The 55,979-nt window shown below is 72.3% G+C and carries 51 protein-coding genes, 1 tRNA gene and 1 pseudogene (2 of these 53 only partly in view); 23 read left to right on the top strand and 30 right to left on the bottom strand.

Features of this window, described 5'->3' with window-relative positions; all coding sequences use genetic code 11:
- On the bottom strand, nt 1-233 hold the 5' portion of the coding sequence (locus tag BLW78_RS06290; RefSeq protein ID WP_091677634.1) for a branched-chain amino acid ABC transporter substrate-binding protein. Its footprint begins 901 nt before the window's first position; 233 of the gene's 1,134 nt are visible here — the first part of the coding sequence; the start codon lies at nt 231-233; its stop codon lies beyond the left edge, outside the window.
- 348 nt (nt 234-581) lie between these two features.
- Here BLW78_RS06290 and BLW78_RS06285 point away from each other — a divergent pair, with 348 nt between their 5' ends.
- Nucleotides 582-3,299, top strand: a complete 2,718-nt coding sequence (locus BLW78_RS06285; protein WP_244526804.1) for an MGH1-like glycoside hydrolase domain-containing protein — start codon at nt 582-584, stop codon at nt 3,297-3,299.
- 30 nt (nt 3,300-3,329) lie between these two features.
- Here BLW78_RS06285 and BLW78_RS06280 read toward each other — a convergent pair whose 3' ends face one another.
- Both BLW78_RS06280 and BLW78_RS06275 read right to left on the bottom strand, forming a co-directional pair.
- Entirely contained in the window at nt 3,330-3,647 is a 318-nt protein-coding gene (locus tag BLW78_RS06280; protein ID WP_020093199.1) for a hypothetical protein, read from the bottom strand.
- Between the two features lie 175 nt (nt 3,648-3,822).
- On the bottom strand, nt 3,823-4,101 hold the full coding sequence (locus BLW78_RS06275; RefSeq protein WP_012318753.1) for a hypothetical protein: 279 nt from the start codon (nt 4,099-4,101) through the stop codon (nt 3,823-3,825).
- Between the two features lie 550 nt (nt 4,102-4,651).
- Between BLW78_RS06275 and BLW78_RS06270 the strand changes: the two genes are divergently transcribed.
- On the top strand, nt 4,652-6,400 hold the full coding sequence (locus BLW78_RS06270; RefSeq protein WP_244526802.1) for an outer membrane beta-barrel protein: 1,749 nt from the start codon (nt 4,652-4,654) through the stop codon (nt 6,398-6,400).
- Between the two features lie 375 nt (nt 6,401-6,775).
- Here the strand turns inward: BLW78_RS06270 and BLW78_RS06260 are convergent, their stop codons facing one another.
- Entirely contained in the window at nt 6,776-7,339 is a 564-nt protein-coding gene (locus tag BLW78_RS06260; protein WP_091677628.1) for a sugar O-acetyltransferase, read from the bottom strand.
- Nucleotides 7,340-7,451: 112 nt separating this feature from the next.
- Here BLW78_RS06260 and BLW78_RS06255 point away from each other — a divergent pair, with 112 nt between their 5' ends.
- The 5 genes from BLW78_RS06255 (at nt 7,452) to BLW78_RS06235 (ending at nt 14,812) form a co-directional block, all read left to right on the top strand.
- Entirely contained in the window at nt 7,452-7,997 is a 546-nt protein-coding gene (locus BLW78_RS06255; RefSeq protein ID WP_020093203.1) for a TetR/AcrR family transcriptional regulator, read from the top strand.
- Between the two features lie 212 nt (nt 7,998-8,209).
- The gene (locus tag BLW78_RS06250; RefSeq protein ID WP_091677626.1) at nt 8,210-11,668 is read left to right on the top strand and encodes a PAS domain S-box protein; all 3,459 of its coding nucleotides are present in this window, start codon (nt 8,210-8,212) and stop codon (nt 11,666-11,668) included.
- Between the two features lie 413 nt (nt 11,669-12,081).
- Entirely contained in the window at nt 12,082-13,095 is a 1,014-nt protein-coding gene (tauA, locus tag BLW78_RS06245) for a taurine ABC transporter substrate-binding protein (protein ID WP_091677624.1), read from the top strand.
- Nucleotides 13,096-13,118: 23 nt separating this feature from the next.
- Nucleotides 13,119-13,910: a taurine ABC transporter ATP-binding protein gene (locus tag BLW78_RS06240; protein WP_091677620.1), complete on the top strand. Its 792-nt coding sequence runs from the start codon at nt 13,119-13,121 to the stop codon at nt 13,908-13,910.
- Complete coding sequence (locus BLW78_RS06235; RefSeq protein WP_091677618.1) at nt 13,907-14,812, top strand: ABC transporter permease subunit; 906 nt, start codon at nt 13,907-13,909, stop codon at nt 14,810-14,812. The genes BLW78_RS06240 and BLW78_RS06235 overlap by 4 nt, the downstream gene beginning before the upstream one ends.
- Here the strand turns inward: BLW78_RS06235 and BLW78_RS06230 are convergent.
- The gene (locus tag BLW78_RS06230; RefSeq protein WP_091677615.1) at nt 14,809-15,528 is read right to left on the bottom strand and encodes a phytanoyl-CoA dioxygenase family protein; all 720 of its coding nucleotides are present in this window, start codon (nt 15,526-15,528) and stop codon (nt 14,809-14,811) included. The genes BLW78_RS06235 and BLW78_RS06230 overlap by 4 nt on opposite strands.
- Nucleotides 15,529-16,301: 773 nt before the next feature.
- Here BLW78_RS06230 and BLW78_RS06225 point away from each other — a divergent pair.
- The 4 genes from BLW78_RS06225 (at nt 16,302) to BLW78_RS06210 (ending at nt 18,764) form a co-directional block, all read left to right on the top strand.
- Nucleotides 16,302-16,901, top strand: coding sequence for a PAS domain-containing protein (locus BLW78_RS06225; RefSeq protein WP_020093209.1), 600 nt, complete (start codon nt 16,302-16,304; stop codon nt 16,899-16,901).
- Between the two features lie 208 nt (nt 16,902-17,109).
- The gene (locus tag BLW78_RS06220) at nt 17,110-17,619 is read left to right on the top strand and encodes a ferritin-like domain-containing protein (protein ID WP_091677612.1); all 510 of its coding nucleotides are present in this window, start codon (nt 17,110-17,112) and stop codon (nt 17,617-17,619) included.
- A 98-nt stretch (nt 17,620-17,717) separates the two neighbouring features.
- Nucleotides 17,718-18,362 carry a cysteine hydrolase family protein gene (locus tag BLW78_RS06215; protein WP_091677610.1) on the top strand — a complete coding sequence of 215 codons (645 nt, stop codon included), beginning with the start codon at nt 17,718-17,720 and terminating at the stop codon, nt 18,360-18,362.
- Nucleotides 18,363-18,566: 204 nt separating this feature from the next.
- Nucleotides 18,567-18,764 carry a hypothetical protein gene (locus tag BLW78_RS06210; protein ID WP_012318739.1) on the top strand — a complete coding sequence of 66 codons (198 nt, stop codon included), beginning with the start codon at nt 18,567-18,569 and terminating at the stop codon, nt 18,762-18,764.
- Between the two features lie 91 nt (nt 18,765-18,855).
- Here BLW78_RS06210 and BLW78_RS06205 read toward each other — a convergent pair whose 3' ends face one another.
- On the bottom strand, nt 18,856-19,626 hold the full coding sequence (locus BLW78_RS06205; protein WP_091677607.1) for an SDR family NAD(P)-dependent oxidoreductase: 771 nt from the start codon (nt 19,624-19,626) through the stop codon (nt 18,856-18,858).
- Between the two features lie 152 nt (nt 19,627-19,778).
- Here BLW78_RS06205 and BLW78_RS06200 point away from each other — a divergent pair, with 152 nt between their 5' ends.
- A complete protein-coding gene (locus BLW78_RS06200) occupies nt 19,779-20,408 on the top strand; it encodes a TetR/AcrR family transcriptional regulator (protein ID WP_056523325.1) in 630 nt (209 codons plus the stop codon).
- Between the two features lie 11 nt (nt 20,409-20,419).
- On the opposite strand, the gene BLW78_RS06195 is transcribed toward BLW78_RS06200, so the two are convergent.
- The 5 genes from BLW78_RS06195 to BLW78_RS06175 form a co-directional block, all read right to left on the bottom strand.
- On the bottom strand, nt 20,420-20,764 hold the full coding sequence (locus BLW78_RS06195) for a DUF1330 domain-containing protein (RefSeq protein ID WP_020093214.1): 345 nt from the start codon (nt 20,762-20,764) through the stop codon (nt 20,420-20,422).
- Between the two features lie 63 nt (nt 20,765-20,827).
- Complete coding sequence (pyrF, locus tag BLW78_RS06190; RefSeq protein WP_056523322.1) at nt 20,828-21,520, bottom strand: orotidine-5'-phosphate decarboxylase; 693 nt, start codon at nt 21,518-21,520, stop codon at nt 20,828-20,830.
- Between the two features lie 269 nt (nt 21,521-21,789).
- Nucleotides 21,790-22,407, bottom strand: coding sequence for a uracil-DNA glycosylase family protein (locus tag BLW78_RS06185; RefSeq protein WP_056523320.1), 618 nt, complete (start codon nt 22,405-22,407; stop codon nt 21,790-21,792).
- Nucleotides 22,408-22,544: 137 nt separating this feature from the next.
- The gene (locus BLW78_RS06180) at nt 22,545-24,740 is read right to left on the bottom strand and encodes a xanthine dehydrogenase family protein molybdopterin-binding subunit (protein WP_091677605.1); all 2,196 of its coding nucleotides are present in this window, start codon (nt 24,738-24,740) and stop codon (nt 22,545-22,547) included.
- Nucleotides 24,741-24,799: 59 nt separating this feature from the next.
- The gene (locus BLW78_RS06175) at nt 24,800-25,255 is read right to left on the bottom strand and encodes a (2Fe-2S)-binding protein (RefSeq protein WP_020093218.1); all 456 of its coding nucleotides are present in this window, start codon (nt 25,253-25,255) and stop codon (nt 24,800-24,802) included.
- A 284-nt stretch (nt 25,256-25,539) separates the two neighbouring features.
- On the opposite strand from BLW78_RS06175, the gene BLW78_RS06170 reads away from it, so the two are divergent.
- Entirely contained in the window at nt 25,540-27,075 is a 1,536-nt protein-coding gene (locus BLW78_RS06170; RefSeq protein ID WP_020093219.1) for a sensor histidine kinase, read from the top strand.
- Between the two features lie 27 nt (nt 27,076-27,102).
- Here the strand turns inward: BLW78_RS06170 and BLW78_RS06165 are convergent, their stop codons facing one another.
- Nucleotides 27,103-27,519 carry an EVE domain-containing protein gene (locus BLW78_RS06165; protein WP_091677603.1) on the bottom strand — a complete coding sequence of 139 codons (417 nt, stop codon included), beginning with the start codon at nt 27,517-27,519 and terminating at the stop codon, nt 27,103-27,105.
- A 224-nt stretch (nt 27,520-27,743) separates the two neighbouring features.
- Between BLW78_RS06165 and BLW78_RS06160 the strand changes: the two genes are divergently transcribed.
- Nucleotides 27,744-30,137 (top strand): bifunctional diguanylate cyclase/phosphodiesterase, encoded by a 2,394-nt coding sequence (locus tag BLW78_RS06160; RefSeq protein WP_091677600.1) that lies wholly within the window; start codon nt 27,744-27,746, stop codon nt 30,135-30,137.
- Between the two features lie 26 nt (nt 30,138-30,163).
- On the opposite strand, the gene BLW78_RS06155 is transcribed toward BLW78_RS06160, so the two are convergent.
- The 5 genes from BLW78_RS06155 to BLW78_RS06135 all read right to left on the bottom strand — a co-directional run bounded on the left by BLW78_RS06155 (nt 30,164) and on the right by BLW78_RS06135 (nt 33,855).
- Entirely contained in the window at nt 30,164-31,162 is a 999-nt protein-coding gene (locus tag BLW78_RS06155; protein WP_042670844.1) for an NAD(P)H-dependent glycerol-3-phosphate dehydrogenase, read from the bottom strand.
- Nucleotides 31,159-32,016 (bottom strand): GNAT family N-acetyltransferase, encoded by an 858-nt coding sequence (locus BLW78_RS06150; protein ID WP_091677597.1) that lies wholly within the window; start codon nt 32,014-32,016, stop codon nt 31,159-31,161. The genes BLW78_RS06155 and BLW78_RS06150 overlap by 4 nt, the downstream gene beginning before the upstream one ends.
- Nucleotides 32,013-33,104, bottom strand: a complete 1,092-nt coding sequence (gene tsaD, locus BLW78_RS06145) for a tRNA (adenosine(37)-N6)-threonylcarbamoyltransferase complex transferase subunit TsaD (RefSeq protein ID WP_042670840.1) — start codon at nt 33,102-33,104, stop codon at nt 32,013-32,015. The genes BLW78_RS06150 and tsaD overlap by 4 nt, the downstream gene beginning before the upstream one ends.
- 107 nt (nt 33,105-33,211) lie before the next feature.
- Entirely contained in the window at nt 33,212-33,421 is a 210-nt protein-coding gene (locus tag BLW78_RS06140) for a TOBE domain-containing protein (RefSeq protein ID WP_020093225.1), read from the bottom strand.
- 95 nt (nt 33,422-33,516) lie between these two features.
- Nucleotides 33,517-33,855, bottom strand: coding sequence for a DUF2293 domain-containing protein (locus tag BLW78_RS06135; protein ID WP_042670839.1), 339 nt, complete (start codon nt 33,853-33,855; stop codon nt 33,517-33,519).
- 102 nt (nt 33,856-33,957) lie between these two features.
- Between BLW78_RS06135 and BLW78_RS06130 the strand changes: the two genes are divergently transcribed.
- Nucleotides 33,958-34,260 carry a hypothetical protein gene (locus BLW78_RS06130; protein ID WP_020093227.1) on the top strand — a complete coding sequence of 101 codons (303 nt, stop codon included), beginning with the start codon at nt 33,958-33,960 and terminating at the stop codon, nt 34,258-34,260.
- Between the two features lie 111 nt (nt 34,261-34,371).
- Here BLW78_RS06130 and rpsD read toward each other — a convergent pair whose 3' ends face one another.
- Nucleotides 34,372-34,989 carry a 30S ribosomal protein S4 gene (gene rpsD, locus BLW78_RS06125; RefSeq protein ID WP_010686187.1) on the bottom strand — a complete coding sequence of 206 codons (618 nt, stop codon included), beginning with the start codon at nt 34,987-34,989 and terminating at the stop codon, nt 34,372-34,374.
- Nucleotides 34,990-35,182: 193 nt separating this feature from the next.
- Between rpsD and BLW78_RS06120 the strand changes: the two genes are divergently transcribed.
- Complete coding sequence (locus tag BLW78_RS06120; protein ID WP_091677594.1) at nt 35,183-35,662, top strand: GNAT family N-acetyltransferase; 480 nt, start codon at nt 35,183-35,185, stop codon at nt 35,660-35,662.
- 130 nt (nt 35,663-35,792) lie between these two features.
- Here BLW78_RS06120 and BLW78_RS06115 read toward each other — a convergent pair whose 3' ends face one another.
- Nucleotides 35,793-37,427 (bottom strand): alpha-D-glucose phosphate-specific phosphoglucomutase, encoded by a 1,635-nt coding sequence (locus BLW78_RS06115; protein ID WP_091677592.1) that lies wholly within the window; start codon nt 37,425-37,427, stop codon nt 35,793-35,795.
- Between the two features lie 217 nt (nt 37,428-37,644).
- Between BLW78_RS06115 and BLW78_RS06110 the strand changes: the two are divergent.
- A pseudogene (locus BLW78_RS06110) lies at nt 37,645-38,757 on the top strand (alpha/beta hydrolase).
- A 56-nt stretch (nt 38,758-38,813) separates the two neighbouring features.
- Here the strand turns inward: BLW78_RS06110 and scpA are convergent.
- The 9 genes from scpA to BLW78_RS06065 form a co-directional block, all read right to left on the bottom strand.
- Nucleotides 38,814-40,979, bottom strand: a complete 2,166-nt coding sequence (gene scpA / locus BLW78_RS06105; protein ID WP_091677589.1) for a methylmalonyl-CoA mutase — start codon at nt 40,977-40,979, stop codon at nt 38,814-38,816.
- A 127-nt stretch (nt 40,980-41,106) separates the two neighbouring features.
- Nucleotides 41,107-41,826, bottom strand: a complete 720-nt coding sequence (locus BLW78_RS06100) for an SURF1 family protein (protein ID WP_091677586.1) — start codon at nt 41,824-41,826, stop codon at nt 41,107-41,109.
- Nucleotides 41,827-41,900: 74 nt separating this feature from the next.
- Nucleotides 41,901-42,305 (bottom strand): cytochrome o ubiquinol oxidase subunit IV, encoded by a 405-nt coding sequence (gene cyoD, locus BLW78_RS06095; protein WP_091677584.1) that lies wholly within the window; start codon nt 42,303-42,305, stop codon nt 41,901-41,903.
- A complete protein-coding gene (cyoC, locus tag BLW78_RS06090) occupies nt 42,302-42,934 on the bottom strand; it encodes a cytochrome o ubiquinol oxidase subunit III (protein WP_020093234.1) in 633 nt (210 codons plus the stop codon). Before cyoC ends, cyoD begins: the two co-directional genes overlap by 4 nt.
- 4 nt (nt 42,935-42,938) lie before the next feature.
- Entirely contained in the window at nt 42,939-44,939 is a 2,001-nt protein-coding gene (gene cyoB, locus BLW78_RS06085; RefSeq protein ID WP_020093235.1) for a cytochrome o ubiquinol oxidase subunit I, read from the bottom strand.
- A gap of 75 nt (nt 44,940-45,014) precedes the next feature.
- Nucleotides 45,015-46,247: a ubiquinol oxidase subunit II gene (gene cyoA / locus BLW78_RS06080; RefSeq protein WP_042670818.1), complete on the bottom strand. Its 1,233-nt coding sequence runs from the start codon at nt 46,245-46,247 to the stop codon at nt 45,015-45,017.
- Between the two features lie 139 nt (nt 46,248-46,386).
- Nucleotides 46,387-47,718 carry an MFS transporter gene (locus BLW78_RS06075; protein WP_020093237.1) on the bottom strand — a complete coding sequence of 444 codons (1,332 nt, stop codon included), beginning with the start codon at nt 47,716-47,718 and terminating at the stop codon, nt 46,387-46,389.
- A gap of 168 nt (nt 47,719-47,886) precedes the next feature.
- Nucleotides 47,887-50,073 carry a glycosyltransferase family 2 protein gene (locus tag BLW78_RS06070; RefSeq protein ID WP_091677581.1) on the bottom strand — a complete coding sequence of 729 codons (2,187 nt, stop codon included), beginning with the start codon at nt 50,071-50,073 and terminating at the stop codon, nt 47,887-47,889.
- The gene (locus tag BLW78_RS06065) at nt 50,073-51,116 is read right to left on the bottom strand and encodes a hypothetical protein (protein ID WP_091677578.1); all 1,044 of its coding nucleotides are present in this window, start codon (nt 51,114-51,116) and stop codon (nt 50,073-50,075) included. Before BLW78_RS06065 ends, BLW78_RS06070 begins: the two co-directional genes overlap by 1 nt.
- Before the next feature lie 476 nt (nt 51,117-51,592).
- Here BLW78_RS06065 and BLW78_RS06060 point away from each other — a divergent pair.
- Nucleotides 51,593-51,667: transfer RNA gene (locus BLW78_RS06060), tRNA-Val, on the top strand.
- Between the two features lie 217 nt (nt 51,668-51,884).
- On the opposite strand, the gene BLW78_RS06055 is transcribed toward BLW78_RS06060, so the two are convergent.
- Nucleotides 51,885-52,103, bottom strand: a complete 219-nt coding sequence (locus BLW78_RS06055; RefSeq protein WP_020093240.1) for a hypothetical protein — start codon at nt 52,101-52,103, stop codon at nt 51,885-51,887.
- A 39-nt stretch (nt 52,104-52,142) separates the two neighbouring features.
- Entirely contained in the window at nt 52,143-52,472 is a 330-nt protein-coding gene (locus tag BLW78_RS06050; RefSeq protein ID WP_020093241.1) for a hypothetical protein, read from the bottom strand.
- A gap of 297 nt (nt 52,473-52,769) precedes the next feature.
- Between BLW78_RS06050 and BLW78_RS06045 the strand changes: the two genes are divergently transcribed.
- The 5 genes from BLW78_RS06045 to BLW78_RS06030 form a co-directional block, all read left to right on the top strand.
- Nucleotides 52,770-53,273 carry a hypothetical protein gene (locus tag BLW78_RS06045; protein ID WP_020093242.1) on the top strand — a complete coding sequence of 168 codons (504 nt, stop codon included), beginning with the start codon at nt 52,770-52,772 and terminating at the stop codon, nt 53,271-53,273.
- On the top strand, nt 53,270-53,767 hold the full coding sequence (locus BLW78_RS06040; protein ID WP_056523291.1) for a hypothetical protein: 498 nt from the start codon (nt 53,270-53,272) through the stop codon (nt 53,765-53,767). The genes BLW78_RS06045 and BLW78_RS06040 overlap by 4 nt, the downstream gene beginning before the upstream one ends.
- A gap of 247 nt (nt 53,768-54,014) precedes the next feature.
- Nucleotides 54,015-54,152, top strand: a complete 138-nt coding sequence (locus BLW78_RS31290) for a hypothetical protein (protein ID WP_020093244.1) — start codon at nt 54,015-54,017, stop codon at nt 54,150-54,152.
- 170 nt (nt 54,153-54,322) lie between these two features.
- Entirely contained in the window at nt 54,323-55,102 is a 780-nt protein-coding gene (locus BLW78_RS06035; protein WP_091677576.1) for an SDR family oxidoreductase, read from the top strand.
- A gap of 61 nt (nt 55,103-55,163) precedes the next feature.
- Nucleotides 55,164-55,979 carry the 5' portion of an amidase gene (locus BLW78_RS06030; protein WP_091677573.1) on the top strand. Its footprint extends 468 nt past the window's final position, so the window shows 816 of its 1,284 coding nt (coding positions 1-816); the start codon lies at nt 55,164-55,166; its stop codon lies beyond the right edge, outside the window.

Raw genomic sequence — 55,979 nt, 5'->3', positions numbered from 1 at the left:
TCGGAGGCGTCGTCGCCGACCGTGACGGCCAGCGTCGTGCCCTTCAGCGTGCCGGCCCTGTTGATGTCCTCCACCGCCTGGCTCACGCCGTTCCGGATCTGGGCGCCGAAAGCCGCGTTCGGCCCGGTCATGGGCGCGGCGACACCGATCTTCACCGGCGCGCCACCTTCCTGACCCCGCGCCGCGGTCATGAACAGCAGCCCGGCCAGGCCGGCCATCAATAGTCGCGTCATCTTTCCCCCAAGATGTGGCCGGACAGATCGCCGACGAACGCTGAATTCAGATAGATCAACGCGGATCCCCGCGCGTCGAGTCGCAGATCACCCGGCGCGATCCTGTCGCTCACCTTCACCGGGGTCAAGGTTTGGGGGTGGGCCGAGACGGTCACCGGCGCGGGCGCGCGATCGGCCGGCGGGCGCTCACGGAGCCGTGCGGCGGCCCGAAGTCCCGACGGGTCGGGATGGCGCCGATGATGCATCGGGCCGGCGCATCCGCAGCAACCCGCCGTGACCGATGACCGCCTCCCGTCCCCGCCGCACCCCCAGCCCCGGCCGACCGGGCCCGCGTCCGGGACGCGGCTGATGGGGCCGCGCGCGGACGAGGATCGGGACGGGGATCGGGACAGGGATCGGGGCGAGGGTCGAGACGCGTCGGTGGACTGGGCCGAGCGCCGCCGGATCGCCGAGCAGGGACGGGGCGACCGGGCGTGGTCGCTCTGGGGCCCCTATCTCAGCGAGCGGCAATGGGGGACCGTGCGGGAGGATTACAGCCCCTGCGGCAACGCCTGGGCCGCCCTGACGCACGAGGACGCCCGCTCGCGCGCCTATCGCTGGGGCGAGGACGGGCTGGCCGGCATCTGCGACGAGCGCGGCAACCTGTGCCTGGCCCTCGCCCTCTGGAACGGGCGCGACCGCATCCTCAAGGAGCGGCTGTTCGGCCTGACCAACCAGGAGGGCAACCACGGCGAGGACGTGAAGGAGGTCTACCACTACCTCGACGCGGTCCCGAGCCACGCCTACCTGAAGATGCTGTACCGCTACCCGCAGGCGGCTTTCCCCTACGCGGACCTCGTCGACGCGAACGGGCGGCGCGGGCGGGAGCAGCCCGAGTACGAGATCGAGGAGACGGGCGTCTTCGACGGGGACCGGTTCTTCGACGTCACCGTCGAGTACGCCAAGGCCGACGCCGACGACGTCCACGCGGTGATCACCGCGCTGAACCGGGGGCCCGAGCCCGCCGACCTCCACCTCGTCCCGCAGCTCTGGTTCCGCAACACGTGGTCGTGGGAAGCCGGGCAGGCGCGCCCGCGGATCGCCCGCGCGCCCGACGGGGGCGCCGTCTGCACCCACGAGCGGCTCGGGCCGTACCGACTCGCCTTCGACGGGGCGCCGGACCTGCTGTTCTGCGAGAACGACACCAACCTGCGGCGGCACGGCGGGCAGCCGGACGCCGCGGGGCCGTTCAAGGACGGTCTCCACGCGGCGATCGTCGACGGCGATCCCGCTTCGGTGCGCCGGGACGCGGGCACCAAGCTCGGCCTGCACTACGCGCTGCGGCTGGCGCCCGGGGAGACCGCCCGGATCCGCCTGCGGCTGTCGGCGGGCCTGCGCGCCCGGGCCGTCGACGACGGGTCCCTGGTCCGCCGCCGGGTGGCCGAGGCGGACGCGTTCTACGAGGAATTGCAGGACGGCATCGCGAGCGCGGATTCCCGCGCGATCTTCCGCCAGGCCGCCGCCGGCCTGATCTGGTCGAAGCAGCTCTACAGCTACGACGTGCGGCGCTGGCTGGAGGGCGACCCGCTCCAGCCGCCGCCGCCCCGGGGGCGCGCGGGCGGCCGCAACGGCCAGTGGCGCCACTTCGCGGCGGCCGACGTGCTGTCGATGCCCGACACCTGGGAATATCCCTGGTTCGCCGCCTGGGACCTCGCCTTCCACTGCCTGCCGCTCGCCCTGCTGGACCCGGACTTCGCCAAGAAGCAGCTCCTGCTGCTCACCCGCGAATGGTACATGCACCCGAACGGCCAGCTCCCGGCCTACGAGTGGGAGTTCGGCGACGCCAACCCGCCGGTCCACGCCTGGGCCACCTACCGGGTGTTCGAGATCGACCGGGACCGGCGGGGCGGGCGCGGCGACCTCGCCTTCCTGGAAGGCGTGTTCCACAAGCTCCTGATCAACTTCTCCTGGTGGGTGAACCGCAAGGACGCGCAGGGCCGCAACGTGTTCCAGGGGGGCTTCCTGGGGCTCGACAATGTCGGCGTGTTCGACCGCTCGCGCCCGCCCCCGGGCTTCGGGGTGGTGCACCAGGCCGACGGCACCGCCTGGATGGCGATGTACGCGCTCACCATGATGCGCATCGCCCTGGAGCTCGCCCTCCACAACGACGTCTACGAGAGCACCGCCTCCAAGTTCTTCGAGCACTTCCTGCTGATCGCCGAGGCCATGACCGACATGGGCGGGTCGGGCGGGGACGGGCAGGGCTACGGCCTGTGGGACGAGATCGACGAATTCTACTACGACGAGGTCGACATCCCCGGCGGCGGGATGCTGCCGCTGCGGGTCCGCTCGATGGTCGGGCTGGTCCCGCTCTTCGCCGTCGAGGTGATCGAGCCCTCCGTGCTCCACCGGCTGCCGGACTTCGCCCGGCGCCTGAACTGGGTGCTGGAGAACCGGCCCCACCTCGCCCGCCTGGTCTCCCGCTGGACCGAGGGGGGCGTGAAGGACCGCAAGCTGCTGTCGCTGCTGCGCGGCCACCGGATGAAGGCGCTGCTGCGCCGCATGCTCGACGAGGCCGAGTTCCTCTCGCCCTACGGCGTGCGCTCGCTGTCGAAGGTGCACCGCGACGCGCCCTACGTGCTCAACGAGCTCGGTGCCTCCTTCACGGTCCGGTACGACCCGGCCGATTCCACCTCGAACATGTTCGGCGGCAACTCGAACTGGCGCGGCCCGGTCTGGATGCCGATGAACTTCCTCATCGTCGAGGCGCTGCGGCGCTTCCACACCTATTACGGCGACGACTTCCTAGTGGAGTACCCGACGGGCTCGGGCGCGATGCTGACGCTCAGCGCCATCGCGGACGCCCTCGAGGACCGCCTGATCGCGCTGTTCGCCAAGGACGGGACCGGGCGCCGGCCAGCCTTCGGGACCCGGCCGCCGATCGCCCCGGCGCCGGGTGCCGAGGAGGCGCTGCTGTTCCACGAGTTCTTCGACGGGGATACGGGGCGGGGCCTCGGCGCCGCGCACCAGACCGGCTGGACGGCCCTCATCATCAACCTGCTGCGCGACCGGGCACGCCCGCGATAGGCGCGCCCGGCCGGGAGCCGGCCGATCCGGTCAGCAGCTCAGCCGCCGGCCTTCGCGACGCCCGAACACTTTGTAGTGGGCGGCACCCGATTCCATCTGGCCGTTGGCCACGGCGCGGCGGACATCCGGATTGCAGCGCAGGTACTCGCGCTCGTCGAACCCGTAATTGGCGCGGCCGCGGTAATCGTCCCGGTCGCGGTAGCCGCGGTCCCGGTAATCGTAGTCGCCGCGGTCGCGGTAGCCCCGGCCGCCGTAATCGTCGTAGTCGGGGCGCGGCTGCGCGGAGACCGGGCCGACCACGCCCAGAATGCCGAGGCTCACCGCGGCCGCTGCCAGAATCGCCTTCATCGTACCAATCCTCCCTTGTCGGTGGCCAGAAACGCGTCGGGGCGCGGATGGTTCGATCGCCTCGGACGTGGCACCCCCGGCCAGCCCGAGCCCAGCCCCCGCGATGCGGGAAGCCCGCCTCGCGGCTCTGCCCCGGCCCGCGCCGGGGCGGACGCAGCCCCGGCGCGGATGCGCGTCACATGCGGCGCATCATCTCGCGACGCATCTCGCGGTGGCGCATCTCGCGGCGCATCTCCCGATGCATCATGTGGCGCTCCATCCGGTGGCGCATCATCCGGCGCTCCATGCGACGGCGCATCATGTGGCGCTCGACGGGATCCATCTGGACCGTCGAGACCATGCCGGCGGGCGCCGACACGCCCGTGCCGGGGCCGATCGGCGCGGCGGAGGCCGGGATCGCGACGGCGGAACCGAGGGCCGCCAGCAGGGCGGCGGCAATGATCGTTGAACGCACGTGAGGTTTCCTCTCTCGCCGCCCGGGAAGACGGGCGGGCGTTTCCAGGGGACTCGCGGCCGGATCCGCCCGCAATCCCGCCCAGGAAGGCTCGGGCCGCCCGGATGGTTCCCCGGACCGGGCCGCCCCGCCAGGAACGCGCCGGAGCGGTATCGCGACGGGCATCGCGTCGGGCCGGCGGCCCGGCCCCGTGGCCGCCCTGGGTTGGACCGGGCAGGGCGCAGGTGATGCACGAACGCATCACCCAGCCGCAAAAACGAACGGAACCAAGCCGCGGCACGACCGAAGATCAGAGCAACATTTCCGCCCACAATGACTCGAATAAACTCTCAAAATACTCATTCTATAAAATCCGTGAGATCTATAAAATATCATTCTCGTCTCAACGATTGCATAACCAGTCGAATTTGAGGAATGATCTCGAAAATCCACGCTTCAGAATCGAGACATCATGACCTAGTCATGAGAACGCATCATGCGAACCGCGCGAGATCAGCAGAAGTTCCGCTTCGGCATCCGAAGCCTCACCGGCGAAGAGACCTTGACGCTCATGCCTTCGACGACGCGCGGCGGGGGACACTACATGTACCGCATCTCGAGTTCCGGACTTCTCCTGTGCCTGCTGTCGCAGACCGCGATGGCGGCGGACCTCCCGCGGCGGGCCCTTCCGCCGGCGGCGACGGCCGTGCCGATCTTCTCCTGGACCGGAGCGCATGCCGGCCTGTTCGCCGGTTACGGGACCCTCGATCGGGCCACGCAGTTCGTCTGCACAGGTCCGGACGGGCAGCCCGGAGCCCGGAACTGCCCGGTCATTCCATCGAAGCGGGCCTCGGACGGGAGCTTCGTCGGCGGCGCCGAGGTCGGCTACGATTGGCAGGTGAATTCCGGCTTCGTCGCCGGCGCCGCAGCGGATTACCAATTCACCCGGCTGTGGGGCTACGATCGCCGCGAGGGCGCCTTTCCGGCCGCGGGCGGCGGCTTCTATCGCCGCAGCATCGCCCATTCCGGCCAGAGGCTGGACGAGCTCGCCACCCTGCGCGGCAGGATCGGCTTCGCTGTCGATCGCACCCTCGTCTACGCCACGGGCGGCCTCGCCGCGGGCACGGTCCGAACCGACAACAACCTGTCGTTGGCCGGTTTCCCGCTGTTCGACGGGCGCCAGGGCGCGGTGCGCCTGGGCTACGTGGCCGGCGCCGGCATCGAGCACGCCTTCAGCGAGCACCTCTCCGCCAAGGTCGAGGGTCTCTACTACGATCTCGGCTCCCGGGCGGTCCTCCCGGCTCCGTCGTACCCCGTGCTGACCGGCTACCACGCCGGCATGCGGGTCGCGACGGACGGCTTCCTGGCCCGCGTCGGCCTCAACTACCGGTTCGGAGCCGGCCTTCCCACCCTGGCCCCGATCGCGTCGGCAGGCCCGGCCACCTGGGATTTCGAGGGCGGTCTGCGCTACTTCTTCAGCTCCGGGACACCGCGCGAGAAGCTCGGCGACCCCGACGCGCCCGGCCAGCTCAATTCGCGCCTGACCTACAACAACACCCAGGCGCATGCCGGCGAGAGCTTCGCACGGCTCGAGCACAACCCCACGGGCCTGTTCGCCAAGGGCTTCCTCGGCTCGGGCGGCGTCACCGGCGGCCGCCTCGCCGACGAGGACTTCCCGCCCGCCCTGCGCCGCTATTCGAAGACGCTGTCGCCGATCAAGGACGGCGACATCGGCTACGGCGTGATCGATCTCGGCTACGACGTGCTGCGCCGGGACGGGTACAAGCTCGGCGGCTTCCTCGGCTACCAGTTCGCGTCCGAACTGTATAACGGCTACGGCTGCCGTCAGGTGGCGGGCGGGGCTCCCTGCGCCAGACCCTACCCGACCAGCATGAAGACGCTGGGCGAGAGCATGCAGTGGAACGCGCTGCGCGTCGGCGTGATCGGCGAAGCGCGGTTCGACCGGGTCCGGCTGAGCCTGGAAGGCGCCTACCTGCCGGTCGTGAGCCTGAGCGGCGTCGACCGGCACTGGCTGCGGCCCGACATCAATCCGGGGCCGGAAGGCGGCCGCGGCGACGGCTACTTCCTGGAGGGGATCATCTCGTACGACCTGACGCCGTCCGTCAGCGTCGGCGTCGGCGGCCGCTACTGGCAGCTCCAGGCCGACAAGGCGCACACGACGGCCTTCCCGTTCTCGCCGCCCAGCCCGATGAAGTTCGAGACCGGTCGCTACGGCGGCTTCGCGCAGCTCTCCTACCGGCTGGCCGATTTCGGCTTCGGCGAGACAGGCGCTCCGGCGGCCCCGATCCGCAAGGACTGATCCAGCCGCCACGCCGCGCCCGAACGCGGGCGCGGCAGGCCAGGGGACGGGCCGCGCCGGCCGTTCGATTCCGGTGCCTCGATATCCCGGTGCCTCGATCCCGGCATCGCCCCCCCCCCGGCCCGCGGCAGCGATGCCGCGGGGCCGCTCAGCTTGGCCGCGCGGCCGCGTGAACCGGCCGCGACCGGTCGTCGGCGTCCCCGGCAGGTCCGGCCCGGACAGGAGTTCCGGCCCGGACAGGAGTTCCGGCCCGGACGGGAGTTCCGGCCCGGACGGGAGTTCCGGCCCGGACGGGAGCGCTGGCACGCTCGACGGAGGGCCGACGCGGCCGGACCGCTCCCCCACGCAGCACGCGCCCCGCGCGCCCTCACCTCCTCACGGCCGCGGCCGGGCCGGGTTCCCCACCACGGTGGCGCCGGCCGGGACGTCGCGCGTCACCACGCTGCCCGCCCCGACGATCGCGTCGTCGCCGATCGTGACCCCGGGGAGGATGATCGCGCCGCTGCCGATCCAGACATTGGCGCCGATCACCACCGGGCGGGCGAATTCCAGCATCTGCCGGCGCTGGGTCGGCTCGCGCGGATGATCGGGGGTCAGGATCTGCACGGCCGTGCCGATCTGCGTCAGGTCGCCGATCGTGACCGACATCACGTCGAGGATGCTGCACCCGAAGTTCAGGAACACGCCGCGGCCCAGGCTGATGTTGTAGCCGTAGTCGCAGTGGAACGGCGGCCGGATGTTGCAGCCCGGGCCGACCCGCGCGAAGGCCTCCTCCAGGAGCGCCTGCCGCTCGGGCTGGCTCCGCGTCTGCGCGGCGTTATACCGGTCCATCCATTCCGAGATGCGCCGGTTGTCGGCGGCCAGTTCCGGGTCGTCGGCGCAGTACAGCTCGCCCGCCAGCATCCTCTGCTTCTGGGTCTTCACGATCTCTGTGTTCATGGTGGGGACCTCCCTCCGGCCGCGTCGGACCCTAGCTATGCGTACAGATGTACATATCAAGGCCGCGCGCGTCACGGCCCGGCTGCCCTGAACCGGATCCGAGGAGGTCCCCTTGCCCGCCGCCCAGCGCCGTTTCGACCCGGATCGCCGGGCGCGCATCATCCGGGCGACCCTCGACGTCGTCGCCGAGCACGGCGTCGCCGGCACGACCCACCGCCGGGTCGCGGCGGCGGCCGACGTGCCGCTGGGCTCCATGACCTACCATTTCGACAGCCTCGACGCGCTTCTGACCGAGGCGTTCACCGGGCTCGCCGACACGGTCTCGGCGCGGTTCGCCGACCGGCTCGCCGCGGCCGCGACCGTCGACGAGGCCTGCGAGGCCGTGGTCGACCTGATCGTGAGCGACCTCTGGGCGAGCCCGCGCACGATGCTGCTGAGCTACGAACTCTACGCCTTCGCGGCCCGGAACCCGCCGCTGCGCCGGGTCATGCAGGACTGGATGGCCAAGAGCCGGGCCGCCCTGGAACGGCACTTCGCGCCGGAGACCGCCAAGGCCCTCGACGCCATGATCGAGGGCCTGACGATCCACCGCTCGGTCGACCCGCAGCCGGCGGATCGGGCGCAGGTGCGGGCGATCGTGGAGCGGCTGGTGCGGTAGGGCCGCACCCGTCCCCGCACCCGTTCCCGCACCGGGCCGGGGACGCCGCGCGCCGGCCCCTCAAGCGATCGTGATCGCCGGCCGGACAGGTGCCGAATGCCGCACGGTGCCGGCAAGGAATCAGCAACCGTCGCGCGAGCAGGTTCGCCCCGATGCGTGCCGAGGGCGCGCCCGGGCGCGGTCCGCGCCGGTGGTGGGGAACCCTGGGGCCGATGCAGATTGACGCGACCCGCCCGGCCGCGCCGCCGGATCCCGCTCCGCGCCGGGCCGCGGGCGAGCCTGCACCCTGGGACGGGGGCCCCGGCTTCGGGCAGTGGCGTCTCGATCCGCGGACCCGCCGGGTGACCCGATCGGCGAGTCTCGCGCGGCTGCTCGGGACGCCCGGCGCGTGCGACCTGCCGCTCGCCGAGCACGTCGCGTGCTATCATCCGGACGACCGCGCCGCCCTGGTCGCGCGGCTCGAGGGGATCCTGGAAGGAAGCCGGCCGGCAATCCCCTACCAGGCGCGGGCCCGCATCGTCCGCCCGGACGGGACCGTGCTGGACGCGATCATCCAGGGGCTGCCCGAGTTCGGGCCCGACGGCGCGCTCGTCGCCCTGCACGGCCTCATCCTCGACGTGACCGACCTCGTCCGGTCGGAGCGGCGGGCGCGCGAGACCGACATGATCCTGCGCGGCACGCTGGACAGCATGGACCAGGGCCTCGTCGTCCTCGACGCCGACCAGCGGGTGCGCGCGTTCAACCGGAGCGCCGCGGACCTGCTCGACCTGCCGGACGACGTCCTGCGGGCGGGCGTCGCCCTCCCGGACATCCGCGCCTACCAGCGGGCCCGCGGCGACTGCGCGGCGGCCGGGTCCGATCCGGGCCTCGGAACGGGCGCGCGCGCCGGGCTGCCGCCGCTGTTCGACTGGCGCCTGCCCGGCGGCCCGATCCTGGAGGTCCGGTGCGCGGCCCTGCCGGACGGCGGCACGGTCCTGACCTTCGGCGACGTGACCCAGAACCGGATCGCCGAGCGGGACCTGGAGGAGAGCGAGCGCCGCTACCGGCTGCTGGCCGAGAACGCCACCGACATCATCATCTGGTCCGACCTGACTGCCCGCCGCCGCTACGTCTCGCCGGCGGTGCGCGCCGTCCTAGGCTACGACCCGCAGGAGCTGATCGGCACCCATCCCCTCGACTTCGTCCATCCCGACGAGGTCGGCGCGTACCGCCGCGTCCTCGACGACCTCACCGGCGGCCGCGCGTCCCGCGCCCTGACCTCCCAGCGCTACCGGCACCGGGACGGGCACTGGGTCTGGGTGGAGATCTCGTTCAGCCTGACCCACGATCGGGCGACCGGCGCCCCGGACGGCTACGTGGCGACCCTGCGCGACGTGAGCGCCCGCAAGGCCGCGGAGGACGCCCTGCGGTTGAGCGAGGCCCGCTACCGCGCCCTGGCCGACGCGCTGCCGCAGCTCGTCTGGATCGCCAGCACGGAGACCGGCGACGCCTCCTACGTCAACCGGCGCTTCGAGGATTACTACGGCCCGATCGGCCCGACGCGCGCCGCCCGGATCGCCCGGACGCATCCCGACGACACGGAGCGGATGGAGCGGCTGTGGTCGGAGGCGCCCGCCCGACGCGCGCCCTACGAGGTCGAAGGCCGCCTGCAGCGGCACGACGGCGCCTACCGCTGGCACAAGATCGTGCTCCTGCCGATCTGGCAGGGCGAGAGCATGGTGGGCATGCTCGGCACCGCCCTCGACATCGACGAGATCGTCACCGCCCGGCGCGCCGTGGAGGATGCCAGCAGCCTGCTGCACCTCGCCCAGCAGGCCGCCCATGCCGGGACGTGGCACCTCGACCTCGACAGCGGCCGGATCGAGTGGTCCCCCGAGAGCGCGCGGCTCCACGGCATCGAGACCGACCGGAACCACGCCCTCGACACCCGGGACTGGCTCGCCCTGATCGACCGCGCCGACGGCGAGCGGGCGCTGCGGATCGCGGCCGCCGCCGCGGCCGCCGGGCAGACCTTCTCGATCGAGTTCCGGGTCCCCACCGTGGACGGGGGTGTGCGCTGGATCAACGGCGTCGGGCGCGGCGCGCCCGGGCAGGCGCGGCGGATGATCGGCCTCAACATCGACGTCACCGCCCGCAAGGCCGCCGAGGCGGCGCTCCTCGCCGCCAAGGCGGCGGCCGACGCCGCGCGCCTGGAGGCGGAGCGGGCGAGCGCGGCCAAGAGCGAGTTCCTCGCCGCCATGAGCCACGAGATCCGCACGCCGCTCAACGGGGTGATCGGCTACGCCGACCTGCTCCTCGACGGGACGGATCTCGGACCGTCGGCGCGCCGGAACGCCGACCGCATCCGCACCGCCGGGGCCGCGCTCCTGACCGTGGTCAACGACGTCCTCGACTTCTCGAAGGTCGAGGCCGGGCAGATCGAGATCGTGCCCCGGCCCTTCGCCCTGGAGGCGCTGATCGACAACGCGGTGTCGATCGTGCGCCCCTCCGCGGAGCGCAAGGGGCTCGCCCTCACGCTCGCCCAAGGCCCGGGCCTGCCCGACTGGGTCGAGGGCGACGAGGACCGCCTCCGGCAGATCCTGCTCAACCTGCTCAACAACGCCGTGAAGTTCACCGCGTCGGGCGGCATCGACCTGTCGGTCCGGGTCAGCCCGGACGCGATCGGCGGGACGCGGCTGCGCTTCGCGGTCCGCGACACCGGCATCGGGATCCCGACCGACAAGTGCGACCGCCTGTTCCGGCGCTTCTCGCAGGTCGACGGCTCGATCAGCCGCGAGTACGGCGGCACCGGGCTGGGGCTCGCCATCTCGAAATCCCTCGTCACGCTGATGGGCGGGACGATCGGCGTCGCGAGCACGGTCGGGCACGGCTCGACCTTCTGGTTCGAGGCCGACCTGCCCGCGGCGGTCCCGCCGGCCCGCGCGACCGCGCCGGCCTCGGCGATCGCCCGCGCGACCGGCCGCCGCCTGCTCCTGGCCGAGGACGTGCCGCTCAACCAGGACCTCGCCCGGATGATCCTGGAGCGCGCCGGGCACGCGGTGGACGTGGTGGCCGACGGGGTCGCCGCGGTGGCGGCCGTCCAGGCGCGGTCCTACGACGTCGTCCTGATGGACGTGCAGATGCCCGTGATGGACGGCATCGCGGCGACCCGGCGGATCCGCGCCCTGGGCGGCGCCGCCGGCCGCCTGCCGATCCTCGCGATGACGGCGAACGTCCTGCCGCAGCAGGTGGCCGAGCTGCGCGCCGCCGGGCTCGACGACCATATCGGCAAGCCGTTCCGCGCGGACGCGCTGCTCGCCGCGATCGACCGGTGGGCGGCCCCTCGCGCCGAGCCGCCGCGCCGCGCGGAGACGATCGACCGGGCCACCCTGGACGAGATGACCGCGATGGTCGGCCGGGCGCGCATGGGCGACCTCCTGGCGATGCTGGCGAAGGAGCTCGCCGAGCGGTTCGGGCCGGCGGCGACCGACGGCGACCGGACGCGGCTGATGGGGGACGCGCACGCCATGGTGTCGGCGGCCAGCATGATCGGCTTCCTGGATCTGGCCGCGACCTGCCGGGCCTTCGAGACGGCCTGCCGCGCGGGCGAGGACGTCACCGCGCTGCTGGCCGCGCTCCGGGCCCAGGCGGCCGCCACGATCGACGAGATCGCCGCGCTGCGCGCGGCCTGAGCGGGGCCGCCGCCGGAGCCGGCCCGCGGGTTTTGCACGCCCAAATTCTCGTCTCCCAGCCACGCGGCGGCGAGGAACGATCTTCCAGCCGGCGGTCCCGCGCCGGCTGCGCGCCCGCCGGGCCGCGACTCCGGGACGACGATGGCGGGCGCCTCCGGCGAGGGCGGTTCGGAGAACGGCACCGGGTATCGCGCGCGTCCGGGGAGATGGATATTCCGGCGCGCGCGGTCCGCGCACCGCCGCGGTCGGCTGCCCGCGACCCGCGCACCGCCGCGGGGGCCGCGGCGCGAGGCGGATCCCGGGCGCGACCGGGGCAGGGCACGGGCCCTTGCCTTCGTGGCCGAGCTCGGTCGACCCTGCGCCCGGCCGCCCGAGTCGCCCCGCGCCGGGCCGGCCGGAATGGGGGACATCTCATGACATCTGCCGGTCCGCACCGCCGCGCCGTCGCGCTGGCCGCCCTGGCCGCCCTGGCCCTCGGCGCGCCGTTCCCCGGCACCGCCCGCGCGGCCGACCGGGAGGTCACCTTCGCCCACCAGGACATGGTGGTGCCGTTCCGCGCCCTGATGGCCTCCGGGGCGATCGAGAAGGCGACCGGCTACACGATCCACTGGCGCAAGTTCGGCGGCGGCGGCGACGTGATCCGCGCCATGGCCTCGGGCAGCGTCCAGATCGGCGAGGCGGGGTCGAGCCCGATCGCGGCGGCCGCCTCGCAGGGGCTCGACATCCAGCTGTTCTGGATCCTCGACGAGATCGCCGACGCCGAGCAGCTCGTGGCCCGCGCCGGCAGCGGCGTGACGGGCGTGGCCGACCTGCGCGGCAAGACGGTCGCGGTGCCGTTCGTGTCGACCGCGCATTACCAGCTGATCGCCGCCCTGGCGGAGGCCGGGCTCACGCAGGCCGACGTCCGGATCCTCAACATGCGGCCGCCCGAGATCGCCGCCGCCTGGGAGCGGGGCGACATCGACGCGACCTTCATCTGGGACCCGGTGCTCGCCCGGGTGAAGAAGTCCGGCACCGTGGTGGTCTCGGCCGGCGACCTCGCCCGCCGGGGCAAGGCGACCTTCGACGGCCTCGTGGTCGACCGGGCCTGGGCGGCGCGGAACCGGGACTTCCTGGTGACGCTCGTCCGGCTGATCGCCGCCCAGGACGCGGCCTACGCCGCCAGGCCCTGGGGCGCCGACGCGCCGGAGGTGGCGGCGGTGGCCCGGATCAGCGGCTCGGCGCCCGCCGAGGTGCCCGCGAGCCTCGCGGCCTACCGGTTCCCGACCCTGGAGGCGCAGGCCTCCCCGGCCTGGCTCGGCGGCGGCGCCGCCAAGGCGCTTACCGAGACCGCCGCCTTCCTGAAGGCGCAGGGGCGCGTGCAGGCGCTGGCGCCCGACTACGCCCGGTTCGTCACGACGGAGGTCGTGGACGCGGCCCGGAAATAGCCTGTCCCCGGACCGGAGGGCCCATGATCGAGATCCGCAACCTGAGCGTCCGCTACGGGCAGGGCGCCGACGCGGTCGCCGCGCTGTCGGGGATCGACCTGACCATCGGTCCCGGGGAGTTCGTGGTGGCGCTCGGCGCCTCGGGCTGCGGCAAGACCACCCTGCTCTCGGCGATCGCGGGATTCCTGGCGCCCACCGAGGGCCGCATCCTCCTCGACGGCGCGCCGGTCCGGGGTCCGGGGGCCGAGCGGGGCGTGGTGTTCCAGCGCCACGCCCTGATGCCCTGGCTGGACGTCGCCGAGAACGTGGCCTTCGGACCGAAGATGCGGGGCGTGCCCCGGGCGGAGCGGCGGCGGATCGCCCTGGCGACGCTCGACCTCGTCGGCCTGCCCGACTGCGCCGACCGGAAGGTCTACGAGCTCTCGGGCGGGATGCAGCAGCGGGTCGGCCTCGCCCGGGCGCTCGCCGGAGACCCGCGCGCCCTGCTGATGGACGAGCCGCTCGGCGCGCTGGACGCCTTCACCCGCGAGCAGATCCAGGAGCTGATCCTCCGGATCTGGCACCGGACCGGCAAGATGGCCTTCTTCATCACCCACGACGTCGAGGAAGCGGTGTTCCTCGCCACCCGGCTGGTGATCATGAGCCCGCGGCCCGGCCGCATCGTCGAGACGCTGGACCTGCCCTTCTCCCGGGCGTTCGTCGAGGGCCGCGACGCGCGGGCCGTGAAGTCGGACCCCGCCTTCATCGCCGTGCGCGAGCGCGTGCTCGCGCGCATCCGCGGCGGCGCCGGCGCGGCGCCTGGGGCCGTCCGATGAGCGGTCTGCCCCGCGCCGCGCCGGACGCGGTCCCGGACGCGGTCCCGGACGTGATCCCGGACGTGATCCCGGACACGGCCCCGGCCTCGGCTCCGGCGAAGGCCCCGCTGGCGCGCACCGGAATCCGCCGCCGCCGCGGGATCCTGGTGCCGGCGGTCAGCGCCGCCACGGTGCTGGCAGCCCTCGGCCTCTGGCTGGTCGCCACCCGTGCCGGCTGGGTGAAGCCGCTGTTCCTGCCGCCGCCGGAGGCGGTCCTGGCGGCCTTCGGTCAGGCCTGGCGCGGGGAGATCGACGGCGCCCCGCTCGGGCTCCACATCGGCGACAGCCTCCTGCGCGTCCTCGGCGCCTTCGCGCTCGCCGCCCTGGTGGGCATCCCGGCCGGGCTCGCCATGGGCACGAGCCGGATCGCCCGGGGCATCCTCGACCCGCCGATCGAGTTCTACCGGCCGCTGCCGCCGCTCGCCTACCTGCCCCTGATGATCATCTGGTTCGGGATCGGCGAGCTGTCGAAGGTGCTGCTGATCTTCCTCGCCTGCCTCGCCCCGGTGGCGCTCGCCGCGCGGGCGGGGGTGCGCTCCGCCTCGGTCGACCAGATCAACGCCGCGCGCGCCCTCGGGGCGAGCCGCTGGCAGGTCCTGCGCCACGTGGTCTTCCCGGCGGCGCTGCCGGAGATCCTGATCGGCCTGCGGATCGGCATGGGCGTGGGCTGGACCACCCTGGTGGCCGCCGAGATGGTGGCGGCCCAGGCCGGGCTCGGCCAGCTCGTCCTCAACGCCTCCAATTTCCTGCGCACCGACGTGGTGGTGATGGGCATCCTGCTGATCGGCCTGTTCGCGGGCCTGTTCGAGCTCGGGATGCGGGGCCTGGAGCGCGTGCTGGTGCCCTGGAAGGGCCGACACTAGCGCCGCCGCAGCACCCGCTTGAGCCGGCTGCCCGCGTGCGGATCGACGTAGTGCAGCAGGGCCGTGGCCCGGATCGCGTCGGACGCGCAGGGCTCGTTCGTGTGCAGCGAGCGGTAGCCCCAGAAGAAGTAAAGGCTTCCCGGCTTCAGCGGCAGGCGGATCACGCGGTCGCTGCCGCGGTCGTAGGCGCGGGTCAGGAGCTTCTGCGCGAGCGGATTGTCGACCAGCGCCTTGTCGACGAGGTTGCGGAGGTAGCTCCGACGCAGTGCGCGGGTGTTCGGGTGGATGATCAGGCGCCCCGGAGTACCGTGGTCCGGCATCGTGACGGGGACGAGGGCCGTGAGCACGTACGAGTCGAAGTGGAAGCGCATCGAGTGCGTCCTGGCGCCATGTCCCGCCAGACAGCGCAGGATCTGGTAGTAGCCGACATCCGGCGCGGGCCGTCCCACGGCGCTCTCGTAGATGCCGCGGCACAGGGCGTTGAAGGTCGGGTCGTCCGGCAGGGCGGCCAGGAACGTGCCGCCGAGATCCTTCGTCCCGGTGAAACCCGCGTACTCACCGCCCTTCGCGGCGACCGCCCGCGCGACGAAAGCCTGCGCGACGCGCAGGTCCTCCGGGCTCACGTAGTCCTCGAGAACCGCGTAGCCCTGTGACGTGATCTGCTGCGCGATCGCCCCCGCCACGGCGCCGGAGGGGACCTTGAACATGTAGCTCATGGGACCGAACCTTGCCGACCCGAGCCAGACGACACCTGAGAGCCGGTTCGAACGCCATCAGGCGCATTATCTGAGCCGATAGAGTCGGATTCGTCAATCATTCATCTGGATAAATAGCTGCACAAGATGGCGCAAGTTGCGCCATTACTGCACAGGCCGCCGGGACGAAGGGGGCTATGGGTTCACGGCGCGGCGGCGGATGGGTCCGCGCGGAGACCCTGCGGATCGGAGAAACGGGCCGGCCCGCGCGCGGCTCTGCATCCACGTCCGCGTCCCGACAAGATGTGGGGCCCACCAGGCAGCGGACGTGGAGGTCGGCAGAACCAACCCGTCCTTGATCGCGTCGGCCCGCTCGCCGGTCGCCCTCATTTGATGCGCTCGCTGCGCTGACGAACCGCGTCCAGCGCCCGCGCGGACGCGCAGGGCGCGCGAGCTCCGGCCCGGCCCGGGACGTCCCGGGCCCCTCGGCCAGGACGCGGGGCCTGCATGCGGGGCTTGGACGCGGGGCCTCGCCCCGTCCCCGCCGGCGGAGTCAGGTGTCGGCCAGTGGAAGGGACGGCACGTCGCGGTGGCCAGCAGAAGAAAATTCCCTTCGAGTCCGCCGCTCAACTCTGATGGAAGCCTAGGGCGGGCGAACCGGGCACGGCGAGACAACACATATATTTGAATACAAGATCTTTACGGGAATTTGTATTAGGCTATAACGGATTTTGCAGGCTCACAATCGTCGCGCAGCGTCGCCTCTGGTTGCGGTGAGATCGGGGAGGTCTCGGATGGACCACGCGGACGACGTCGTATCCGAGGCGGCGCTCGTCGCGGCGCTCGAAGCCTCGGGCGGCGTCGGCTTCTGGATGTGGGACATCCTCCGGGACGAGGCGCGGGCCGATCCGGTGAGCGCCCTGCTGTTCAACATCAGCCCGGCCCGGTCGCGGGTCGGGGTCAGCCTCGCGGAGCTCCTGAAGGCCGTCCATCCGGACGATCAGCCCCACATCTCGCAGGTCATTCTGGACTGCGTCCGGACCGGCGGCTCCTACACGGCGGAGTACCGCGTCTGCTCGCCGGAGGGGCGGCTGCGGTGGCTGTTCACCCGCGGGCACTTCTACCTGGACCAGGACGGGCGACCGACCACCGGACGGGGCGTGATCGTCGAGATCTCGGACAGCAAGGCGGCCGGCGCGGCTTTCGCGGAGCGCGACGGGGACACGATCGACGACGCCCTCAGCCGCACCGCCGACCTCTGCCTGTCGCTGCACAACACGGTCTCGGTGGTCGGCGACACCGCCCTCGTGGCGCTGACCGAGACGCTGCTCCTCGAGATCGGCAAGCGCCTCGCGGAGCGCCAGCGCGCCGAGCGCAGCGGCGGCCTGCACTGAGCGGGGCAGCTGCCGGAGGTCGCGGATCGTCCGCTCGATGCGCGCCGCCCCGGCTTCGTCGACCGGCACCGGCCGGCCGGTCTCGTCCGGCCCGTCCGGGACCGGCGCCCCCCGCGCCTGCGACCTTCCGACCGGAACTTGGCCGTGCGGCACCCGTGTTTGCCGGTTGAATGAGCCCCGCGCTCACAACTGCTGAGAGGTGAACGCCATGACCATGGACGCCCGCGAGATCTACGTCACGGCCCTGAAGAACACCCATGCTGTGGAGATGCAGGCGCTGCAGATCATGGAGCGGCAGGTCGAGCGCCTGGAGCGCTATCCCGAGATGGAGCAGGCCCTGCGCCGCCACATCGAGGAGACGCACGGGCAGCGCCACCGGCTGGAGGAGGCGCTCCAGAGCCTGGGCGACAGCCCCTCGACCCTCAAGGAGGGCTTCCTGGGCTTCGTCGGCAACATGATGGCCCTGGGTCACACGCCGGCCCAGGACGAGATCCTGAAGAACACCTACGCCAACCACGCCTTCGAGAATTTCGAGATCGCCGCCTACGAGTCGCTGCTCACCATCGGCGACGCCGCCGGCCAGCAGGGCCACCGGACGGCGTTCGAGCAGTCCCTCAAGGAGGAGCAGGCCATGGCGGAGGCGGTGCGCAAGCTGATCCGCCCGACCACCGAGCGCTACCTCTCCCTGACGGTATCCGGCGCCAAGGCCGACCGCTGAGGTCCCGCCGTCCCCGCCCCGAGACCGGGCGGGGACGGCCACCTCGTCCACCTTCGCCCGCTACCCGAGCCACGCTGACCCGGTCTGATCGCGCGCCCATGGACATCGGAAGCCGCCCATCGACGGACAATCCCCGGCCGGAGCCGGAAACCGCCGGCGGGGCCCTGGGGAGGGGGTGCGTCCACCTCTGCGTGGACATGCAGCGCATGTTCGCCGAGCCCACCGACTGGCAGACCCCGTGGATGAACCGCGTCCTGCCCCATGTCTGCCGCCTCGCGGCGGCGCATCCGGAGCGGACCGTCTTCACCCGCTTCATCCCGGCCGCCCGGCCGGGCGAGGGCCGCGGGACCTGGGCGACCTACTCGCGGCGCTGGGCCGGCATGACCCGGGAGCGCCTCGACCCGGGCCTGATCGACCTCGTCCCGGACCTCGCCCGACTGGCTCCGCCCGCCGAGATCGTCGACAAGACCGTCTACTCGCCCTGGCTGGAGACGGGTCTCGACGCGCGCCTGCGCGCGCGGGGGGTCGACACGCTGATCGTCACAGGCGCCGAGACCGACGTCTGCGTGCTGGCCGCCGTGCTCGGCGGGGTCGATCTCGGCTACCGGATCGTGCTGGCCACCGACGGCCTGTGCAGTTCCTGCGACGAGGCGCACGACGCCCTCCTGCTGATGTACCGGATGCGGTACGGCCACCAGGTCGAGACGATGACGACCGCCGAGATCCTCGACCGCTGGCACTGAGCCGGCCGCGCGCCCTCCCGCCGCGCCCGAGCATCCGATCTGTAATGGCCAAGCTCAAGGCGAGTTCTCCGCCCGGCTCCGCCGGCCACCCCGGCTCACGAACACTCGATCCGTGCGGCCGCGCACGCGAAAAACAGTCGCGGCGCATGAACCGGTGGCCGGTGAGACCGTTATGTTCCTGAACAGGGTTCCGGAGGAAAGGTTATGGCCAAGCACGAGATCCTCGGCTACTTCGAGCACCGCCGCGACGGGGCCTGGGTCTGCGTCCGTCCCTTCACCCTGACCACGCGGGACGCGAGCGTCGACATCCGCCAGGGCATGCGCTTCGACTACGGCAAGCGCGTCGGGGGCGTCGATCTGGCCGAGTACCTCGAGCGCCTGGGTTCGCAGTTCGGTTCCTGAGGCGCGGTCACGCGCGAGCCGCAGATCGCAGACCCTTCGACGCGGCGCCGGGCGTGACCCCTGCGCCGCGCTTCGTCGTTTTGAGCGCCGCTCAGGCGCCGCCCCACTGCATCGTCAGGCCGCCATCGACCACCAGGGTGTGGCCGGTGACGTAGGCGGCGTCCTCCGAGGCGAGGTAGAGGATCGCCCGGGCGATCTCCTCGGGCTGGCCGGCCCGGTGCCACGGGATCCGCTCCAGGGACTCGTCGAGAACCTCCGGCTTCTCGAACCGGTCGGCGGTCATCGGCGTCTCGATCAGGCCTGGGGCGACGTTGTTGACGTTGATCCGGTCGGCCGCGAGTTCGCGCGACAGGGACCGGCAGAGGGAGCCGAGCCCGGCCTTCGACATGCCGTAGGGGGCGCTCTCCGGCGTGGGCAGGTGCTGGGCCACGGAGGAGACGAACACGATCTTTCCGTTGCCGCCCTGGGCCCGGCGCATCCGGATGAAGGGGCGGGCGCAGAACAGCGGCCCCATGAGGTTCACCCGCAGGATCCGCTCCAGCACCGCGTCGTCCATCTCGGCGACCGGCATCCCGCTCATGGCCTGCCCGGCATTGGCCACGAGGATGTCGAGGGTGCCGAACTCGCTGCCGATGCGGTCGAAGGCCGCCGTGACCGCCGCCGGGTCGCCGACGTCGAGCTGGAGCACCAGCGCCCGCCGGCCCGCGGCCTCCACCCGCGCGGCGGTCTCGCGGATGCCCTCCGCGTCGCTGTGATAGGTGATAGCCACGTCGGCGCCCGCGCGGGCGAGCAGTTCCGCGGTCGCCTGCCCGATGCCGGAATCGGCCCCGGTGACCAGGGCGCGGGTGTCGGTGAAGCGCATCGCGGATCTCTCGCTGACGCCGCCGTCGCGGCGGGGTGCCTGGGCAATGGGCGCCGCCCGGGCCGGTTCCGGGCGCGCGCAGCCGCCGCAGGGGAACCCGATCCGGGTTCGCGTCTTTGACGCCCCGCCGCCGCATGGCCTAGTGAGGTCGCATGTCCCTCGAAGATACGACCCGCTCGCTCGCGGAGGAGTGCGCGCCCGACACGCGGAGCCGCATCCTCGCGACGGCGGGCACGTATTTCCGCGAGATCGGCTACCAGAAGACGACCGTGGCCGACATCGCCCGGACGCTGAAGATGAGCCCGGCCAACGTCTACCGCTTCTTCGAGTCGAAGAAGGCGATCAACGAGGCGGTGCTGGAGCGGCTGATCGGCGAGAGCGAGGCGGTGATCCTCGGCATCGCCGACCGGCCGGGCCTCGACGCCACCGCGCGCCTCGCGGCGGCGATCGAGGCCCTGCATCGCGACTCCACCCGGCGCTGCGAGACGTTTCCCCGCCTGCACGAGATGATCGAGGCGGCGATGGCGGAGAGCTGGGACGTCTGCCGCCACCACGTCGCCCGGATCACCGCCGGGTTCGAGCGGATCATCCGCGACGGGGTGGCGCGGGGCGAGTTCGAGGCGGCCGATCCCGCCGAGGCGGCCGCCTGCGTCCACGTCGCCATCGCCCGCTACACCCACCCGCTGCTGGTGGGCTGCTCCACCCTCCAGCCGGTGCCGCCCATGGCGGCGATGACGGCGTTCCTGCTGCGGAGCCTCGCGCCGCGCGGGCCGCTCCCGTAGCGCGCCGCCGCCTACTCGGAGGCCGGCCCCGCCTCCGGCGCCGGCTCGGAGGCGCTGGGCTGCGGCCCGTCATAGCCCTCGATCACCAGGATCTCGGCCTCGACGCCGCCGCGCTGCTTGGCCTTGGCGGCCTGGTAGAGGTCGGAGTTCCAGCAGGCGAGGGCGTCGGCGTAGCTCGGGAACTCGATCACCACGTTGCGGGACCGGGCCGGGCCCATCACCGCCTCGTGGGCGCCGCCGCGCACGAGGAACCGGCCGCCGAACTTGGCGAAGGCCGCGCCGTTGGCCGCCACGTAGTCCTTGTAGGCCTCCGCGTCGCGGACATCGACCCGCGCGATCCAGTAGCCCTTGGTCATGCTGCGTCTCCTGCCCTGCGGAGCGAAGTGGGACCGCTCCGCCCGAAGGCAATCCCGCTCGGATCAGGCGAGGTCCGCCACGATCGCCCGCGCCACCGCGCGGGGGTCGGCGGCGCCGGTGATCGGGCGCCCGACCACCACGTGGTCGATCCCGGCCCGGCGGGCATCGCCCGGCGTCATGACCCGCTTCTGGTCGCCGGCCGCGGCACCCGCCGGGCGGATGCCGGGCGTGACGATCAGCCGGTCCGGACCGACGACGCGCCGGACCGCGCCCGCCTCGGCGGCCGAGCAGACGAGGCCGTCGATGCCGATCTCGGCCGCCTGCGCGGCGCGCTTGGCGACGAGCTCCGCCACCGGCAGGCCGTAGCCGGCCTCCGCGGCGTCGGCGTCGTCGTAGGAGGTGAGCACCGTCACGGCGAGGATCCTGAGTCCCGCGCCACGGCCGCGGACCGCCGCCCGCATGGTCTGCGGGTAGGCGTGGACGGTGAGGAAGGTGGCGCCGGAGCCCGAGGCCGAGCGCACGCCCTCCTCGACGGTGTTGCCGATGTCGTGGAGCTTCAGGTCGAGGAAGACCTTGAGCCCGCGGGCCGCCAGCCGCTCGGCCAGGGCGAGGCCGCCCGCGTATCCGAGCTGGTAGCCGATCTTGTAGAAGGTCGCGGCGTCGCCGATCCGGTCGATCAGCGCCTCGGCGGCCTGCACGCTCGGCAGGTCGAGGGCCACGATCAGGCGGTCGCGGGGGTCGGCAATCTCGGTCATCGGCGCGTCCTTCGGGGGTGGCGGCACGGATCACGGGCCGGCGATGCCTGTCAATGCGGGCGGGTCCGGGCGACGCCGTCCCCGACCTCCCGTGCGCGCCCCGCCTCGCGCGCCGTCCTTGCGAGCGCAGCGAAGCAATCCAGGGCGGCGCGCCGGTCTCGGATTTGATGTGTCGCTGGATTGCTTCGCTGCGCTCGCAAAGACGGGCGCGCCCCTTCAGTCCCGAGGGATATGGGATGCGCATGTCGTCGCTGCCTGGACGAGGCCCCTCACCCCGCCATCACCCGCGCCACCTCGGCGCGCAGCACCGGCAGCAGCTCTGCCTCGAACCAGGGCTCGCGCTTCAGCCAGCCGTTGTTGCGCCAGGACGGGTGGGGCAGGGGCAGGACCCGGGGGCGGCGCGGCTCGGCCAGGATCTCCCGCCAGCGCCGCACCGTCCCGGTGAGGCCGCCCTCCATCCGCCCGAGGTGCCAGCCCTGCGCGTACTGGCCGATCACCAGGATCAGCTCCAGGTCCGGCAGGCCGGAGAAGAGTTCCGCCCGCCAGCGCTCGGCGCATTCCCGGCGGGGCGGCCGGTCGCCGCCCTTGGCGTCGAGGCCGGGGAAGCACGACCCCATCGGCACGATGGCCACCCGGGCGGGATCGTAGAACCGCGCCGCGTCGAGGCCGAGCCAGGCGCGCAGCCGCACGCCCGACGGGTCGGTGAAGGGCTGCCCGGTGCGGTGGGCGCGGGTGCCGGGGGCCTGGCTGGCGATGCAGAGGCGGGCCGTGGCCGAGCCCTGGACGATCGGCCGGGGCTCCTGGGGCAGGGGCGGCCCGTAGCGCGGCGTGTCGCGGCAGAGGCGGCAGGCGCGCAGGCGCGCGGCGGTGTCGTCGAAGGCGGGCATGGCCCGGAGATGGCGTCGCGGCGCGCGAAAAAGAAACGGCGCGGTGTCGCGCCGCGCCGTCGTCAGTCGGGTCTCTTGCCTTGGGGGGAAGGCCCACCCTTCCTACGCCGATCCGGGCCGGCGGAACGTGCGTTTCCTCACGCGCCCTTCACGCCGGAGAGGTCGAGCGGCAGCGAGCGCAGGCGCCGGCCGGTCGCGGCGAAGACCGCGTTGGCGATCGACGGCCCGAGCACGGGCACGCCCGGCTCACCGATCCCGGTGGGCGCCGCCTGGCTCGGCACGATGTGCACCTCCACCTTCGGCATCTCGCTCATCCGGGTCGGCTCGTAGGCGTCGAAATTGTGCTCCTGCACCTGCCCGTCCTTGAGGGTGATGCGGTTGCGCAGCACCGCCGACAGGGCGAAGCCCACCGCGCCCTCGACCTGCGCGCGGATCACGTCCGGGTTGACCGGAACGCCGACATCCACCGCCGCCACGATCCGGTTGACGCGGATCGCGGCGTCGTGCGCCGTGACGTCGGCCACCATGGCGACGTAGGAGCCGAAGGATTCGTGGACCGCCACCCCGAGGCCGCGGCCCTGGCCCTGCGGCTTGGCGCTCCAGCCGGCCTTCTCGGCGGCGAGCTTGAGCACGCCGGACAGCCGCGGCGCCTGGGTCAGGAGGGAGAGCCGGTAGGCCACCGGATCGACGTTGGCGGCGTGGGCCAGCTCGTCGATCATCACCTCCATTACGTGGGCCGTGTGGGTGTGGCCGACCGAGCGCCACCACAGGACCGGCACGCCCTCGCGGCCGTTATGGACGCCGAACCGGTAGGCCGGCAGCGCGTAGGCGGTGTCGGAGGCGCCCTCCACGGTGGTGGCGTCGATGCCGTTCTTGACGATCATCGCCTCGAAGGGCGAGCCGATCATGATCGACTTGCCGACCATCACGTGGTCCCAGCCGACCACCGCGCCCTTGCCGTCGATGCCGGCCCGGACCCTGTGCAGCACGGTCGGGCGGTAATAGCCGCCGGCCATGTCGTCCTCGCGGGTCCAGACGAGGTGGAGCGGGGCCTTCTCGCCGGACGCCTTGAAGACGGTGGCGGCTTCCGCGAGGTAGTCGGCGGTGGGCGTCGCCCGGCGCCCGAACGAGCCGCCGGCCCAGTTGCTGTGCAGCCGGACCCGGTCGGCCGTCACGCCGAGGATCGCCGCCATGGTGGCCTGCTCGACGGTCTGGAACTGGAAGCCCGCGTAGACGTCGTAGCCGCCGTCGGCCCCCTTCTCGATCGTGGCGTTCAGGGGCTCCATCGCCGCGTGGGCGAGGTAGGGGAAGGTGAACTCGGCCTCGACGACCTTGGCGGCGCCCTTGAGCGCCGCCTGCGGGTCGCCGCGCTCGGAGGCCGTCAGGCCGGGACCCTTGGCGCGCTCGCGGTACTCGGCCAGGATCGCGTCGGACGAGCGGGTCTCGGCGGTGCTGTCGTCCCAGGCGACGGTCAGCGCCTCGCGGCCCTTCATGGCCGACCACGTGTCGCGGGCGATCACCGCCACGCCGGTCGGCACCTGCACCACGTCGAGGACGCCCGCGACCTTCCGGGCAGCCGCGGCGTCGAAGCTCTTCACGGTGGCGCCGAAGCGCGGGGCCCGAGCGACGAGGGCCGTGACCTGGTTCGGGCGGCGGATGTCGAGGGAGTAGACCGCCGTGCCGTTCGTCTTGGCGACGGAATCGAGGCGCGGCACCGTCTGGCCGATCAGCGTCCACTCGCTCGGGTCCTTGAGCCGCGGCTCGGACGGCACCGGCAGCGAGGCGGCCGAGGCCGCGAGCTCCCCGAACCGGGCCTGCCGGCCGGACGGGGCGTGGCGCACGAGACTGTCGGCGACCGTGATCTCGGAGACCGGCACCTTCCAGCGGAAGGCGGCCTCGGCCATCAGCATCTCGCGGGCGGCCGCGCCGGCCTTGCGCAGCTGGAACCAGGAATTGGCCACCGCGGTCGAGCCGCCGGTGCCCTGGATCGGGCCCATCAGGCTGTTGTTGTAGAGCGTCGCGTCGGCGGGCGCGAACTCGGTGCGGACGTGTCGCCAGTCGGCGCCGAGCTCGTCGGCCAGGATCGTGGCGAGCCCGGTCGTGTTCCCCTGGCCCATGTCGAGGTGCTTGATCACCACCGTGACGGTGTCGTCCGCGCCGATCCGCACGAAGGCGTTGGGCTGCGCCTTCACGTCGGCGAGGTTCGGGCCGGGCGCGGCGCGGGCGGGTTTCGGGTCGAGCCGGAACGCGACCACGAGGGCGCCGGCGCCCGCCAGCAGGCCGCGGCGGCTCGGACGGACGGGGAGGGGGTTCGGTCGACGGGCGTTCAGCATGGCGGCGAGGCTCCGGTCGGGACCGCGGGGGAGGGCGGGAAGGTGGGCGCCGGGACGGATCAGGCGAGGCTGCGCGCGGCTTCGTGAATCGCCGCGCGGATGCGCTGATACGTGCCGCAGCGGCAGATGTTGCCGTCCATGGCACCGTCGATGTCGGCGTCGGTGGGCTTGGCGTTGCCCGAGAGCAGGCCGATCGCCGACATGATCTGGCCGGACTGGCAGTAGCCGCACTGGACCACGTCGAGCTTGCGCCAGGCCGCCTGGACGGCCTCGGCCACCCGGCCCGACACGCCCTCGATGGTCGTCACCTGCGCGGCGCCGACATCGCCCAGGCGCGTCTGGCAGGCCCGGACCGGCTGGCCGTCGAGGTGGACCGTGCAGGCGCCGCACTGCGCGATGCCGCAGCCGTACTTGGTGCCGGTGGCGTCGAGCCGGTCGCGCAGCACCCAGAGCAGGGGCATGTCGGGATCGGCGTCGATCGCGTGCGCGACGCCGTTGACGGTGAGATTCGGCATGGTCGGCGACCCTCTCTCGACGCGCGTGTCCGGGCGCCCCGGATCGCGGCGTGCGGCCGCGCTCGGGCCGGCGGGCCTCCACCCGAGACTAGCGGGCGCGGGCCCCGACACGATGTGCGGCACCGCACGTCGATCCGGCGGCACGACAGTCTCGATACAGCCCGCGATGCTTAAGATTGCAGGGATGTCGGCAGCCGCTTCTTAACATATCCGCCCCATCCTCACGGAGTGCTTCCCCGCCACCGCCGCCCGTCCGCGCATTCGAGCCGAGTTTGAAGACGCGCATGTCCGATCTCACCGTCGAGATGGTCCAGCGCGGTCGCGGCCCCTCGACGGAGGAGGCGGCGCGCCGCCGCGGGGTCGCCCGGGAAATCCGCTCGGCCCGGGAGAAGCTGACCTCGCGGACCGGCCTCGAACGGGCCTTCGACTACGAGCTGCTGCGCCACTACGCCCAGTACCGGGTCGGCGCGGGCATCCCGCTGGTGGGGTTCGCGGCGGTGCTGGCCGCGGCGTCGACCTTCTGGATCGCGCCGCCGGTGGCGGCGATCTGGGCGCTCGGCGTGGTCCTGATGATCTCGCTCAACACGACGTTGAGCCGGCGCTTCCTCCGCGCCGACCCGGCGACGATCCCGCTCGCCCGCTGGCGCCGCCGCTTCCTGGTCGGCGAGGTGCTGCAGAGCCTGTCGTGGGCCGCGATGATCGGGCTCGGAACCACCGGCGGCTGGACCTTCGCGCTGTTCGGCCTCGTCATCGCCTCCGCGGTCACCACCATGCTGGCCGCGACGGTGCCGCTCGCCGCCGTCGCCGCCCTGGTGCCGCTGGCCCTCGCCACCGCCTCGCTCGCGGCCTTCTCCCGCGGGATGGACCTGCTGATGCTGGTGGTCATGGCCGGCGGCGCGCAGGTCTTCTTCCTCGGCCTGTCCCGCCGCCTCTACACCTCGACGGTGGGCGCCCTGCGCTCCCGCGCCGAGAAGGACGCGGTGTTCGGCGAGTTGGAGCAGGCCAAGGCCAATTCGGACGAGGCCCGCCGCCGGGCCGAGGAGGCCAACCTCGCCAAGTCGCGCTTCCTCGCCACGATGAGCCACGAGCTGCGCACGCCGCTCAACGCCATCCTGGGTTTCTCGGAGGTGATGAAGAACGAGGTGTTCGGCACCCATACGGCGCCGTCCTACCGCGAGTACTCGCACGACATCCACGACAGCGGGATGCACCTCCTGAACCTGATCAACGAGATCCTCGACCTGTCGCGGATCGAGGCGGGGCGCTACGAGCTGAACGAGGAGCCGGTGCAGCTCGCCCACGTGGTCGAGGAGTGCCGCCACATGATGGGCCTGCGGGCCAAGGCGAAGAACCAGACCTTCCACGACCTCGTCGACGGCTCGCTGCCGCGGCTCTGGGCCGACGAGCGGGCTCTGCGCCAGATCGTCCTGAACCTCCTGTCGAACGCCGTGAAGTTCACGCCCCCGGGCGGCGAGATCTGGCTGAAGGTCGGCTGGACCGCCTCGGGCGGGCAGTACGTCTCGGTGAAGGACAGCGGCCCGGGCATCCCCGAGGACGAGCTCGGCACGGTCCTGTCCTCGTTCGGGCGCGGCTCGCTCGCGATCAAGACCGCCGAGCAGGGCTCCGGCCTCGGCCTTCCGATCGTAAAGGGCCTCGTGGAGCTGCACGGCGGGCAGTTCCAGCTGTCCTCCAAGCCCCGCGAGGGCACCGAGGTGGTGGTGACCCTGCCGGCCGCCCGGGTCATGGACACGCTGCCGCCGGTCGAGGTCGAGCCGGACTTCGTGGGCCCCGTGCGCGGCCCCCTCAACCGCGCCGCCTGAGCGGCCCGTCGGGCCGCGGGCCCCGGCTCAGCCGAGACCGCCGAGGGCGCAGACCCGCACCCACTCGGCCTCGGTCACCGGCTGCACCGACAGCCGGGAATTGTTGACCAGCACCATGTCGGCGAGCGCCGCGTCGGCCTTGATCGCCTCGAGCGTGACCGGGCTCGGCAGCGCCCGCACGGCCCTGACGTCGACCATGCCGAAGCGGCCGGTCTCGTCGGTGTGGTCGGGATAGTAGGCGCGGATCACCGCCACGATGCCCACCACCGCCTTGCCCTCGTTCGAGTGGTAGAAGAAGCCCTCCTCGCCGACCTGCATGGCCATCAGCTGCTTCTTGGCGAGGTGGTTGCGCACGCCGTTCCAGTGCGTGCCGGCCTCCCCGGCCGCGACCTGCTGATCCCACGACCAGGTCGCGGGCTCGGATTTGAACAGCCAGTACGCCATCGCTGAAGTCCCAGTAGACCGCCCGGCCGGGCGGCGCGCCCCGCCATAGCCCAGCTTCGCCTCCCGGGAACAGGCCGGTCCGGCCCCGGCCGCGCGCGGGACCGGCGGTCAAGCAGAACCCGCGTAGAACGCCGCAGCTCTGCTATCGCAAGCCTTGGGCAAATATTAAATTCTGCATGCAAATAGCCGTATAGCGCGTCACGCACCAATCGCCGGTTGCATACATGATCTCAGTCATCGGTTGCTTTATCGGTGAACACAACCTGTGGCTGGTAGGCCTCGCGGCCCTGGTCTGCGCGCTGGCGAGCGGCACCGCGATCGAGCTCCTCACCCATGCCGGCCGGACCGGCGGCCGCGGCCGCTACGTCTGGGTCGCGGTGGCCGCCGCCGCCGGGGGATCGGGGATCTGGGCGACGCATTTCCTGGCGATGCTCGCCTTCGAGCCCGGGCTGCCGTCGGGCTACGGCGTCGGGCTGACGCTCCTCTCCTACGTGGACGCCGTCGCGATCACCGGGCTCGGCTTCGCCCTGGCCGTCTCCGGCCGGGCGGTCCAGGCGGGCCTCGGCGGCGCCGTGGTCGGCGGCGGCATCGCGACGATGCACTACACCGGCATGGCCGCCTATCAGGTGGCAGGACACCTCGCCTGGACCCCCGCGCTGGTCGTGGTCTCGGTCGGCCTCGGGGCGGGGCTCGGCGCCGCCGCCCTGGTGGTCGGCCTGTCGGCCACCACGTTCCGGGGTCGGTACGGCGGCGCCGCGCTGCTGATCCTGGCGATCTGCGGCCACCACTTCGCCGGCATGGGCGCGGTGACCCTGCATCCCGACCCCACCGTGGCGATCCCCTCGGGCGCGATCCGGAGCGGGTGGCTCGCCGCGGCCGTGGCGGTGGCGAGCTGCCTGATCCTGCTGCTCGCCGGCGCCGCCCTCGTGGTCGACCTGCGCGAGCGCCGCCGCGCCGATCTCGAGCGCGAGCGCCTGCGCAGCCTCGCCAACGCGGCCGTGGAGGGCCTCGTCGTCTGCCGCGGCGGCGAGATCGTCAGCGCCAACGAGGCCTTCGCCCGGCTCGCGGGCCTGGAGGCGGCCGTCCTGACGGGCCGGAGCCTCAGCGCCTACCTGCCGGACCTCGTGCCCGGCTCAGGGACGGCCGACCAGCCCCTGGAGACCGAACTCGTCCCGGCGGCGGGCGCCCCCATTCCCGTCGAGGTGATCATGCGCCCGGTCGCCGAGTACGGGCGCCTGCCGCACCACGCCGTGGCGGTGCGCGACCTGCGCGCGCGGCGCCGGGCCGAGAGCGAGATCCACTACCTCGCCCACCACGACGCGCTCACCGGCCTCGCCAACCGCACGAGCTTCCACGCCCGGCTCGAGCGCGCGATGCGCGCCGCGGACGCCCAGGGCGGCCGGCTCGCGGTGCTGTGCCTGGACCTCGACCGGTTCAAGGAGGTCAACGACCTGTTCGGGCACGCCGCCGGCGACGCGATGCTGCGCGACCTCGCGCTGCGGGTCGGCGGTCTCCTCGATCCCGAGCAGCTGATGGCGCGGCTCGGCGGCGACGAGTTCGCCATCCTGACGCCGCAGGCGGAGGGACAGGCGGAGCGGCTGGCCGAGCGGATCCTCGCCACCCTGGCGGCGGTGCCGGCCGCCTCCGGCCCGGTGATCGCCACCAGCATCGGCATCGCGGTCTATCCCGACGACGCCGCGGACCTGCGCGCGCTCCTGAGCCACGCCGACGCCGCCCTCTACCGGGCCAAGAGCGAGGGGCGCGGCACCTGCCGGCGCTACGACGCCAGCATGGGCGCCGAGATCCGCGACAGGCGCCAGCTCGAGCACGACCTCCGCCACGCGGTGGCGCGGGGCGAGCTGGAGCTCGTCTACCAGCCGCAGAGCCAGATCGAGTCCGGCACGGTCACGGGCTTCGAGGCGCTGCTGCGCTGGCACCATCCGGCCAGGGGCGGCATCTCACCGGCCGTGTTCGTCCCGATCGCCGAGGAGACCGGGGCGATCCTCGAGATCGGCGCCTGGGTTCTGCGGGAGGCCTGCCGGGCGGCGGCCGGCTGGCCGAACCCGCTGGCGATCGCCGTCAACGTCTCGGCGGTGCAGCTCCACAACCCGCACTTCGTCCCGTTCGTCCACGGGACCCTGTACGAATCCGGATTGCGGGCGGAGCGCCTGGAGATCGAGATCACCGAGACCGCGCTGATCCGGGATCCGGCCCGGGCGCTCCTCACCCTGCGCCAGCTCAAGGCCCTCGGCGTGCGGATCGCCATGGACGATTTCGGCACCGGCTACTCGTCGCTGTCGAACCTGCGCGCCTTCCCGTTCGACCGGATCAAGATCGACGGCTCGTTCATCAGGGCGGTCCACAGCAACCCGCAGGGGGCCGCGATCGTGCGCTCCGTCCTGGGGCTGGGGCGCGGCCTCGGGCTCGCCGTGGTGGCGGAGGGCGTGGAGACCGCCGAGGAGCTGTCCTTCCTGGCCGGCGAGCAGTGCCACCTCGCCCAGGGCTACCTGCTGGGTCGGCCGGCGCCGATCGCGCGCTTCGCGGCCCACACCCACGGCCACGGCCAAGGACAAGGACAAGGACAAGGCCGCGCTGTGCCGGCGACCTCGGTGGCGTGACGCGGGTTGCGGGGCGGGGCCGGCGCTCAGTCGGTCTCCCCGCGCAGCGGGCGGGCCAGCAGGCCGGCGATCACGTCGTCGACGCTGGCGGTGCCCGCCACGATGGCGGCGACGGCCGCCGCCACCGGCATCTCGATGCCCCTGGCGGCGGCCAGCCCGGCCAGCGCCGCGGCCGTGAACGCCCCCTCGGCGAGCTTGCCGCCCGCGGCCTCGGCCGGGCTCGCCCCGGCGCCGAGGCGCTGGCCGAAGGCGAAGTTGCGCGATTGCGGCGAGGAGGCGGTGAGCACGAGGTCGCCGAGGCCGGAGAGCCCCATCAGCGTCTCGGGCCGGCCCCCGAAGGTGCGGGCGAAGCGCATCAGCTCGGCGAAGGCCCGGGCGATCAGCGCCGCCCGGGCGCTCTCGCCGAGCCCGCGCCCGGCCACGATCCCGCAGGCGATGGCGAGCACGTTCTTGCCGGCGCCGCCGATCTCGACGCCGCGCACGTCGTCGGTGTGGTAGAGGCGGAAGCTCGGTCCCGACAGCAGCGCGCTCAGGGCGGCGGCGCGGCCGGCATCGGCCGCCGCCAGGGTCACGGCCGTGGGCAGGCCGCGGGCGACGTCGATCGCGAAGCTCGGGCCGGACAGGACCGCCACGGGCGTCCCCGGCGGCAGGACCTGCTCGGCCACCGCGCTGAGGAAGCTGTCGCTGCCGCGCTCGATCCCCTTGGCGCAGAGGATGACCGGCCCGGCCGTCGCCAGGGGTCCGCGCAGGGATTCCAGCACGCCGCGCACGGTCTGGGCGGGCACGACCAGGAGCGTCGCCCGGGCACGGGCGAGGTCGGCGGCCTCGCCCGTCGCCCGGATCGCCGGGTGGAGCGGCACGCCCGGCAGGTAGCGCGGGTTCTCCCGCTGGGCCTGCAGGGCGGCGGCGGCCCCCGCGTCGCGCAGCCAGAGGGTGACGGGATGGCCGGCCCCGGCGGCGGCGTTGGCCAGCGCCGTGCCCCAGGCCCCGCCGCCGACGACGTTGATCGGGGTCTCGGCGCTCATGCCGCTTCCTCCCTGTCGGCGCAGTCCAGCCGGTAGAGCACGTGGTCGCGCAGCGGCCCCTCCGGCACCGCCGGATGCGGGAATGTCCCCGCCACGCGCATGCCGAGACGCTCCATCACGGCGCGGGAGCGGCCGTTGCCGGCCGCCGTGAAGGCCACGACGCTGCGGATCCCGCAGCGCTCCGCGAGGTCGGCGCGGGCGAGCCGCGCGGCGCGCGTGGCGAGGCCGCGGCCCCAGGAGTCCCGCGCGAGGCGCCAGGCCAGCTCGACCGTCGAACCGGGCCGGTCGCCGCCGGGGAAGGGCAGGGGCCGCAGGATCCGCATCGCGCCGGCGAAGCCGACGAACCGGCCCGCGTGTTCCAGGGCCCAGGGGCCGAACCCGTCCGCCACGAAGCGGCGGTCGAGGAGGCCGGCCTCGGCCTCGCTCTCCGTCGCGGTCCGGGTCCGGGGACAGTGGGCCATCACCGCCGGATCGGCGTTGAGCGCCGCGAACGGCGCCGCGTCCTCCGGGCGCCAGCGGCGCAGGGTCAGGTCGCCGTCGCGGAGAGCCGCTGGCACCGGCGCCAGGGCGATCTTGCCGCGCCACGCGAGCGAGCGGCGGTTGAGGAGGGCGAGATCCGCGCGCCCCGCGAGCACCGCCTCGCCGAGCGCGATCGCCAGCTCCAGCTGCGCGAGGGGCATGGTGGCGTGGGCGGGCGGGCGGACATGGTCGCGCCAGGCGCCGCCGCAGGCGTGGTCCAGGAGGATGCGGGCGAAGCAATGGTCGAGCCGCACCGGCCAGCCCGGCCGGGCGGCCCCGGGCAGGCGGCGCTCCACCAGGTCCCGCCAGTGGGCGCGCCGGTCCGCCGCGCTCATCCGGCCGGGACCGCCGCGCGGGCCGGGGCGGCCGCCAGCGGCCAGCGGGGCCGCGCCGGGGCGGTGAGGTCGTCCACCAGCCCGAGGCGCAGGCGCTCCAGCCCGGCCCAGGCGATCATCGCGCCGTTGTCGCCGCAGAGGGGCAGGGGCGGGGCCACGAAGCTCAGGCCCGCCTCGCCCGCCAGGGACGCGAGCGCCCGCCGGACGGCGCCGTTGGCCGCCACGCCCCCCGCCGCCACCAGGGCGGTCGGGCGTCCGGCGACGTCCGAGAAGGCGCGCAGGGCGACCCGGGCGCGGTCCACCACCACGTCGACCACGGCGGCCTGGAAGCTCGCGCAGAGATCGGCGACGTCGCGCTCGGCCAGCGGGGCGATCCGCTCGGCCTCGATCCGCACGGCGGTCTTGAGGCCCGAGAGGGAGAAGTCGGCCTCGCGGCGGCCGAGCATCGGCCGGGGCAGGGCGAAGCGCTCGGGATCGCCGGCCTCGGCCACGCGCTCGACCTCGGGGCCGCCGGGATAGCCGAGGCCCAGGAGCTTGGCGACCTTGTCGAAGGCCTCGCCGATGGCGTCGTCGACGGTGGAGCCGAGGCGCACGTAGTCGCCGACGCCGCGCACGGCGACGAGCTGGGTGTGGCCGCCCGAGACCAGGAGCAGCAGGTAGGGGAAGGCGATGCCGTCGGTGAGCCGCGCCGTGAGGGCGTGGGCCTCCAGGTGGTTGACGGCGAGCAGGGGCTTGCGGGTCACGAGCGCCAGGGTCTTGGCGGTGACGAGGCCGACCAGCACGCCGCCGATCAGCCCGGGCCCGGCCGCCACCGCGATGCCGTCGAGGTCCCGGAAGCCGGTCCCGGCCCGGTCGAGGGCGCGGGCGATCAGCCGGTCGAGCACCTCGACATGGGCGCGGGCGGCGATCTCCGGCACGACGCCGCCGTAGGCCGCGTGCTCGGCGATCTGACTGAGCACCTCGTTGGCGCGGATCTGAGCGCCACCCTCCTCGTCGACCGACACCACCGCGGCGGCGGTCTCATCGCAGGTGGTCTCGATGCCGAGCACGGTCTTCTGCACGCGCGGAACTCCTTGGTCCGGGCTCATCCTATCCGGCGGCGGCGGCGGCGCGAAGGCGGCCGGCCCCCGCCCGGGCCCGGAGCGTGGTGAATGGGCGCCGCCCTCCGTCCAGGAGGGCGGCGCGCGAGCCGTCGTCAGTCGACGGCGACCATGACGTCGGAGGCCTTGATCACCGCGTAGGCGGGACCGCCGGCGACGAGCTTGAGGGCCTCGACGGCCTCGTTGGTGATCGAGGCGGTGACCACCTGGCCGGGGCTGATCTCGATCCTCACGTGGGAGGTGGTCGCCCCCTTCTCCACCGAGACGACCGTACCCTTGAGAACGTTGCGCGCGCTGATCTTCATGGTCTTCTGCCAATCTCCACGAGCGGCACCGGAACGGGCCGCGGGGCGGCCCCGGGCCGGTCTCCTACAGCATGGCGGAGCCCGGCGCGACCGCCTCAGCGCGGATCGGCCCCGGGCGCGCCGGGCTCGTCCTCGGGGACCGGCGCGGCGCCCCAGGCGGCGAGCGCGGCGTTGAGGTCTTCGAGGACGAAGTGCCGGGCGCTGTCCCGGTCGTAGCCTTCCGCGAGGAGTTCGTCGTAATCCGTGAAGACGTGGCGCGCGTAGGCCACGAGGGCGAGGCGGGCCGCCGTCTCGGGGGCGGCCCGGCGGAGGCCGGGGCTCGCCAGCGCCCGGTCGAGGGCGGCCTCGGCCTCGAAATCCGGCAGGCGCGGGGCGAGGCGGGCCAGGGCCGCGGCGACGGCCTCCCGGCGGTTCAGGGGCGGACCGGCGCTCACCGGGGATCTGCCGTCGGCATGATTTTAAAGGTGTGATCGGGTAGGATCGCCGCCAGATGAGGCGGGGCCGGCACAGGATCCTCCGCCGGGGAGATCACGTCCATGGCAATTCTTCGTCCCGCGCTGCTTCTCGGCCTCCTGCTCGGGGCGACGCCGGCGCTGGCCCAGAGCCCGGCTCCGGGCGCAGGCCCAGGCCCCGCCGCCCCGGCCGGCCCCATCGTGGGCGGCCGCCGGGTGACCCCCATGAGCCAGACCAAGCCGACGGGCAACGCCGCGGCCACCGGACTGCCGCAGCCCGTGAGCCAGGCCGAGATGATCAAGGCTCAGAAGGCCGCTGAGGCCCGCTCGAAGGCCTGGGACAGCAAGATGCGGCACACGATGGGCTCGATCTGCCACGGCTGCTGAGGCCCGCGCCCCGTCCCGGGTGCCGGAGGCCGGCCTTCGGGACTGAGGTATCGAAACGCGAAGGGGCCGCCCGAACGGGCAGCCCCTCCATCGGTCGCCGGGGCGACAGGATCAGCGGGAGTAGAACTCGATGACGAGGTTCGGCTCCATCTGCACCGGGTAGGGCACCTCGGACAGGCTGGGGATGCGGGTGACGCGGGCGGTCATCTTGGCGTGGTCGGCCTCGATGTAGTCCGGCACGTCGCGCTCGGAGAGCTGGGTCGCCACGATGACGATCTCCAGCTGACGGGACGACTCCTTGACCTCGATGAGGTCGCCGGCCTTCACTTGGTAGCTCGGGATGTTGACGCGGACGCCGTTCACCTTGACGTGCCCGTGGTTGACGAACTGGCGCGCGGCGAACGGGGTGGCGACGAACTTCGCCCGGTAGACCACGGCGTCGAGGCGGCGCTCGAGCAGGCCGACGAGGTTCTCGCCGGAATCGCCGCGCAGGCGGATCGCCTCGGCGTAGTAGCGGCGGAACTGCTTCTCGGTGATGTTGCCGTAGTAGCCCTTGAGCTTCTGCTTGGCGCGCAGCTGCGTGCCGAAGTCGCTCATCTTGCCCTTGCGGCGCTGGCCGTGCTGGCCGGGGCCGTACTCGCGGCGGTTGACGGGGCTCTTCGGGCGGCCCCAGATGTTCTGGCCCATGCGGCGGTCGAGCTTGTGCTTCGCCTGAATCCGCTTCGACATATCTTCCGCGTCCTCTCGTGACGAGAATGAGGAACGCGCCCTCCTTTTCCCGGCCCTTCGCGGTCCGGGACGACAGGGCGGGAGGATCCCGCCCACGGGTGCGCGTGAAAACGCGACGGGGCCCCGTGCGGAGCCCCATCGACGGGCGGGTCTTTAGGGGACGGACGCGCCGCGGTCAACCGTGAGAGGTCAGATGAACGAGGCAGTCGCGCTCCGGCGCGGTGCGCCCGCGGACGCGGACGCGATCCGGGCGCTGGTGGAGGCGGCCTACACGAAGTGGATCCCGGTGATCGGCCGCCTGCCGATCCCCATGCGGGCGGACTACGCGCAGGCTCTGCGGGACCACCGCTTCGACCTGCTGGTGGCCGGCCCGGATCTCGCCGGCCTGATCGAGACGCGGACCGAGGCCGATCACCTTCTGGTCGTCAACGTCGCGGTGCATCCGGCCTTCCAGGGCCGGGGCTTCGGCAGCCGGCTGATGGGACGCGCCGACGCGGTCGCGGGCGAGGCCGGGCTGACGCGACTGCGCCTCTACACTAACAAGAAGTACACGGCGAACCTGCGCCTCTACGGGGCACTCGGCTACCGGGTGGAGCGGGAGGAGCTCTACGACGGACCGGGCCGGACCCGCGACGACGACGTCACCATGCACATGGTGAAGGACCTGGTTTGAGGAAATCGGCGCCGGCCCTGCCGCCATCGCGCGCGCAGCGAAGCGACCCGGAGTCGCGCGCCGCCGTCGAGCGTGGCGCCTCTGGGTCGCTTCGCTCCCCGCGCAGAGACGGGACGTCTCCCGGCTCCCCTCAGGTCACCACGCTCGGCTCAGGCCTTCCGGTGCGCGGCGCGATCTCGGCGATCGCGCGGGCTGCGGCGGCCACCGGGGCCAGCACCTCGGCCACGGCCAAGTCGAGCCGGTCCGGCGCGTTCTCGTAGCGCTCCAGGTAGACCCGCAGCGTCGCGCCGGCGGTGCCGGTGCCCGAGAGCCGGAACACCGCCCGCGCGTCCTCGGCGAAGCCGATCCGGATGCCCTGGCGCTCGGTGAGCGAGCCGTCGACCGGGTCGCGGTAGGCGAACTCGTCGGCCGTCGACACCGTGAGGTCGCCGATCCGCGTGCCCGGCAGCCCGGCGAGCTTCTCGCGGAGCGCGTCCATCAGGCCGTTGGCGGCGTCGGAATCGACCTCCTCGTAATCGTGGCGGGCGTAGTAGTCGCGCCCGTAGGCGCGCCAATGCGCCCGCACCAGCGCGTCGGCGCGCTCGCCGGTGGCGGCCAGGATGTTGAGCCAGAGCAGCACCGCCCAGAGCCCGTCCTTCTCGCGCACGTGGTTCGAGCCGGTGCCGGCGCTCTCCTCGCCGCACAGGGTGATGAGGCCCGCGTCCAGCAGGTTTCCGAAGAACTTCCAGCCGGTGGGTGTCTCGTAGGCCTCGATGCCGAGGGCGGCGGCGACCCGGTCGGCGGCGCGGCTCGTGGGCATGGACCGCGCGACACCGGCGAGCCCGCCGGCGTAGCCCGGCGCCCGGTGGGCGTGGGCGGCGAGCAGGGCGAGGCTGTCGCTCGGCGTCACGAACAGGCCCGGGGCCACGATCATGTTGCGGTCGCCGTCGCCGTCCGAGGCGGCGCCGAAATCCGGCGCGTCCGGGCCCTGCATCAGGTCGAACAGGTCGTGGCAGTGGACCGGGTTCGGGTCCGGGTGGTGGCCGCCGAAATCCTCTTTCGGAGTCGCGTTCACCACGGTGCCCGCGGGGGCGCCGAGCATCCCTTCGAGGATCGCCGTCGCGTACGGCCCCGTCACCGCGCTCATGGCGTCGAAGCGCATGCGGAAGCCGGAGGCGAACAGCCGCGACACCGCGTCGAAGTCGATGAGCGTGCGCATCAGCTCGGCGTAATCGGCCACCGGGTCGATCACCGTGACCGTCATGGCGCCGAGGCGGGTGTCGCCGAGCGTGTCGAGGTCGAGGTCCGGGGCCTCGACGAGGCGGTACTCTGTCAGCGCCTTGGCCCGCGCGAAGATCGCGTCGGTGACGGATTCCGGTGCCGGGCCGCCGTTGGCGGCGTTGAACTTGATGCCGAAATCGCCCTCCGGGCCGCCCGGGTTGTGACTCGCCGAGAGGACGATGCCGCCGAGCGCCTTGGCCTTCCGGATCACGCAGGAGGCGGCCGGCGTCGAGAGAAGGCCGCCCTGCCCGACCAGGACCCGGCCGAAGCCGTTTCCGGCGGCCAGTCGCAGCGTCTTCTGCACCACCTCGCGGTTGAGGAACCGGCCGTCGCCGCCCAGCACCAGGGTGGCGCCCGCCCTGCCGGGCAGGGTGTCGAAGATCGCCTGGACGAAGTTCTCGACGTAGTTCGGCTGCCGGAACACCGGCACCTTCTTGCGCAGGCCGGAGGTGCCCGGCTTCTGGTCGGGGAAGGGCGTGGTCGCGACGGTCGTCGGGGTCGTCATAAGCGGGCGTCTCCCGGGCTATCCCGCCTCAATGCCCGCGCGGAGGCGCGGCGTCACCAGCCCCGGCGACAGGGCCGGGCTTTTATCACGCGGTTTCGCCGGATCGGGCGACGGAACCCGCCGCCTGTCCGCCGCCGGCCGCTCCGGAGCGTTGCGCCCGCCGGCACCCGCCGGTTCAATCGCCCGAGCCGCCGGACAAGGCGGACCGGAGGAAACCATGGCGGACAGACCGATGCGGACAGATCCGAACGGGGCACGACCGGGCGGGGGCCTGGCCCGGCGCGAGCTGGTCGGGGCGCTCGCCGCCGGGGCGGCGGTCGCGGCCGCGGCGGCCCCTGCCGTCGCGGCTCCCGCGGCCCGGCTGGCCACGGAAGAGTTCCGCCTGCCCTGGAGCGAGCCGGGCGTGGACATCTACGTGCGCAACAAGCGCCCGGCCGGCACCGACACGTTCCCGGGCGACCGGATCCTGCTCTACGTGCACGGCTCGACCTACCCGTCCTCCACGGCCTTCGACCTGCCGCTCGGCGGGATGTCGGCCATGGACTACCTCGCGGGCCTCGGCTTCGACGTCTACTGCGTGGACCTGCCGGGCTACGGCCTGTCGGGGCGCCCGGCCGCCATGGACGCGCCGCCGGACGACAACCCGCCGCTGATGCGCACGCCCGACGCCGCCAAGGTGGTGGGGCAGGTCGTCGACTTCATCAAGAAGCGGCGCGGCGTCGAGAAGATCGACCTGATGGGCTGGTCCTGGGGGACCTCCACCATGGGGCTCTACACCAGCACCCACAACGACAGCGTCAACCGCCTCGTCCTCTACGCGCCGCAATGGCTCGCGCGCACGCCGGGCCTGATCGGCGGCGGTGGCAAGGTCGGGGCCTACCGCACCGTCAGCCAGGACAGCGCCCGGGCCCGCTAGCTGACCGGGGTGCCCGAGGACAAGAAGGCCGACCTGATCCCGGCGGGCTGGTTCGACCAGTGGGCCGACGCGACCTTCGCGACCGACGCGGCCGGCGCGAAGCGGTCGCCGCCGGTCCTGCGCGCGCCGAACGGCACGGTCGCCGACAAGGACGCCTACTGGGCGGCCGGCAAGCCGCTCTACGACCCGGGCGAGATCCGCGTGCCGGTGCTGATCATCCACGCCGAGTGGGACGCCGACCTGCCGAGCTACCAGGCTCAGGAATACTTCGCCAAGCTCACCCACGCCCCCTACAAGCGCTTCGTCGAGCTGGGGGAGGGCACCCACACGGTGATGATGGAGAAGAACCGCATGCAGTTCCTCCACGCCGTCGGGGCGTTCCTCACGGAGGCGGACCCGCAGGCGCTGAACTGAGGCGCCTCGGCAATGAGGTCCGCGGCGGCCAGCCCGGCCGCCGCGGGAGGCTCGCCCTACTCCGCCGCCTGCCGGGCCGCGTAGCCCAGCCGCTCGTTCAGCGCGCGGATCAGCTTGGCGGCGGCCTCGGCGATCACCGTGCCGGGCGGGAAGATCGCCGCCGCGCCGGCCGCCGTCAGCGCCTCGTAGTCGCCCGGCGGGATGACGCCGCCGATGGCGATCATCACGTCGTCGCGGCCCTGCTCGGTGAGCGCCGCCTTCAGCTCCGGCACCAGCGTCAGGTGGCCGGCCGCCAGCGACGAGACGCCGACGATGTGGACGTCGTTCTCCACCGCCTGCCGGGCGGCCTCCGCCGGCGTGGCGAAGAGCGGCCCGATATCCACGTCGAAGCCGAGATCCGCGAAGGCCGAGGCGATCACCTTCTGGCCGCGGTCGTGACCGTCCTGGCCCATCTTGGCGACCAGGATGCGCGGCCGGCGGCCGTCGTTCTCCTCGAACGCCTCGACCAGCGCCCGGACTTCCTCGACCACTGGCGACATGCCCCCCACCTCGCGCTTGTAGACGCCGGAGATCGAGCGGATCTCGGCGCGGTGCCGGCCCCAGGCCTTCTCCAGGGCCTCGGAAATCTCGCCCACCGTCGCCTTGGCGCGGGCCGCGTCGACGGCGAGTTCGAGCAGGTTGCCGGTGCCGTCGGCGGCCTTCGTGAGCGCGTCGAGCCGGTCCGCGACCGTCGCCTCGTCGCGCTCGGCGCGCAGGCGCTTGAGCTTGTCGATCTGGAGCCGGCGGACGTTGCCGTTGTCCACCCGCAGCAGCTCGATCGCCATCTCGTCGTCGGCCCGGAACTTGTTCACGCCCACGATGGTCTGGCGGCCGGAATCGATCCGCGCCTGCGCCCGGGCCGCGGCCTCCTCGATGCGCAGCTTCGGGATGCCGGCCTCGATCGCCTTGGCCATGCCACCGAGCCCGTCGACCTCGCGGATGTGCTCCCAGGCCCGGGCGACCATGTCGGCGGTGAGCTTCTCCACATAGTAGGAGCCGCCCCAGGGATCGACGATCCGGGTGGTGCCGCTCTCCTGCTGGAGGAACAGCTGGGTGTTGCGGGCGATCCGGGCCGAGAAATCGGTCGGCAGCGCCAGCGCCTCGTCCAGCGCGTTGGTGTGGAGCGACTGCGTGCCGCCCTGCGTCGCCGCCATCGCCTCGATGTTGGTGCGGGTGACGTTGTTGAACACGTCCTGGGCGGTGAGCGACCAGCCCGACGTCTGCGAGTGGGTGCGCAGGGCGAGCGACTTCTCCGACTTCGGATCGAACCCCTTCACGAGCTTCGCCCAGATCAGGCGCGCGGCCCGCATCTTGGCGACCTCCATGAAGAAGTTGGTCGAGATCGCCCAGAAGAACGACAGGCGCGGGGCGAACTGGTCGATGGTCAGCCCGGCCGCCAGCCCGGCCTTGATGTACTCGACGCCGTCGGCGAGCGTGTAGGCGAGCTCCAGGTCGTTCGTGGCGCCGGCCTCCTGCATGTGGTAGCCGGAGATCGAGATCGAGTTGAACTTCGGCATGTTCTTCGACGTGTAGGCGAAGATGTCCGAGATGATCCGCATCGATCCCTTGGGGGGATAGATGTAGGTGTTGCGGACCATGAACTCCTTGAGGATGTCGTTCTGGATCGTGCCCGCGAGCTTCTGCGGCGGCACGCCCTGCTCCTCGGCGGCCACGATGTAGAGGGCGAGGATCGGCAGCACGGCGCCGTTCATCGTCATCGACACGGTCATCTCGTCCAGCGGGATGCCGGAGAACAGCGTGCGCATGTCGTAGATCGAGTCGATCGCCACGCCCGCCATGCCGACATCGCCCGAGACGCGGGGATGGTCGGAATCGTAGCCGCGGTGGGTGGCGAGGTCGAAGGCGACCGACAGGCCCTTCTGCCCGGCCGCGAGGTTGCGGCGGTAGAAGGCGTTCGAATCCTCGGCCGTGGAGAAGCCGGCATATTGCCGGATCGTCCAGGGCTGGGTGACGTACATGGTCGGGTAGGGGCCGCGCAGGAACGGCGCGATCCCCGGATAGGTGTCGAGGAACTCGATGCCCTCCCGGTCCTCCGGCCCGTAGCGTCCCTTCACCGGGATGCCCTCCGGCGTCATCCAGGGCTCGCCGAGCGCCGGGGCCGCCACCGCGAGCGATTCGCCTGAGAACGGGACTTCGGCGAAGTTCGGGATGCGGGAGGTCATGGCGTTGACTCGTTGTGGCGTTTGTCACGCCATTATAGGGACCCGCTCGGAGCGGGCTACTCCCCTATCGGTCAAGCCTCGCGCGGAGGCCGCGCGGCGCCGGCGCCCCAGCAGGCCTCAGCGGGCCTCAGCGGGCCTCGGCGTCCCGGTCCCCCGGGCCGCGCCGCAGAAGGTAGATCACGGCGCCGGCGAGCATCAGCGCCATCCCGTACCACGTGATCGCGTAGACGAGGTGGTTGTTGGGGAAGGCGATCACCGTCAGGCCGCCCACCGGCAGGCCGCCCGGATTGGGTGTCGCGTCCGCGTCCACGAAGTAGGGGGCGACATCGGTCAGGTCCCGGGCGGCGGCGATCGCCGCCACGTCGCGGGAATACCAGCGGCCGTCCTTCGGATCGTTGGCGCGCAGGAACGCCCCCCCGGGCTCGGTCAGCCGCAGGAGGCCGGTCACCGTGGTCTCGCCCGCGACCTGCCCGGCCGCCCGGGTCGCCGGGTCCCGCCGGTCGCCGGGCACGAAGCCGCGATTGACCAGCACGACGGTCCCGTCCGGCCGCCGCAGGGGCGTCAGCACCCAGAAGCCGCCGCCCAGCTCGGTGACGGCCTGAACCAGGGTCTCGCGATCGTGCAGGAAGGTGCCGGAGAGCCGGACATGCCGGTAGGCGTCGTCGGAGCCGACGCGCGGCCACGCGGCGGCGCCGGGCGCCGGTACGGGCGGCGCGTGGACCCGGGCATCGACCCGGGCGATCAGGTCGAGCTTCCAGGCCCGCCGCTCCACCTGCCAGGTCCCGAGCCCCAGCAGCACCAGGAAGACGAGGCCCGCGCCGGCGCCGAACACGGCGCGCCGCAGCAACGAGAGCGGGGCCGGGGAGGGGCCCGGATCGGACCCCCCTCCCGACCCCGCGGGTCTCGAAACCGAACGCGCGCTCAGCGGGCGTTCTTCATGACGTCGTGGGCATCCATCGGCATCATGTTGTGGTTGAGGTGGTACATGACCCACACCGAGCCGGCGAGCATGATCACCACCAGCGTGATGGTGAAGATCAGCGCCATGAAGGTCCAGCCGCCCTCCGACTTCGTGCTCATGTGCAGGAAGTAGATGACGTGCACGACCATCTGGACGCCGCCGAGCGCCAGGATCACCAGGGTGGTGACGAGGCTGTTGTCGAGCACGTTGCCCATCACCAGCCAGAACGGGATCACCGTCAGGATCACCGACAGGACGAAGCCCGTCATGTAGCTCTGGAAGGTGCCGTGCCCGCCCTCGCTGTGGGCGTGGGGGTCGTGCGTGTCCTGACCGTGGCCGGTGAGGTGGTGTGCGTCGGCGCTCATTCGAGCACTCCCATCAGGTAGACGACGGTGAAGACGCCGATCCAGATCAGGTCGAGGAAGTGCCAGAACATCGACAGGCACATCAGCCGGCGCTTGTTCTCGACGATCAGGCCGCGCTTGCTGACCTGCACCATCAGCACGACGAGCCACAGGATGCCCATCGAGACGTGCAGGCCGTGCGTCCCGACCAGGGTGTAGAACGAGGACAGGAACGCGCTGCGCCAGGGCGGCGCGCCCTCGTGGAACAGGTGGACGAACTCGCGGATCTCCAGGGCCACGAAGGCGACGCCGAACAGGCCGGTGATGGCGAGCCAGATCTGCGTCTGCTTCACCCGATCCCGGTCCATCTCCAGCATGGCGAAGCCGTAGGTGATGGACGAGAACAGCAGCATGGCGGTGTTCACCGCGATGCCCGGCAGGTCGAACAGCTCCTTCGGGGTGGGGCCGGCCGCGTAGCTGCGCCCGAGGACCCCGTAGGTCGCGAACAGGGTCGCGAAGATGAGGCAGTCGCTCATCAGGTAGAGCCAGAACCCGAGCATGGTCGAGCCCTCGGAATGATGGCCCTCCTCGTCGGTCTGGTAGAAGACCGGCGCCGCGGCGCCGGGGGGTGCAGTCTCCGCGTGCATCATCGGATCACGCCATCTCCAGTTCGCGCGTCCGCTGACCTTCCGTCCGACTGACGACGTCGGCGGGAATGTAGTAGTCGCGATTGTAATTAAAGGTGTGGGCGATCGCCACGACGAAGATCGCCACGAAGCTGAGGATCGCCAGCCACCAGACGTACCAGACCATGGCGATGCCGAAGGTGAAGTTCAGCGCCGCCAGGATCGCGCCGGCCGCGGTGTTCTTGGGCATGTGGATCGGCCGGTAGCCCTTGAGCGGGCGGTCGAAGCCGCGGTTCTTCATGTCCCACCACGCGTCGGAATCGTGGACCACCGGCGTGAAGGCGAAGTTGTAGTCCGGCGGCGGCGAGGAGGTGGACCATTCCAGCGTCCGGCCGCCCCACGGGTCGCCGCTGAGGTCGCGCAGCTTGTCGCGGTTCCGGATCGAGACCACGAACATGATGATCTGCGAGGCGATGCCGCAGGCGATCAGCGCCGCGCCGAAGGCCGCGATCACGAACCAGATCTGCAGCGACGGGTCGTCGAAGTGCTGCATGCGCCGGGTCACGCCCATCAGGCCGAGCACGTAGAGCGGCATGAAGGCGACGTAGAACCCGGTCACCCAGAACACGAGGGCCATCTTCCCCCAGAACTCGTCGAGCTTGAAGCCGAAGGCCTTGGGGAACCAGAAGGTCACGCCGGCGAACATGCCGAACAGCACGCCGCCGATGATCACGTTGTGGAAGTGCGCGATCAGGAACAGCGAGTTGTGCAGGACGAAGTCCGCCGGGGGCACAGCGAGCAGGACGCCGGTCATGCCGCCGATCACGAAGGTGACGATGAACGCCACCACCCACAGCATCGGCACCTCGAACCGGATCCGGCCGCGGTACATCGTGAACATCCAGTTGAAGATCTTCGCGCCCGTCGGGATCGAGATGATCATGGTCGTGATCCCGAAGAACGAGTTCACGTCCGCGCCCGAGCCCATCGTGAAGAAGTGGTGCAGCCACACGAGGTAGGCGAGGATGGTGATCACCACCAGCGCGTAGACCATCGAGGTGTAGCCGAACAGGCGCTTGCCGCAGAAGGTCGAGGTGATCTCCGAGAACACGCCGAACGCCGGCAGGATCAGGATGTAGACCTCCGGGTGACCCCAGATCCAGATCAGGTTGAAGTACAGCATGGCGTTGCCGCCGAGGTCGTTCGTGAAGAAGTGCGTGCCGACGTAGCGGTCGAGCGACAGCATCGCGAGAACGGCCGTGAGGATCGGGAAGGCGGCCACGATCAGGATGTTGGTGCACAGCGACGACCAGACGAAGATCGGCAGCTTCATCATGGTCATGCCGGGCGCCCGCATCTTCACGATGGTGGCGATCAGGTTGATCCCTGAGAGCAGCGTCCCGATGCCGGCGATCTGCAGGGCCCAGATGTAGTAGTCGACGCCCACGCCCGGGCTCATCGCCGCCCCGGAGAGGGGCGGGTAGGCCAGCCAGGTGGCGCGGGAGAACTCGCCGACGAAGAGCGAGACCATCACCAGCATGCCGCCGGCGACCGTCATCCAGAAGCTGAAGTTGTTCAGGAACGGGAAGGCGACGTCGCGGGCGCCGATCTGCAGCGGCACGGCGAAGTTCATGAGCCCCGTGACGAACGGCATCGCCACGAAGAAGATCATGATCATGCCGTGGGCGGTGAAGATCTGGTCGTAGTGGTGCGGCGGCAGGAAGCCCTGCTGGTCGCCGAACGCGACCGCCTGCTGCGAGCGCATCAGGATCGCGTCGGCGAAGCCGCGCAGCAGCATGATGCCCGCGAAGATGCAGTACATGATGCCGATCTTCTTGTGGTCGATCGACGTGATCCAGTCACGCCACATCGGCCCCCAGAAGCGGTAGTAGGTGATGACGCCGAGCACGGTGAGGCCGACGACGGCCACGCCGGCGAACGTCCCCTGCAGGATCGGCTCGTGATAGGGGATCTGCTCGATCGTGAATCGCCCGACGAGCAGCTGCTGTAGGTCCAGGTTTGCGAACATGGGATCGGCCCGTTCAGTGGGTTCGACGGCGACCGCCGGTTGTGTGTGTGGAGTCCGCTGTCAGCACGCGCGGCCTCACTGGTTCAGCTGCTTCGGGGCGATCTGGATGCCCCCGCTCCGACCCCCGCCGGAGCCCTGGCCCGTGGCGTCGGGCGGCGTCGTCTGGCCCCGGACGTCCGGGTTGCCCATGTCGGGCCGCGGCTGCATGCCCTGCGGCTGCGTCTGGCCGTGCGGCGCGGTCCCGGAGGCCGGCGCCGTCGCGCCCGGCCCCTCGACGCCGCGCTCGGCGAGGCGGTTGTCGTACCGGAGACGCGCGTAGTTCTCCGCGGCCTCCGCGCCGGTGGCGCCGCCCTGCGCGTCGATCTTCGCCATCTCGCCGACGCACATCTGGTCGGGCCGGGGGCACATGCCGATGATCCGGTCGTACAGGCCCTTCATGTAGGACTTGTAGAACCGCGCCGGCTCGGCCTCGCTCGGCTCCTCCAGCTTCAGGTAGGCCTCCTGGGTCAGCTCGCCGCCCTCGGCCTTGGCCTTGGCGATCCACTGGTCGAACTTGTCGGTGGTCAGGCCGTGGAACTTGAAGAACATGTTGGAGAAGCCGGCGCCGCTGTAATGCGCCGAGCGGCCCTCGTAGGCGCCCTCGCGGTTGATCACCGCGTGGAGCTGGGTCTGCATGCCCGGCATCGCGTAGACCATGCCGGCGAGCGTAGGCACGTAGAACGTGTTCATCACGTCGGTGGCGGTGATCTTGAAGCGGATCGGCCGGTCCACCGGCGCGGCCAGCTCGTTGACCGTGGCGATCCCGTATTGCGGGTAGAGGAACAGCCACTTCCAATCCATGGCCACGGCCTCGACCTCGAGCGGCACCGTCCCGGCCGGGACGTCGCGCTTCGGGTCGATCTTGCTGAGCGGCCGGAACGGATCGAGGGTGTGGGTCCCGATCCACGTGAGGGCGCCCAGGGCGATGATGATCATCAGCGGCGCCGTCCAGATCAGCACCTCGAGCTGCGTCGAGTGGTGCCATTCGGGATCGTAGACCGCGTCCTGGTTGCTGGCGCGGTAGCGCCACGCGAAGATCAGCGTGAAGGCGATCACCGGGACGATGATCAGGAGCATCAGCCCGGTCGCCGCCAGCACGAGGTTGCGCTGCTGCTCGGCGACGTAGCCGGCCGGGTGCAGGACCACGAAGTTGCAGCCGCCGAGCAGGGTCAGGAGCGGCAGGGCGAGGAGCGGCAGGAGGCGCCGAGCGCGACCGCCTCGGCGGGTCGCGGTGTCGGTCCTGTCCGGTCGATGGATCGTGGATGTCACAGCACGCGTCTCGTCATCCCAGGCCGCTGCCGCGGCACTTCTGCCATGCCGCTGCCGCGGCGCTTCTGCCGTACCGCGCGAGGCGGCGTTCCAGTCAGCTCACGGGCGGGCCGGGCGGCCTGCGCCGCCGGCCGCCGACTCACATCTGGCGCAGTTCCGACCGGTCGGTGAACAGGGCCACGAGGCTGCAGACCGCGCCGGAGAGGAGGTAGACGCCGATCATCGCCAGGCCGTAGCGCTGCGACAGGAACAGGGCCACCAGGGGCGCGAAACCGGCCCCGATCAGCCACGCGAAGTCGGAGGTCAGCGCCGCGCCGGTGTAGCGGTAGCGGTTGCCGAGGCGGGCGCTCACCGCTCCCGCGGTCTGGCCGTAGGCGAGGCCGAGCAGCATGAAGCCGATCGTGACGTAGATGGTCTGGCCGATGGCGCTCTCGCCGAACAGGAGCGGCGCGATGATGCTGCCGACGGCGAAGAAGCCGATCAGCGAGCTGCTCATGATCAGGCAGTTGCGGCGGCCGATCTGGTCGGCGATCAGCCCCGAGGCCGCCACCGCGCCGGCGCACACGATCGCGCCGGAGAACTGCACGATCAGGAACTCGCCCGGCGAGCGGGTCGTGCTGTTCAGCGCGAGCCACGCGATCGGGAAGATCGTCACGAGGTGGAACAGCGCGAAGGCGGCGAGCGGCACGAAGGCGCCGCGGACCACGTCGCCGGCGTGGTGGCGGAACAGCTCCAGGGCCGGGACCGGGCGCAGCCGGTCGAGGTCCATCATCCGGGCGAACTCGTCGGTGGCGACGAGGCGCAGCCGGGCGAACAGCGCGACCACGTTGATGGTGAAGGCGCAGTAGAACGGGAAGCGCCAGCCCCAGTCGATGAAATCGGCCTCGTCGAGATTGACGATGAAGAACGCGAACAGGGCGCTCGCCACCATGAAGCCCAAAGGCGCGCCGAGCTGCGGGATCATCGCGTACCAGCCGCGGCGCTCCCGCGGGGCGTTCATGGCGAGCAGCGAGGCGAGGCCGTCCCAGGCGCCGCCGAGGGCGAGGCCCTGCAGGATCCGCAGGCCGGCCAGGATGTAGACCGCCGAGATGCCGATGCTGTCGTAGCGCGGCAGGAAGCTCACCGCCGCCGTCGACCCGCCGAGCAGGAACAGGGCCGTGGTCAGCTTGACGCTGCGGCCGTGGCGCCGGTCGATCGCCATGAACAGCACGGTGCCGAGCGGCCGGGCGATGAAGGCGAGGGCGAAGATCGAGAAGGCGTAGAGGGTGCCCTTCAGCGGGTCGACGAAGGGGAAATACACCTTCGGGAAGACCAGCACGCAGGCGATGCCGAACACGAAGAAGTCGAAGTATTCGGACGCGCGTCCGATCACCACGCCGATAGCGATCTCGTTGGGGTGGACCTTGTGGTCTCCCATCGCCTGCTGGGCGTCGCGCTCCAGGCCCGCGACCGTAGGGGTGTTCGCACTCATCTCTGATTGTCGCCCTCGCCGCGCGCCCGTGGGGACGCCTTGGCCGGAACTGCCTCTTGCGGCATGTCCAGAGGTACCGCAACCGGCTCCGGACGCAAGTTTACCCACTGACGCATGCATAGCACCGCGCGGCCGCGACCACCGGTGTCGCCACCGGGTGAGGACCGCTCACACGCGGTAATGGGCGGAATTCCGTGACAGGTTGATGTTGTAATAGGGGTCGGCACGCAGCTCCGGGCCCCAGCGGTCGAGCATGGTCAGCACCTCGCCCTCGAAGCGCTTCTGCTTCTCCGGCGTGTCCTCGGCCCCGCGGCTCTTCGACTCGTGATGAATCAATTTCGCGAAGGGGGTCCAGACGATCCGGTAGCCGGACCGGCGGATCTTCAGGCAGAGGTCGACGTCGTTGAAGGCGACCTTCAGGGCCTGCGCGTCGAAGCCGCCGACCTCCGCGAACACGTCCGCCCGCATGGCCAGGCACGCGCCGGTGACCGCCGAGACCTCGTGGGCGATGACCATGCGGCAGAAATAGCCCGGATCCGCGTCCGCGACGCCGAGATGGCTGTGGCCGGCCACGCCCCCGATCCCGAGGACGATGCCGCCGTGCTGGATCGTGTGGTCCGGGTAGAGGAGCTTGGCCCCGACGGCCCCGATCTCCGGCCGCACGGCGTGGCGGACCAGCTCGGCCAGCCAGCCGGGCTCGAGCACCTCGATGTCGTTGTTGAGGAACAGGAGCACCGCGCCGGTGGCCGCGGCGGCGCCGCGATTCGACAGATCCGAGAAATTGAACGCCCCCGGCACCGGCACGACGCGCACCCGCGGATCGTCCCGGTAGCGGGCGAACAGGGCGGCGGTCTCCGGCTCGCGGCTGTCGTTGTCGACGATGATCACCTCGATGTCGGGGTAGTCGGTCGCGCCGAGCAGTCCGTCGAGGGTCACCGACAGGATCTCGGCCCGGTCGCGGGTCGGGATGATCGCGGAGACCCGCGGCGGCGACGCCGGCAGCGGCCGGACCAGGCGGTTGAAGCCGCCGGGACCGCGCTCCGCGCGGCCGCCCCAGGGCGCCACGACCTCCTCCAGGGCGCGCAGGCGCGCGGCCTCCGCCCGGGCGAGCGCCCGGTCCGAGAAGGTCCCGGAGCCCTGCGCGGCGCGCCAGTGATAGAGCACCCGCGGGATGTGGCGGATGCGGGCGGGGTCGAGCCCGTCGGTCAGCCGCAGCAGCAGGTCGTGGTCCTGACTGCCCTCGAAGCCGGGGCGCAGGCCGCCGACGGCGCGCAGCGCCTCGGTGCGCACGACCGTGAGGTGGTTGATGTAGTTCTGGGCGTAGAGCAGCTCGCGGTCGAAGCAGGACTTGAAGTGCGGGTCGAATCGCCGGCCGCGCCCGTCGATCTTGTCCTCGTCGCTGTAGATCAGCACGAGGCCCGGGTCGCGGCGCAGCGCCCGGGCGACCTCGTAGAGGGCGTCCTCGGTGAGCGCGTCGTCGTGGTCCATGAAGGCGCAGACCGCCCCCCGGGCCATGCCCAGCGCGTCGTTGGTCGCCCGGGCGATGTGGCCGTTCTCCGTCCGGGCGAGGACGCGGATGCGCGGGTCGGCCTCGGCCGCCCGGCTCAGGATCCGCGGGATCTCGGGGCGCGTGGAGGCGTCGTCCACGGCGCACAGTTCCCAGTGGGGGTAGAGCTGCGCCCGCAGCGAGGCCAGGGCCGCGCGCAGCACCTTCGGGTCCGGATCGTGGACCGGCATCAGCACGGAGATCAGGGGCGGATCGGTCCAGGCGGCGATCTCGGCGGCGATCCCGTCCCGCTCCGCGCGGCGCAGGGTGTGGGTCCCGAGCCAGGCCTCGTAGCCGCTCACGCGCCGGTGGCGCAGCGCCCGGCCGAGGAAGCCCCGCGCGCGCACCTTCTTGCCGAGGATCCGCCAAGTGAAGGCCTGCACGGTCAGGCCGGGATCGCGCAGGAGCCCGCGGGCGGCCAGGACCGGCCGGGCGAGGCGGCGCACGGCGATCCGGCGCAGCCGGACCGGGACGCGCCCGGCCGGGTCGGCGACGCGCAGCTCGACGACGTCCTCGGGCAGGCAGCCGATCCACGCGAAGGCGCCGCCGCCCCGGGCCTCCTGCGGCAGCAGCGTGCCCGCCCGTCCGTCGGGACCGACGAAGCTGATGTCGGGGAGGGTGTCGCGGGCCTCGGCCGGGTCGTTGGACAGGATGATCTCGACCCAGCGGCCCGCGAGATCCGGCAGCGCGACGCGCAACCCGTCGGAGCCCGCCCGCGCCGGGAGGGCGCGCCGCTTGCCCCAGAGCCCCGCGACCTGCGCCGTCGGGAGGCGGAATTCGGGCACCGCCGGCCCGGTCGAACGCACCATCAACTCCAGCTCTTGTCGACCGAGGCCTTCACGGCATCCGACATGGCCACGTCGAACACGATCATGTCCTCGACCGCCTTGACGCTCTTCAGGCGCTCGGCCAGCGCCAGCGTCTCGGCCGGCACCGGCGGCAGGGTCGGGATCGGCGCGTCGATCCCGAGGCGGTCGAACAGCGTCGACGCGAAGGCGGGGAACCGGGTCTTGTGGCCGACGATCCCGACCCGGGCGAGAATCTCGATCGCCGCGATCGAGTTGCCCGGATGCAGCCGGTCGTCCGGCATGCGGGTCCCGAGCTGGCGGGTCAGGGGATTGTAGAGCAGCCGGTAGGCGGGCTCGGGCAGCATCCGGAAGAAGCGCTTGAGGCTCTTCACGTCGGAGAAGTCGTACCCGTCCGCGAAGGCGGCGGCCTCGGCCAGCGGCCCCAGGCGCCAGCTGCGCGCCGGATCGGCCGCATCTGCGGCCCGGGCCTTCAGCCAGCGCATCCGGGCCGCCATCTCGATCTGCGGCTCCTGGAGCAGGATGGCCGTGACCATCAGGTCCGGCGTCATGAAGTTCTCGTAGCGCGGGATGGTCACGGCGCCCGACAGGAAGGCCGACGGGGCGGCCGGGCCGGCCAGGACGCAGCTCAGGATCTCGTCCGGCAGCTTGTGGATGCCGAAGTAGCAGTGCTGGAAATACGGGAAGAGCGCCGTCTGGAGGACGGTCTCGGGCTCGATGCCGGTGTTGATCAGCATGGTCCGCAGCCGGATCTGACCCTCGACCGGCATGCGGCGGTAGACCAGCACGTTGGTGTCGGCATCGTAGAGTTCGAGCCGCGGGATCTCGGACAGGCCCGGCACCTCGGCCTCGCTGACCACGAAGGTGCATTGCCCGGTGGCGTGCCAGCCGTTGCGCTTGAACGCCTCGTCGATGACGCTGGCCGGGACCTCGGCCACGCGTCGGCCGTCGACCGCGACCACGACCCGGCTGATGGCGAGGGGATTGTCCGGCACGATCCAGCCGCGGATCGAGTCGCCCTGATCGTGGTCGATGAAGTAGCGCATGTCCTGAAGCGTGAGGCGGCGGCATGCCGGCGCCGAGTGTCCGCCATGTGTCGCGGCGCGGCCGGATGCCGAGCGGCAGGGCCATAGCGCATTTTCCCGTCGGCGTGCACCATGGCGCGTTCGGCCCGGAGACGGATCCCGGCGGGTTGCCCCCGCCGGCTCGTTCTCCCCGTCTCTAAGCCATTGACGCAGAATGCGCTATCCGCGCGCGGCGCGGGGCGATCGGGTCGGCGCGCGCCGCGGCCGGACCATTGAGGGACGCGATCGATCGGCCTGGTCACGCAGGTTCCGCTTGCGCCCTCGCTGGGCAGCCGCTATAGGCCCCGCCCACCGGAGCCCGAACGGCGCCGGCCCGGACGCGCAGCTCGGCGGGAGAGCACTACCTTGACACGGTAGTCGGCACTCTCATAAGTTACTGAGCAGTCTGGACTATTTCGATGGCTTGCAGGTTCGTCGAACCTGATCGCGGTCGATACGGAGACGTAGCACAGCGGTAGTGCATTCCCTTGACATGGGAAAGGTCACAGGTTCGATCCCTGTCGTCTCCACCATTCGACGCCGTGACTCCCGGCCCGTCTCCAGATTGAACGCCCCAGACTGACGTCACGGCAGGATCGCCCACCGAGAGGGGTTCTCCGAACCCGTCGCGGCCTCCGGCATCGCGCCTGCCCGCTCCTCCCTCACGGCGTCGCTCGTGCCTCCTCTCGCGTGGCGAGACGGCGAGGCTCGAGCAGAACCGATGCCCGCCCCGTCGGCGGGACCGGGATCCTACGGGATCGCGGCGCGGGCGAGGGCCGCGCGGCGCAGCCGACAGGCGGCCTCCGTGACACGGCGCGAGCGGTCCCGTCCCGCGTCCGGCCGCGCGCGGTCGCAGGTCTTCGCGACCGCGTCCAGCACGGCCGAGGCCGCCGCCATGAGGGCCAGCGTCGTCGCCGAACCGACCGAGACCAGGAAGAAGATCGTTGCGATGACTTGCGGAGCGGTCATGACGCACCTCCTCGGGTGCTTCGCGGTGATGCGGGAGACTTATGGCCGGTGCGGCGGGAACAGCGTGCGGCCGAGCACGGGCCGCGTCGCGTCGGGCGCACCGCCCGCGGGCTCCGGACGGGGGGAGAACCTCAGCTCGATCGTCCGGCCCTCGCGCGCGACGACCTCGCAGGCCTGGTTCAGCAGCAGGGCGATCGAGACGAGCCGGACGGCCTGCGGTGGCACCGCCTCCGGCTGGACCTCGATCCGCGCCCCGGATGTCCTGAGCTCCCAGATCAGGCAGTCACAGCATTCCTGCGGGTGCCCGAAGAAGATCTGTCCGGTCTTGAAGGCCGGCCTCCAGGCCTCTTCCATGCGGTTCCCGGCCATCGCGATCTCCTGCAGAACAACCATTTCAGCCCGTACCGATGAGCTGAATACGCGGTCATTCCGGGCGCGAATTCCGTATCAAACAGCACATCCGGCGAGCGCGCCGGCAATCCTGCCGCCGGCTTCGATCCGGCGATCCGGGGCCCGGCGCGAGGCCCGCCCGGCCGTGGCCGCCGCGCGCGGATCGGCCGCCGTCATCAATTGTCCAATACCCGATCGCCCGTCGTTTAATCATTCGTTAACCATTATAAACAGCTTAGTCGGATCAGAATCGCGTACACAGGGAGCAGGGGATCCGTGAGCGAGCTGCAGAGGCTTCTGAGCGATCCTCGGTTCCGGCCCGCAGACAAGGCCAAGCGCGGCGCCGCGTCCGAACCCGACCTCGGCAACGTCCTGCGCGCCGTCGCGTCGCTGCACGCGCGGGCCGAGTCCCCGACACCGCCGGCCGCGCCGCGGGACTGGGACGCGCTGATCCACCGGGTGCAGACCGCCGCCCGCCAAGCGCGCGTGATCGAGGCCCAGGCGCGCGAGCGGGAGGCGCGGATCGAGCAGGTGCTGGATCAGGTCCGCGAGGAGGTCCACGCCTCCAACGAGCGCGCCCGGATGGCCGAGATGCAGGCGCGCGAGGCCCAGCTGCGCGCCGAGGCGCAGGTCGTCGCCGCCGAGGAGCGCGCCAAGGCGGCGGAGGCCCGCGCCCGCGCCGCCGAGGATCGGGCCCGGCAGGCCGAGGACTGGCTGGACCGTGTCCAACAGGCGATCCTGTCCGAGTTCTCGGACCTCACCGAGCAGGCTGCGGCATGAGCGCCGCCCGCGCGTGGGCCGAGCCGACGGCGCCCCATCCCCTGTCCGACCCGGCCCTGCCGCGCGACGGCCACGCCGACCCGATCGACCGGGTCGTGGCGCTGTTCTCCGGCGCCGCGGCCGCATCCCCCGCGCCCGCCTCCCCGGCGGCCGAGGATGACTGGTCGACCTCCCTGACCGCCGTGCGCGGCGCCGCGGCGCGGGTCCGCGCCCTGCAGGCGAGCGCCCGCGACTCCGTCCGGGAGGCTCAGAGTTCCGTGCGGGCGGCCGAGACGGCGCTCCGCGCGGCCGAGGAGCGGGCCCGCCACGCCGAGGCGCTCCTGCAGGCGGCGCTCGCCCGGGCCGAGCGGGCCGAGGCGCAGGCCCGCGCGTCGGACGAGCGGGCCGAACGGGCGGAGGCCCAGCGGGCCGAGGCGCGGGCGTGGCTGCGCCGGATGCACGAGTGCATGGTCAACGAGTTCGGCGCCCTGTCCGGAGCGGCGGATCAGCCCTGAGCCGGCGCGCACCGGCCCCGGTCGCCCGGACATCCGGCCGGGATCGCGCGGACCCGCGATGCGTCGGCCTCGGCCGAGCGTCCGACGCCACCATGACGCGCGATGGCCGCCGCGACGCGGGCGGGCCGCGCAGATCTCCTCCGGGGTCCCGCAATTACGAGCACTCGCCTTAAGTCGTCGAAAACAATTCTCAGGATATGGAATTCTGATCTCGTCGCCTCGACACCGTCCGCCTGGCAGGATCGCCGTGACCCTCAGCCTCGTCCTCAGCACGTCCCTTCCGCTCCTCACCGGGGCGGTGGCCCTGCTGTGGGCGGGCTTCGTCGCTCCGGAACGGGAGGAGCGTCCGGACGTGCCCGGCGCCCGCGACCTGCGCACGTGGTGAGCGCCGGATCCCGGTTCCGGCCGTGAGGCGCCCGCCGAACCGGCCCTCCGGAGGCGGAGAGACCCCGAGAGGCCCCGCGCCCCGTCCCGGGCCGCTTCCGGGGACGGCACCCGGCGCGCTATGACGCGCCGGACGCCCTCGCGGCGAGGGCCGGCTCACGGAGGCTTCCCATGGATCTCGGCTTGAGCGGACGCCGGGCGCTCGTCTGCGCGGCGAGCAAGGGACTGGGCAAGGGCTGCGCCCTGGCGCTCGCCCGGGAGGGCGTCGCGGTGACGATCACGGCCCGCACCGCGGAGACGCTGGAGCGGACCGCGGACGAGATCCGCGCCGCGACGGGCGTCACCGTCACCGCCGTCGCGGGCGACATCGCCACCGAGGCCGGCCGGGCCGCCGCGCTCGCCGCCTGCCCCGAGCCCGACATCCTGGTCAACAATGCCGGCGGCCCGCCCCCCGGCGATTTCCGCGAGTGGGACCGCGACGCCTGGATCCGGGCGCTCGACGCCAACATGCTGGCGCCGATCGCGCTCATCAAGGCGACGGTCGACGGGATGATCGACCGCGGGTTCGGCCGGATCGTCAACATCACCTCCGGCGCCGTGAAGGCGCCGATCGAGCATCTCGGCCTGTCGAACGGCGCCCGCTCGGGGCTGACGGGCTTCGTGGCCGGCCTGGCGCGCAAGACCGTGCGGCACGGCGTGACGATCAACAACCTGCTGCCCGGCCCCTTCGACACCGACCGGATCCGCGGCAACGCCGTCGCGGGGGCCGCCAAGGCCGGCACCTCCGTGGAGGCGTTCCTGGAGGAGCGGGCCCGCGACAACCCCGCCGGCCGCTTCGGCCACCCCGACGAGTTCGGCGCCGCCTGCGCGTTCCTGTGCAGCCAGCAGGCGGGCTTCATCACCGGGCAGAACCTGCTGATGGATGGCGGCGCCTATCCCGGCACGTTCTGACGCGGACCGGCCCGACCGGCCCTCCGCTTGCAGGGCCGGATCAGATCATGCGGTGAGGACCATGAGCGTACGCGAGACCCTCGAGGCCCGGCTGGCCCGGATCGCCGCGGGGGACCCGGCGGTCTTCACCCGCCTCTACCCGGAGCAGGCCCGCGCGGCGGCGGACGCCGCCGATGCGCGCCGCCGGGACGGGATCTCCCTCGGCCCCCTCGACGGCGCGATGGTCTCGATCAAGGACCTGTTCGACGTGGCGGGCGAGACGACGCGCGCCGGCTCGGTCCTCTTGGCCGACGCGGCGCCGGCGCGGTCCGACGCCCCGGTGGTCGCCCGCCTGCGCCGCGCCGGCGCGGTGATCCTGGGCAAGACCAACATGTCCGAGTTCGCCTTCTCGGGGCTCGGCCTCAACCCGCATTACGGCACCCCCGGCAACGCCGCCGATCCGGCGCGCATCCCGGGGGGCTCGTCCTCCGGCGCCGGGGTCTCGGTGGGGCAGGGGACGAGCGACATCGCGATCGGGTCCGACACGGGCGGCTCCGTTCGGATCCCGGCCTCGCTGAACGGCGTCGTCGGCTTCAAGCCGACCGCAAGCCGCGTGCCGCTGGAGGGGGCGTTCCCGCTGTCCTACGCCCTCGATTCCCTGGGGCCGCTCGCCCGGACGGTCGCGGATTGCGCGGCCGCCGACGCCGTGATGGCAGGCGAGGAGCCCGCGCCGCTGGAGGCGCTCGCCGTCGCCGGCCTGCGCATCGGCGTGCCGCGGGGCCTGCTGTTCACCGAGACGGAGGCGCCGGTCGCCGAGGCCTTCGAGCGGGTGCTGTCCCGCCTGTCCCGGGCCGGCGCCCGGATCGCCGATCACCCGATCGACGACCACCTCGCCGCC

This window comes from Methylobacterium sp. 275MFSha3.1, assembly GCF_900108435.1.
GTDB lineage: Bacteria > Pseudomonadota > Alphaproteobacteria > Rhizobiales > Beijerinckiaceae > Methylobacterium.
The sequence above is the reverse complement of the archived record's forward strand: the minus strand, read 5'-3'. Positions and strand labels throughout refer to the sequence as shown.

Bases quoted from the DNA above. Each gene is read 5' to 3' on its own strand.
- BLW78_RS06225 (WP_020093209.1), top strand. From the start codon at position 16,302: ATGGACCACGCGGACGACGTCGTATCCGAGGCGGCGCTCGTCGCGGCG.
- BLW78_RS06165 (WP_091677603.1), bottom strand. From the start codon at position 27,519: ATGGCGTACTGGCTGTTCAAATCCGAGCCCGCGACCTGGTCGTGGGAT.
- BLW78_RS06235 (WP_091677618.1), top strand. From the start codon at position 13,907: ATGAGCGGTCTGCCCCGCGCCGCGCCGGACGCGGTCCCGGACGCGGTC.
- BLW78_RS06220 (WP_091677612.1), top strand. From the start codon at position 17,110: ATGACCATGGACGCCCGCGAGATCTACGTCACGGCCCTGAAGAACACC.
- pyrF (WP_056523322.1), bottom strand. From the start codon at position 21,520: ATGACCGAGATTGCCGACCCCCGCGACCGCCTGATCGTGGCCCTCGAC.
- BLW78_RS06195 (WP_020093214.1), bottom strand. From the start codon at position 20,764: ATGACCAAGGGCTACTGGATCGCGCGGGTCGATGTCCGCGACGCGGAG.
- BLW78_RS06160 (WP_091677600.1), top strand. From the start codon at position 27,744: ATGATCTCAGTCATCGGTTGCTTTATCGGTGAACACAACCTGTGGCTG.
- BLW78_RS06180 (WP_091677605.1), bottom strand. From the start codon at position 24,740: ATGCTGAACGCCCGTCGACCGAACCCCCTCCCCGTCCGTCCGAGCCGC.
- BLW78_RS06210 (WP_012318739.1), top strand. From the start codon at position 18,567: ATGGCCAAGCACGAGATCCTCGGCTACTTCGAGCACCGCCGCGACGGG.
- cyoC (WP_020093234.1), bottom strand. From the start codon at position 42,934: ATGATGCACGCGGAGACTGCACCCCCCGGCGCCGCGGCGCCGGTCTTC.
- BLW78_RS06260 (WP_091677628.1), bottom strand. From the start codon at position 7,339: ATGAACACAGAGATCGTGAAGACCCAGAAGCAGAGGATGCTGGCGGGC.
- BLW78_RS06150 (WP_091677597.1), bottom strand. From the start codon at position 32,016: ATGAGCGCGGCGGACCGGCGCGCCCACTGGCGGGACCTGGTGGAGCGC.
- BLW78_RS06130 (WP_020093227.1), top strand. From the start codon at position 33,958: ATGGCAATTCTTCGTCCCGCGCTGCTTCTCGGCCTCCTGCTCGGGGCG.
- BLW78_RS06250 (WP_091677626.1), top strand. From the start codon at position 8,210: ATGCAGATTGACGCGACCCGCCCGGCCGCGCCGCCGGATCCCGCTCCG.
- BLW78_RS06240 (WP_091677620.1), top strand. From the start codon at position 13,119: ATGATCGAGATCCGCAACCTGAGCGTCCGCTACGGGCAGGGCGCCGAC.
- cyoB (WP_020093235.1), bottom strand. From the start codon at position 44,939: ATGTTCGCAAACCTGGACCTACAGCAGCTGCTCGTCGGGCGATTCACG.
- BLW78_RS06055 (WP_020093240.1), bottom strand. From the start codon at position 52,103: ATGACCGCTCCGCAAGTCATCGCAACGATCTTCTTCCTGGTCTCGGTC.
- BLW78_RS06280 (WP_020093199.1), bottom strand. From the start codon at position 3,647: ATGAAGGCGATTCTGGCAGCGGCCGCGGTGAGCCTCGGCATTCTGGGC.
- BLW78_RS06285 (WP_244526804.1), top strand. From the start codon at position 582: ATGGGGCCGCGCGCGGACGAGGATCGGGACGGGGATCGGGACAGGGAT.
- scpA (WP_091677589.1), bottom strand. From the start codon at position 40,979: ATGACCTCCCGCATCCCGAACTTCGCCGAAGTCCCGTTCTCAGGCGAA.
- BLW78_RS06140 (WP_020093225.1), bottom strand. From the start codon at position 33,421: ATGAAGATCAGCGCGCGCAACGTTCTCAAGGGTACGGTCGTCTCGGTG.
- BLW78_RS06200 (WP_056523325.1), top strand. From the start codon at position 19,779: ATGTCCCTCGAAGATACGACCCGCTCGCTCGCGGAGGAGTGCGCGCCC.
- BLW78_RS06170 (WP_020093219.1), top strand. From the start codon at position 25,540: ATGTCCGATCTCACCGTCGAGATGGTCCAGCGCGGTCGCGGCCCCTCG.
- BLW78_RS06035 (WP_091677576.1), top strand. From the start codon at position 54,323: ATGGATCTCGGCTTGAGCGGACGCCGGGCGCTCGTCTGCGCGGCGAGC.
- BLW78_RS06040 (WP_056523291.1), top strand. From the start codon at position 53,270: ATGAGCGCCGCCCGCGCGTGGGCCGAGCCGACGGCGCCCCATCCCCTG.
- BLW78_RS06185 (WP_056523320.1), bottom strand. From the start codon at position 22,407: ATGCCCGCCTTCGACGACACCGCCGCGCGCCTGCGCGCCTGCCGCCTC.
- tauA (WP_091677624.1), top strand. From the start codon at position 12,082: ATGACATCTGCCGGTCCGCACCGCCGCGCCGTCGCGCTGGCCGCCCTG.
- BLW78_RS06155 (WP_042670844.1), bottom strand. From the start codon at position 31,162: ATGAGCGCCGAGACCCCGATCAACGTCGTCGGCGGCGGGGCCTGGGGC.
- BLW78_RS06050 (WP_020093241.1), bottom strand. From the start codon at position 52,472: ATGGCCGGGAACCGCATGGAAGAGGCCTGGAGGCCGGCCTTCAAGACC.
- cyoD (WP_091677584.1), bottom strand. From the start codon at position 42,305: ATGAGCGCCGACGCACACCACCTCACCGGCCACGGTCAGGACACGCAC.
- BLW78_RS06175 (WP_020093218.1), bottom strand. From the start codon at position 25,255: ATGCCGAATCTCACCGTCAACGGCGTCGCGCACGCGATCGACGCCGAT.
- BLW78_RS06230 (WP_091677615.1), bottom strand. From the start codon at position 15,528: ATGAGCTACATGTTCAAGGTCCCCTCCGGCGCCGTGGCGGGGGCGATC.
- BLW78_RS06270 (WP_244526802.1), top strand. From the start codon at position 4,652: ATGCCTTCGACGACGCGCGGCGGGGGACACTACATGTACCGCATCTCG.
- BLW78_RS06070 (WP_091677581.1), bottom strand. From the start codon at position 50,073: ATGGTGCGTTCGACCGGGCCGGCGGTGCCCGAATTCCGCCTCCCGACG.
- BLW78_RS06115 (WP_091677592.1), bottom strand. From the start codon at position 37,427: ATGACGACCCCGACGACCGTCGCGACCACGCCCTTCCCCGACCAGAAG.
- rpsD (WP_010686187.1), bottom strand. From the start codon at position 34,989: ATGTCGAAGCGGATTCAGGCGAAGCACAAGCTCGACCGCCGCATGGGC.
- BLW78_RS06065 (WP_091677578.1), bottom strand. From the start codon at position 51,116: ATGCGCTACTTCATCGACCACGATCAGGGCGACTCGATCCGCGGCTGG.
- tsaD (WP_042670840.1), bottom strand. From the start codon at position 33,104: ATGAGCCCGGACCAAGGAGTTCCGCGCGTGCAGAAGACCGTGCTCGGC.
- BLW78_RS06205 (WP_091677607.1), bottom strand. From the start codon at position 19,626: ATGCGCTTCACCGACACCCGCGCCCTGGTCACCGGGGCCGATTCCGGC.
- BLW78_RS06215 (WP_091677610.1), top strand. From the start codon at position 17,718: ATGGACATCGGAAGCCGCCCATCGACGGACAATCCCCGGCCGGAGCCG.
- BLW78_RS06120 (WP_091677594.1), top strand. From the start codon at position 35,183: ATGAACGAGGCAGTCGCGCTCCGGCGCGGTGCGCCCGCGGACGCGGAC.
- BLW78_RS06075 (WP_020093237.1), bottom strand. From the start codon at position 47,718: ATGAGTGCGAACACCCCTACGGTCGCGGGCCTGGAGCGCGACGCCCAG.